General features: G+C 73.0%; 53 protein-coding genes and 1 tRNA gene (1 of these 54 running past the window's edge). 28 read left to right on the top strand and 26 right to left on the bottom strand.

What is annotated here, in order from left to right:
* Window positions 1–786: ComEC/Rec2 family competence protein (locus RBXJA2T_RS17945; RefSeq protein WP_039956889.1), on the bottom strand; the 786-nt coding region annotated here is incomplete at its 3' end.
* A 67-nt stretch (window positions 787–853) separates the two neighbouring features.
* Between RBXJA2T_RS17945 and RBXJA2T_RS17950 the strand changes: the two genes are divergently transcribed.
* On the top strand, window positions 854–1,312 hold the full coding sequence (locus RBXJA2T_RS17950; RefSeq protein WP_009858848.1) for a RidA family protein: 459 nt from the start codon (window positions 854–856) through the stop codon (window positions 1,310–1,312).
* Between the two features lie 31 nt (window positions 1,313–1,343).
* On the top strand, window positions 1,344–1,820 hold the full coding sequence (locus RBXJA2T_RS17955; protein ID WP_009858849.1) for a disulfide bond formation protein B: 477 nt from the start codon (window positions 1,344–1,346) through the stop codon (window positions 1,818–1,820).
* A gap of 30 nt (window positions 1,821–1,850) precedes the next feature.
* Here the strand turns inward: RBXJA2T_RS17955 and RBXJA2T_RS17960 are convergent, their stop codons facing one another.
* The 6 genes from RBXJA2T_RS17960 to RBXJA2T_RS17985 all read right to left on the bottom strand — a co-directional run bounded on the left by RBXJA2T_RS17960 (window position 1,851) and on the right by RBXJA2T_RS17985 (window position 11,086).
* Window positions 1,851–2,600 (bottom strand): PEP-CTERM sorting domain-containing protein, encoded by a 750-nt coding sequence (locus tag RBXJA2T_RS17960; RefSeq protein ID WP_009858850.1) that lies wholly within the window; start codon window positions 2,598–2,600, stop codon window positions 1,851–1,853.
* Window positions 2,601–2,730: 130 nt separating this feature from the next.
* Window positions 2,731–5,046 carry a DNA topoisomerase IV subunit A gene (parC, locus tag RBXJA2T_RS17965; protein ID WP_009858851.1) on the bottom strand — a complete coding sequence of 772 codons (2,316 nt, stop codon included), beginning with the start codon at window positions 5,044–5,046 and terminating at the stop codon, window positions 2,731–2,733.
* Window positions 5,047–5,131: 85 nt separating this feature from the next.
* Window positions 5,132–5,827: a lytic transglycosylase domain-containing protein gene (locus RBXJA2T_RS17970; protein WP_237704902.1), complete on the bottom strand. Its 696-nt coding sequence runs from the start codon at window positions 5,825–5,827 to the stop codon at window positions 5,132–5,134.
* Window positions 5,828–6,013: 186 nt separating this feature from the next.
* Complete coding sequence (locus RBXJA2T_RS17975; RefSeq protein ID WP_009858853.1) at window positions 6,014–7,597, bottom strand: S8 family serine peptidase; 1,584 nt, start codon at window positions 7,595–7,597, stop codon at window positions 6,014–6,016.
* Window positions 7,598–7,713: 116 nt separating this feature from the next.
* Window positions 7,714–9,687 carry a DNA topoisomerase IV subunit B gene (locus RBXJA2T_RS17980; protein WP_009858854.1) on the bottom strand — a complete coding sequence of 658 codons (1,974 nt, stop codon included), beginning with the start codon at window positions 9,685–9,687 and terminating at the stop codon, window positions 7,714–7,716.
* Window positions 9,688–9,832: 145 nt separating this feature from the next.
* On the bottom strand, window positions 9,833–11,086 hold the full coding sequence (locus RBXJA2T_RS17985; protein ID WP_009858855.1) for a D-amino acid dehydrogenase: 1,254 nt from the start codon (window positions 11,084–11,086) through the stop codon (window positions 9,833–9,835).
* Between the two features lie 229 nt (window positions 11,087–11,315).
* Here RBXJA2T_RS17985 and RBXJA2T_RS17990 point away from each other — a divergent pair, with 229 nt between their 5' ends.
* From RBXJA2T_RS17990 to bamC, 5 genes are read left to right on the top strand one after another with little or no spacing between them, the layout of a single operon-like run.
* Complete coding sequence (locus RBXJA2T_RS17990) at window positions 11,316–12,542, top strand: MFS transporter (protein WP_009858856.1); 1,227 nt, start codon at window positions 11,316–11,318, stop codon at window positions 12,540–12,542.
* A complete protein-coding gene (locus RBXJA2T_RS20890) occupies window positions 12,539–12,661 on the top strand; it encodes a hypothetical protein (RefSeq protein ID WP_009858857.1) in 123 nt (40 codons plus the stop codon). Before RBXJA2T_RS17990 ends, RBXJA2T_RS20890 begins: the two co-directional genes overlap by 4 nt.
* Complete coding sequence (locus RBXJA2T_RS17995; protein ID WP_009858858.1) at window positions 12,661–13,209, top strand: class I SAM-dependent methyltransferase; 549 nt, start codon at window positions 12,661–12,663, stop codon at window positions 13,207–13,209. The genes RBXJA2T_RS20890 and RBXJA2T_RS17995 overlap by 1 nt, the downstream gene beginning before the upstream one ends.
* Before the next feature lie 34 nt (window positions 13,210–13,243).
* Window positions 13,244–14,128: a 4-hydroxy-tetrahydrodipicolinate synthase gene (dapA, locus tag RBXJA2T_RS18000; protein ID WP_009858859.1), complete on the top strand. Its 885-nt coding sequence runs from the start codon at window positions 13,244–13,246 to the stop codon at window positions 14,126–14,128.
* 56 nt (window positions 14,129–14,184) lie between these two features.
* Window positions 14,185–15,309, top strand: a complete 1,125-nt coding sequence (bamC, locus tag RBXJA2T_RS18005) for an NlpB/DapX family lipoprotein (RefSeq protein ID WP_138938928.1) — start codon at window positions 14,185–14,187, stop codon at window positions 15,307–15,309.
* Between the two features lie 124 nt (window positions 15,310–15,433).
* Here bamC and RBXJA2T_RS18010 read toward each other — a convergent pair whose 3' ends face one another.
* The 3 genes from RBXJA2T_RS18010 to RBXJA2T_RS18020 form a co-directional block, all read right to left on the bottom strand.
* Entirely contained in the window at window positions 15,434–15,625 is a 192-nt protein-coding gene (locus tag RBXJA2T_RS18010) for a hypothetical protein (protein WP_009858861.1), read from the bottom strand.
* Window positions 15,626–15,783: 158 nt separating this feature from the next.
* Complete coding sequence (locus tag RBXJA2T_RS18015) at window positions 15,784–16,272, bottom strand: hypothetical protein (RefSeq protein ID WP_029718632.1); 489 nt, start codon at window positions 16,270–16,272, stop codon at window positions 15,784–15,786.
* Window positions 16,269–17,399, bottom strand: coding sequence for a cupin domain-containing protein (locus RBXJA2T_RS18020; protein ID WP_009858863.1), 1,131 nt, complete (start codon window positions 17,397–17,399; stop codon window positions 16,269–16,271). Before RBXJA2T_RS18020 ends, RBXJA2T_RS18015 begins: the two co-directional genes overlap by 4 nt.
* Before the next feature lie 38 nt (window positions 17,400–17,437).
* Here RBXJA2T_RS18020 and RBXJA2T_RS18025 point away from each other — a divergent pair, with 38 nt between their 5' ends.
* Window positions 17,438–17,959, top strand: coding sequence for an FKBP-type peptidyl-prolyl cis-trans isomerase (locus tag RBXJA2T_RS18025; RefSeq protein ID WP_009858864.1), 522 nt, complete (start codon window positions 17,438–17,440; stop codon window positions 17,957–17,959).
* A 76-nt stretch (window positions 17,960–18,035) separates the two neighbouring features.
* On the opposite strand, the gene dut is transcribed toward RBXJA2T_RS18025, so the two are convergent.
* The 4 genes from dut to alaS all read right to left on the bottom strand — a co-directional run bounded on the left by dut (window position 18,036) and on the right by alaS (window position 23,232).
* Entirely contained in the window at window positions 18,036–18,485 is a 450-nt protein-coding gene (gene dut, locus RBXJA2T_RS18030) for a dUTP diphosphatase (RefSeq protein WP_009858865.1), read from the bottom strand.
* Complete coding sequence (gene coaBC / locus RBXJA2T_RS18035; RefSeq protein ID WP_009858866.1) at window positions 18,485–19,711, bottom strand: bifunctional phosphopantothenoylcysteine decarboxylase/phosphopantothenate--cysteine ligase CoaBC; 1,227 nt, start codon at window positions 19,709–19,711, stop codon at window positions 18,485–18,487. Before coaBC ends, dut begins: the two co-directional genes overlap by 1 nt.
* A 28-nt stretch (window positions 19,712–19,739) precedes the next feature.
* Window positions 19,740–20,510: a UPF0149 family protein gene (locus tag RBXJA2T_RS18040; RefSeq protein WP_009858867.1), complete on the bottom strand. Its 771-nt coding sequence runs from the start codon at window positions 20,508–20,510 to the stop codon at window positions 19,740–19,742.
* A gap of 88 nt (window positions 20,511–20,598) precedes the next feature.
* Window positions 20,599–23,232 carry an alanine--tRNA ligase gene (alaS, locus tag RBXJA2T_RS18045; protein ID WP_009858868.1) on the bottom strand — a complete coding sequence of 878 codons (2,634 nt, stop codon included), beginning with the start codon at window positions 23,230–23,232 and terminating at the stop codon, window positions 20,599–20,601.
* A 54-nt stretch (window positions 23,233–23,286) separates the two neighbouring features.
* On the opposite strand from alaS, the gene RBXJA2T_RS18050 reads away from it, so the two are divergent.
* Window positions 23,287–24,012, top strand: a complete 726-nt coding sequence (locus tag RBXJA2T_RS18050) for an SIMPL domain-containing protein (protein ID WP_009858869.1) — start codon at window positions 23,287–23,289, stop codon at window positions 24,010–24,012.
* A gap of 35 nt (window positions 24,013–24,047) precedes the next feature.
* On the top strand, window positions 24,048–25,526 hold the full coding sequence (locus RBXJA2T_RS18055; protein WP_009858870.1) for an NAD-dependent succinate-semialdehyde dehydrogenase: 1,479 nt from the start codon (window positions 24,048–24,050) through the stop codon (window positions 25,524–25,526).
* A gap of 4 nt (window positions 25,527–25,530) precedes the next feature.
* Here RBXJA2T_RS18055 and RBXJA2T_RS18060 read toward each other — a convergent pair whose 3' ends face one another.
* Complete coding sequence (locus RBXJA2T_RS18060) at window positions 25,531–26,427, bottom strand: GGDEF domain-containing protein (protein WP_138938929.1); 897 nt, start codon at window positions 26,425–26,427, stop codon at window positions 25,531–25,533.
* A 337-nt stretch (window positions 26,428–26,764) separates the two neighbouring features.
* Between RBXJA2T_RS18060 and RBXJA2T_RS18065 the strand changes: the two genes are divergently transcribed.
* Window positions 26,765–28,120, top strand: coding sequence for a porin (locus RBXJA2T_RS18065; protein WP_009858872.1), 1,356 nt, complete (start codon window positions 26,765–26,767; stop codon window positions 28,118–28,120).
* Window positions 28,121–28,244: 124 nt separating this feature from the next.
* On the opposite strand, the gene RBXJA2T_RS18070 is transcribed toward RBXJA2T_RS18065, so the two are convergent.
* Window positions 28,245–28,318, bottom strand: a tRNA-Gly gene (locus RBXJA2T_RS18070).
* A gap of 88 nt (window positions 28,319–28,406) precedes the next feature.
* Here RBXJA2T_RS18070 and trmB point away from each other — a divergent pair.
* On the top strand, window positions 28,407–29,090 hold the full coding sequence (gene trmB / locus RBXJA2T_RS18075; RefSeq protein ID WP_009858873.1) for a tRNA (guanosine(46)-N7)-methyltransferase TrmB: 684 nt from the start codon (window positions 28,407–28,409) through the stop codon (window positions 29,088–29,090).
* On the opposite strand, the gene RBXJA2T_RS18080 is transcribed toward trmB, so the two are convergent.
* Entirely contained in the window at window positions 29,074–29,931 is an 858-nt protein-coding gene (locus RBXJA2T_RS18080) for an undecaprenyl-diphosphate phosphatase (protein WP_029718633.1), read from the bottom strand. The two genes, trmB and RBXJA2T_RS18080, sit on opposite strands and share 17 nt — an antisense overlap.
* Before the next feature lie 189 nt (window positions 29,932–30,120).
* Between RBXJA2T_RS18080 and RBXJA2T_RS18085 the strand changes: the two genes are divergently transcribed.
* The 3 genes from RBXJA2T_RS18085 to RBXJA2T_RS18095 all read left to right on the top strand — a co-directional run bounded on the left by RBXJA2T_RS18085 (window position 30,121) and on the right by RBXJA2T_RS18095 (window position 33,019).
* Entirely contained in the window at window positions 30,121–30,813 is a 693-nt protein-coding gene (locus tag RBXJA2T_RS18085; protein ID WP_029718634.1) for a TetR/AcrR family transcriptional regulator, read from the top strand.
* A 44-nt stretch (window positions 30,814–30,857) separates the two neighbouring features.
* A complete protein-coding gene (locus RBXJA2T_RS18090) occupies window positions 30,858–31,532 on the top strand; it encodes a protein-L-isoaspartate O-methyltransferase family protein (protein WP_009858876.1) in 675 nt (224 codons plus the stop codon).
* 161 nt (window positions 31,533–31,693) lie between these two features.
* A complete protein-coding gene (locus RBXJA2T_RS18095) occupies window positions 31,694–33,019 on the top strand; it encodes a TolC family outer membrane protein (RefSeq protein ID WP_009858877.1) in 1,326 nt (441 codons plus the stop codon).
* Here the strand turns inward: RBXJA2T_RS18095 and RBXJA2T_RS18100 are convergent.
* The 3 genes from RBXJA2T_RS18100 to RBXJA2T_RS18110 form a co-directional block, all read right to left on the bottom strand.
* The gene (locus RBXJA2T_RS18100) at window positions 32,997–34,298 is read right to left on the bottom strand and encodes a 3-deoxy-D-manno-octulosonic acid transferase (RefSeq protein WP_009858878.1); all 1,302 of its coding nucleotides are present in this window, start codon (window positions 34,296–34,298) and stop codon (window positions 32,997–32,999) included. The two genes, RBXJA2T_RS18095 and RBXJA2T_RS18100, sit on opposite strands and share 23 nt — an antisense overlap.
* A gap of 37 nt (window positions 34,299–34,335) precedes the next feature.
* A complete protein-coding gene (locus RBXJA2T_RS18105) occupies window positions 34,336–35,739 on the bottom strand; it encodes a phosphomannomutase/phosphoglucomutase (RefSeq protein WP_029718635.1) in 1,404 nt (467 codons plus the stop codon).
* 86 nt (window positions 35,740–35,825) lie between these two features.
* The gene (locus tag RBXJA2T_RS18110) at window positions 35,826–37,664 is read right to left on the bottom strand and encodes an SLC13 family permease (protein WP_029718636.1); all 1,839 of its coding nucleotides are present in this window, start codon (window positions 37,662–37,664) and stop codon (window positions 35,826–35,828) included.
* Window positions 37,665–37,825: 161 nt separating this feature from the next.
* Between RBXJA2T_RS18110 and RBXJA2T_RS18115 the strand changes: the two genes are divergently transcribed.
* From RBXJA2T_RS18115 to RBXJA2T_RS18140, 6 genes are all read left to right on the top strand, one after another.
* Window positions 37,826–39,274 carry an AlkA N-terminal domain-containing protein gene (locus tag RBXJA2T_RS18115; protein WP_029718637.1) on the top strand — a complete coding sequence of 483 codons (1,449 nt, stop codon included), beginning with the start codon at window positions 37,826–37,828 and terminating at the stop codon, window positions 39,272–39,274.
* Window positions 39,271–39,768 carry a methylated-DNA--[protein]-cysteine S-methyltransferase gene (locus RBXJA2T_RS18120; protein ID WP_009858882.1) on the top strand — a complete coding sequence of 166 codons (498 nt, stop codon included), beginning with the start codon at window positions 39,271–39,273 and terminating at the stop codon, window positions 39,766–39,768. Before RBXJA2T_RS18115 ends, RBXJA2T_RS18120 begins: the two co-directional genes overlap by 4 nt.
* Entirely contained in the window at window positions 39,765–40,649 is an 885-nt protein-coding gene (locus RBXJA2T_RS18125; protein ID WP_009858883.1) for a DMT family transporter, read from the top strand. Before RBXJA2T_RS18120 ends, RBXJA2T_RS18125 begins: the two co-directional genes overlap by 4 nt.
* Before the next feature lie 30 nt (window positions 40,650–40,679).
* Entirely contained in the window at window positions 40,680–41,000 is a 321-nt protein-coding gene (locus RBXJA2T_RS18130) for a hypothetical protein (protein WP_009858884.1), read from the top strand.
* Window positions 41,001–41,065: 65 nt separating this feature from the next.
* The gene (locus RBXJA2T_RS18135) at window positions 41,066–41,479 is read left to right on the top strand and encodes a DUF3717 domain-containing protein (protein ID WP_009858885.1); all 414 of its coding nucleotides are present in this window, start codon (window positions 41,066–41,068) and stop codon (window positions 41,477–41,479) included.
* A 2-nt stretch (window positions 41,480–41,481) separates the two neighbouring features.
* On the top strand, window positions 41,482–42,912 hold the full coding sequence (locus RBXJA2T_RS18140) for an MATE family efflux transporter (RefSeq protein ID WP_009858886.1): 1,431 nt from the start codon (window positions 41,482–41,484) through the stop codon (window positions 42,910–42,912).
* A gap of 1 nt (window position 42,913) precedes the next feature.
* Here RBXJA2T_RS18140 and RBXJA2T_RS18145 read toward each other — a convergent pair whose 3' ends face one another.
* The 5 genes from RBXJA2T_RS18145 to RBXJA2T_RS18165 all read right to left on the bottom strand — a co-directional run bounded on the left by RBXJA2T_RS18145 (window position 42,914) and on the right by RBXJA2T_RS18165 (window position 47,084).
* Window positions 42,914–44,326: a sensor histidine kinase gene (locus RBXJA2T_RS18145; RefSeq protein ID WP_009858887.1), complete on the bottom strand. Its 1,413-nt coding sequence runs from the start codon at window positions 44,324–44,326 to the stop codon at window positions 42,914–42,916.
* Window positions 44,327–44,353: 27 nt separating this feature from the next.
* A complete protein-coding gene (locus RBXJA2T_RS18150) occupies window positions 44,354–45,058 on the bottom strand; it encodes a response regulator (RefSeq protein ID WP_009858888.1) in 705 nt (234 codons plus the stop codon).
* Between the two features lie 102 nt (window positions 45,059–45,160).
* Window positions 45,161–45,709: a Spy/CpxP family protein refolding chaperone gene (locus RBXJA2T_RS18155; protein ID WP_009858889.1), complete on the bottom strand. Its 549-nt coding sequence runs from the start codon at window positions 45,707–45,709 to the stop codon at window positions 45,161–45,163.
* Between the two features lie 117 nt (window positions 45,710–45,826).
* A complete protein-coding gene (locus tag RBXJA2T_RS18160; protein WP_138938932.1) occupies window positions 45,827–46,738 on the bottom strand; it encodes a Clp protease/crotonase-like domain-containing protein in 912 nt (303 codons plus the stop codon).
* Window positions 46,739–46,811: 73 nt separating this feature from the next.
* Window positions 46,812–47,084, bottom strand: coding sequence for a DUF3106 domain-containing protein (locus RBXJA2T_RS18165; protein WP_009858891.1), 273 nt, complete (start codon window positions 47,082–47,084; stop codon window positions 46,812–46,814).
* A 147-nt stretch (window positions 47,085–47,231) separates the two neighbouring features.
* Between RBXJA2T_RS18165 and RBXJA2T_RS18170 the strand changes: the two genes are divergently transcribed.
* From RBXJA2T_RS18170 to RBXJA2T_RS20985, 5 genes are all read left to right on the top strand, one after another.
* Window positions 47,232–47,765, top strand: a complete 534-nt coding sequence (locus RBXJA2T_RS18170) for a hypothetical protein (RefSeq protein WP_009858892.1) — start codon at window positions 47,232–47,234, stop codon at window positions 47,763–47,765.
* On the top strand, window positions 47,762–49,324 hold the full coding sequence (locus RBXJA2T_RS18175) for a bifunctional aminoglycoside phosphotransferase/ATP-binding protein (protein WP_009858893.1): 1,563 nt from the start codon (window positions 47,762–47,764) through the stop codon (window positions 49,322–49,324). Before RBXJA2T_RS18170 ends, RBXJA2T_RS18175 begins: the two co-directional genes overlap by 4 nt.
* Before the next feature lie 97 nt (window positions 49,325–49,421).
* Window positions 49,422–49,643, top strand: a complete 222-nt coding sequence (locus RBXJA2T_RS18180; protein WP_009858894.1) for a hypothetical protein — start codon at window positions 49,422–49,424, stop codon at window positions 49,641–49,643.
* Window positions 49,644–49,766: 123 nt separating this feature from the next.
* On the top strand, window positions 49,767–50,594 hold the full coding sequence (locus RBXJA2T_RS18185) for a universal stress protein (protein ID WP_009858895.1): 828 nt from the start codon (window positions 49,767–49,769) through the stop codon (window positions 50,592–50,594).
* Between the two features lie 122 nt (window positions 50,595–50,716).
* Entirely contained in the window at window positions 50,717–51,367 is a 651-nt protein-coding gene (locus RBXJA2T_RS20985) for a hypothetical protein (protein ID WP_009858896.1), read from the top strand.
* A 326-nt stretch (window positions 51,368–51,693) separates the two neighbouring features.
* On the opposite strand, the gene RBXJA2T_RS18195 is transcribed toward RBXJA2T_RS20985, so the two are convergent.
* Complete coding sequence (locus RBXJA2T_RS18195) at window positions 51,694–52,863, bottom strand: radical SAM/SPASM domain-containing protein (protein ID WP_009858897.1); 1,170 nt, start codon at window positions 52,861–52,863, stop codon at window positions 51,694–51,696.
* A gap of 137 nt (window positions 52,864–53,000) precedes the next feature.
* Here RBXJA2T_RS18195 and RBXJA2T_RS18200 point away from each other — a divergent pair, with 137 nt between their 5' ends.
* Both RBXJA2T_RS18200 and RBXJA2T_RS18205 read left to right on the top strand, forming a co-directional pair.
* Window positions 53,001–53,411, top strand: a complete 411-nt coding sequence (locus RBXJA2T_RS18200; protein WP_138938930.1) for a hypothetical protein — start codon at window positions 53,001–53,003, stop codon at window positions 53,409–53,411.
* Window positions 53,412–53,455: 44 nt separating this feature from the next.
* Window positions 53,456–54,779, top strand: the 5' portion of a protein-coding gene (locus RBXJA2T_RS18205; protein ID WP_009858899.1) for a bifunctional enoyl-CoA hydratase/phosphate acetyltransferase. Its footprint extends 98 nt past the window's final position; only the first 1,324 of its 1,422 coding nucleotides appear in the window; the start codon lies at window positions 53,456–53,458; its stop codon lies beyond the right edge, outside the window.

The following is a 54,779-nucleotide window of genomic DNA, read 5'->3' on the forward strand; positions in this document are numbered from 1 at the left end:
GCTCATCAGGTGGGCGACGCCGGTGACGCGGAAGAGCTCCCAGTCCTCGCGCTCGATCGCCGCCTGGTCGCCGATCGCCAGCGCCGCCAGCACGCCGGCGGCGGCCGGGTCGGCGACCCGCGCGAAGACCGCGTCGCGCACGCGCTGGCGCCAGCGCTCCAGCGGTGCCGCGGCGTCGACCGCCAGCCGTTGCGGCGCGGGGGCGGCGCGCACGCTGCCGGTGGCGCCGATGCCCTGGATGAACCAGGCCAGCTCGGCGTCGAAGCCGTGCGGATTGAGCCCGCCGTGCGGCGGCTTGAGCCGGACGTGCCAGCGCCAGCGTTCACCGACCGCCGGCCCCGGCGGGCGCGCGTCGCCGTCGGCATACCCGCCGAGCACGACACGCGGCGGCACCGTCACCGGGCGGCCGTCGGCCGTGGCCGCGCCCTCGGTCTCGACGGTGAAACGCACACCGCCGGCATGCACCGCCGGGATGCGCACGACGACGCCGGTGAGCACCAGCTCGGCACCGGCCAGCCCGGGTGCCAGGCGCTCGGCCAGGCGCTGGGTGGCACGCCAGTCGGTGGAGGCGGCGCCGAGCGCGGCGGCGGCCAGTGCCAGCGAGGCCGCACGGCGCGGGCCGCGGCCCCCGGCCAGGGCCAGCAACGTGGCGGCGGACACCAGCAGAAGCAGCTGGATCTGCGCGCCCCAGGGTTCGGGCTGGTGCAGCTGCAGCAGCACACCGGCCAGCCAGCCAGCACCGGCGGCCCACCACCCTCGCGCCGCAGGCTCCGCCGGGCCGGTCATCGGCCCAGTGTAGGATGGCCCGTTCCCCTGAACGGCACCCCCGAAGGCGTGCCCTCCCGAGCCGACCATGAGCATCCAAGACCGCCTGAACCAGCTGGGCATCACGCTGCCCGCCGTCGCCGTGCCCGCCGCCGCCTACGTGCCTTTCGTGCAGACCGGCAAGCTCGTCTTCATCTCCGGCCACATCGCCAAGCGCGACGGCAAGCCCTGGGTCGGCCAGCTCGGCCTGACGATGACCACCGCCGAAGGCCAGGCCGCGGCGCGCGCGATCGCCGTCGACCTGCTGGGCACGCTGGCGGCCGCGGCCGGCGGGCTGGAGAACGTCGCCCGCATCGTCAAGGTGATGAGCCTGGTGAACAGCACGCCGACCTACACCGAGCAGCACCTGGTGACCAACGGCGCCAGCGAGCTCTTCGTCGAGGTCTTCGGCGCCGAGGTCGGCGCCCATGCGCGCAGCGCCTTCGGCGTCGCCCAGATTCCGCTGGGCGCCTGCGTCGAGATCGAACTGATCGCCGAGCTTAAGTGACCCCCCCCGTAGCGCGCGAGCGGAGCCGGCGATGAAGCGCGCCGATCTGGTGCTGGGCGCGATCGCGCTCGGCGGCCCGGCGGCCGTCGCCGCGGCCTACTACACCCAGCACGCCTGGAACATGCCGCCGTGCCCCTGGTGCGTGCTGCAGCGCCTGATCTTCCTGGCGCTGGCGGCGGCAGCGGCGCTGGCGCTGGTCTGGCGCTCGCCGCTGGGGCGGCGTGTCGGCGCGCTGCTGGCGCTGGGCTTTGCCGGCTGCGGCATCGGCGCGGCGCTGTGGCAGCACTTCGTCGCGGCCAGCGAGGCCACGTGCGACCTGTCCTTCGCCGAACGTTTCATCGGCGCGCTCGGCCTGGACGCTCGCTACCCCGACCTGTTCATGGCGATGACCAGCTGCGCCGACGCGGCCACCCGCCTCTTCGGTCTGCCCTACGAGTTCTGGAGCCTGGGCCTGTTCGTGCTGTCGGCGCTCGGGGCCATCATCGTGATGGCGCAGCCGCGGCGCTGAACGCGGCGAACGCCGGCCGCGGCCGGCCTCTCAGGCCTTGCGCCGGCGCAGGCCGGCACCGGCGGCGCCCAGCGCCAGCAGCGCGAGTGCCGCGCTGCCCGGCTCGGGCACGTCGTTGCTGGCCGGCTTGGCCGGCCCCTGGCGCAGCGAGGCCATCAGGAAGTCCTGCGAGCCGTTGCGCTGCAGCACCGAGATGTCGTAGATCGAGCTGACGCCGGCGGCGGCCAGCAGCAGCTCGATGGCGTAGTCGCCCAGCGCCCGCAGCGGCCGGCCCTCGGCGAGGTTGAAGCCGCTGCCCGAACGCACGCTCGTGTCCTTGTCGTAGACGGTGTTCCAGATCGCGAGCTGCAGCGCCGCCGACTCGAAGGCCGTGTCGACCGCCGACGCGTTCTGGCCGACGTAGGTCATCAGGCGGCCCAGCAGGTCGACCTTGGCCTGGCTGCCGAAGTAGTCGAGCCCGCCGACGAGCTGGTAGCCGGTCATCGCCTGCCGGCCGAACGAGAAGGTCTCCTCGAGCTCGACGCAGTAGGTGATGAAGTCGGTGGCGGCGCTCTGGCCGTCGGCCAGCCAGCTGCCCTTGAACGCGCCGGCCTCGACGCTGAAGCTGTGGCGGTAGCTGTTGCCACGTGCCGGCACGTCGGGGCTGACGTAGGCGCCCTCGACCGACACGCCGCTGCCGTAGGCCCAGTCGGTGAGCGTGACGCTGGCGGCCTGGGCCGCACCGGCGGCCGTGAACAGGGCGATCGCGCCGACGGCGGCGCGCAGGAGAACGGGGGTCATCGTCGGGTCCGCATGAGCTTGCAACGGGCCGGACGATAGAAGCCGTTACGGTTTGACACATCCCCGCGCTCCGGGGTGCGGCGCCTGCTGCGGGCGGGCGAGCGTGAGATCGTGCACGCCCGCCGCAGCTTCAGGGGGCCGGCGAGCGCAGCGCGGCGACCTTCTGGAAGCCTTCCAGCTTGCGCCCCTTGCGCGCACGTTTGCCGATGCAGGAGGTGAAGGCGCTGTTGCGGATCTCCTCGTCGCGCGCCTTGCCGCCGCGGCCGCTGCCGACGACCAGCACCGACTGCGCGCAGGCCGCCACCGCGACCAGCGGCGTCGCCGCGTCGACGTCCATCAGCGTCAGGCCGCGGCCGCCGTTGGGCTGGTGCTTCAGCTCGTCGAGCGGGTAGACCAGCAGCCGGCCGTCGGCCGCCAGGCAGGCGGCGTTCGTCTGGCCGGCGGCCACGGCCCAGGGCTCGAGCGGGCGCTCGCCCGCTTCCAGCGTCAGGAAGCTCTTGCCGGCACGCTGGCGGCCGTGCAGGTCGCCGGCCTTGGCCAGCAGGCCGAAGCCGCCGCTGTTGGCCAGCAGCAGCGTCGTGTCGGCGGCGCCGGCCCAGTAGTGGGCGATGGCGGTGCCGGCTTCCAGCTCGATCAGCGTCGTGATCGGCACGCCGTCGCCGCGCCCGCCGGGCAGCGACGAGACGGCGACGCTGTAGACGCGGCCACGGTCGCCGAAGACCAGCAGCGTGTCGACGCTGCGGCAGGCGAAGGTGGCGTAGAGCGCGTCGCCGGCCTTGAAGCCCAGCGTCGAACGTTCGACCTCGTGGCCCTTCAGCGCCCGCACCCAGCCCTTCTGGCTGACGACCACCGTCACCGGCTCGTCGACGACGCGGATCTCGGCGACCGCGCGGCGCTCTTCCTGGATCAGCGTGCGGCGCTCGTCGCCGCAGGCCTTGGCGTCGGCCTCGATCTCGCGGATCAGCGTGCGCTTGAGCACCGCCGGGCTGGCGAGGATCTCTTCCAGCCTGGCCTGCGTTTCGCGCAGCTCCTTCAGCTCCTGCTCGATCTTGATCGCCTCCAGCCGCGCCAGCTGGCGCAGCCGCAGGTCGAGGATGTCGTCGGCCTGGCGCTCGCTCAGATTGAAGCGTGCGATCAGCGCGGCGCGCGGCTCGTCGCTCTCGCGGATGATGCGGATCACCTCGTCGATGTTCAGCAGCACCAGCTGCCGGCCTTCGAGCACGTGGATGCGCTCCAGCACCTTGTCCAGGCGATGGCGCGTGCGCCGCTGCACCGTCTGCTGGCGAAAGCCGATCCACTCCTCCAGCATCTGGCGCAGGCTCTTCTGCGTCGGCCGGCCGTCGGCGCCGACCATCGTCAGGTTGACCGGCGAGTTGCACTCCAGGCTGGTGTTGGCCAGCAGCGTCGTGATCAGATCCTGCTGCGAGACGGTGCGGCTCTTGGGCTCGAAGACCAGGCGCACCGGCGCGTCCTTGCTGGACTCGTCGCGCACCGCGTCCAGCACCGCGAGCACGGTCTGCTTGAGCTGCTGCTGCTCCTGCGTCAGCGCCTTCTTGCCGGGGCGCAGCTTGGGGTTGGTCAGCTCCTCGATCTCCTCGAGCACCCGCTGGGCGCTGGTGCCCGGCGGCAGCTCGTTGACGACGAGCTGCCACTGGCCGCGCGCCAGGTCCTCGATCGTCCAGCGCGCGCGGACCTTCAGGCTGCCGCGGCCGCTGGCGTAGGCGGCGCGGATCTCGGCGGCGCTGCTGATGATCTGGCCGCCGCCGGGGAAGTCGGGGCCGGGCAGCAGGGTGTACAGCGCGTCGTCGGCCAGCGCCGGGTCGCGGATCAGCTCGACCGCGGCGGCCGCGACCTCGCGCAGGTTGTGGCTGGGGATCTCGGTGGCCAGGCCGACGGCGATGCCCGAGGCGCCGTTCAGCAGCACGAAAGGCAGGCGCGCCGGCAGCTGGCGCGGCTCCTGGGTCGAGCCGTCGTAGTTGGGCTGGAAGTCGACCGTGCCTTCGTCGATCTCGTCGAGCAGCAGGCGCGCGATCGGCGCCAGGCGGGCCTCGGTGTAGCGCATCGCCGCCGCGCCGTCGCCGTCGCGGCTGCCGAAGTTGCCCTGGCCGTCGACCAGCGGGTAGCGCTGGCTGAAGTCCTGGGCCATGCGCACCATCGCGTCGTAGGCCGCGGTGTCGCCGTGCGGGTGGTAGCGGCCGAGCACGTCGCCGACGACACGTGCGCTCTTCACCGGCTTGGCGCCGACGTTGCCGTTGTAGCCCAGCCCCATGCGGTGCATCGCGTACAGGATGCGGCGCTGCACCGGCTTCTGGCCGTCGCAGACGTCGGGCAGCGCGCGACCCTTGACGACCGACAGCGCGTACTCGAGATAGGCGCGTTCGGCGTAGTCGGCCAGCGTCAGGGCGTCGGCGGGTTCGGCCGCCGCGAAATCGAAGAGGTCTCGCATGCAGGGCGGGCGGCCGCGGGGCCGCTCGGCTTGGAAAGGCGGCGATTCTCGCAAACGCCGCCGGGCGGCGCCGGAGCGCGCCGGTTCAGCCCAGCGCCAGCCGCGTCGCGCGCGCCGCCTGGCTGCGCTGCAGCAGCGCCCAGTACAGCTCCAGCACCAGGTGCACGTGGGCGCGGGTCTCGGCCAGGCGCGGCAGGCCGCCGTGGCGGCGCACCGTGCCTTCGCCGGCGTTCCAGGCCGCCAGCGCGAGCTCGATGCGGCCGTAGCGGCGCGTCAGGTCGGCGAGCATGCGCGCGCCGGTGTGGATGTTGGTGCGCGCGTCGAGCAGGCGCTCGGCCGCAGGCTGGCGGCGCTCGGCCGCGGTCGCGTAGCGGTCGCCGGTGACGGCGGTGATCTGCATCAGCCCGATCGCGCCGCGCGGCGACACCGCGTCGCGCCGGAAGCCCGACTCGACGGCGATGACGGCGGTCAGCAGTTCGGCGTCGACGCCGTGCAGGCGGGCGGCCTCGCGCACCCAGGGCACCAGCACCTTGGCCTCCGGCGCGATTTCCATCCAGGTCAGCAGCGCGTCGGCGCCGTCGCGTTTGCCGGGCACGCGCGGGCCGGTGGCGGCGGTGTCGGCATGCACCAGGCGGTAGCGGGAGTCGACCGCGCGCGAGGCGAAGTGCGCCACGCCCTGGGCGTCGACATAACCCCAGAGTTCGGCATGGGCCGGGCCACCGGCGGCCAGCAGCAGCGCCAGCAGGACGGGACGGAGGAAGCTCGGGCGGACGCGGGACACGATCGCCGCATCGTAGGCGGCGCACCGCCGCCGCGATCCGGCGAACACCGCCGTCGCGGTGGTGCAGTTCGGCGCCGCGCAAATGAAAACCGCCGGGCACGGCCGGCGGTTCTCGGATGGCGGGCCAGGCCTTGCGGCGAGGGCCGAGCCTGGCGCGAGAGGCCTGGCGGCCTCTCGCGTCGCGGCTCAGTTCGCGCAGCCCAGCGTGTTGATGCGGTCGATCGCGGCCTTGGCCTGCACCAGGCCGGCGCCGGTCTTGTCGTCGCGGCCGGGGTCGCCGATGTCCAGCGCGCTCTTGACCAGCGTGCTGCGGATCTGCTGCGCGCTGCAGCTCGGGAAGTAGCTCCACACCAGCGCCGCGACACCGGAGGCATGCGGCGTGGCCATCGAGGTGCCGTTGAACGCGGCGTACTTGGCCGGATCGGGTTCGATCGCGACGTAGGTCGACTGGCCGAGCTGGCCCATCAGCGCCGCGCCGTCGGCCTGCGTGATGCCGACCGACGGGATCGTCGTGACGACGTCACCCATCGTGCCGGCGAGCTCGCCCGCGGTGTTGTTGTAGATGACCGCACCGACACCGCCGCTGGTCTGGCAGTTCACGACCTTGTCGGCGAACGAGATGTTGCCGCGCGAGATCAGGCAGACCTTGCCGGTCATCGAGCCGGCGGCCGGGGTGTCGCCAAAGCCGAAGTCGGCGAGCGCACCGGTGGCGCCGGTGACCGGCGAGCCTTCCATCGACAGCGAGGGCACGGCGACGCCGCCGACCTTCAGCACGCTCATCGTCAGCACGTTGGGCGGCACCGTCGAGACGACGGCGACGCCCGGCGCGGCGATCTCCACCGTCGCGTTGTATTGCGAGAACGAAGCCCAGGCCTTGTTCTCGTCGACGGCGGCGACCGACATCACGTTGTCGAAGCCGGCCGGGTACGACACCGCCGTCGTGCCGGCATTGCCCGCCGCGGCGATGAACAGGATGCCCTTCTGCGTCAGGCGGTCGATGGCGCGCTTCTCGGTGCGGCTGGGGCTGGCGCTGCCCAGCGACATCGAGACGATGTTCGCCTTGGCGCGGCCGCAGGCGTTGATGGCCTTGGTGATCGTCGAGGCGCTGGCGCTGCCGGAGGCGTCGAACACCTTGGCGATGTACAGCGAGACCTGCTTGCGGCCGTTGACGCCGACGACGCCGACATCGTTGTCCAGCGCCGCGACGGTGCCGGCCACGTGCGTGCCGTGCGCGTTCTCGTCGGTGTTCCAGCTGCCCGAGCCGGAGAAGTTCTGGCCCGCCAGCTTGTTGCCGGCGAGGTCCTCGTGCGTGCCGTCGATGCCCGAGTCGACGATGCAGACCTTGGGTGTCCAGGCCGGCGTGCCGGCCACCTGATCGGCCTGCACGGCGGTGATGCCGTAGGGCAGCGTCTGCGTCGACGCGGCCGCCAGCGCCGCCTTGCGGCTCTTGATCGAGGTGCTGCGCTGGCCCTGGAGGGTGTGGATCACGTCCTCTTCGACGTAGTCGACGCCGGCCAGCGCCCGCAGCTTGGCGAGCTTGGCGCGCGGCACGGTGACCGCGATCGCGTTGTCGTCGGCGAGGTCGGCGCGGAGCTTGCCGCCAAGACCGGCGAGCCCGCTGCGCAGCTTGGCGGCGGCGCCGGCCTTGTACGCGACGATGACGTTCACGCTGCCCGCGTCGGCGGCGACGGCCGCCATCGACGCGCTGCAGACAACCGCCGACACGGCCAGCAAGACGGCCGTGCGCAACGGCTTGAGAACCTGGGTCATGGGACGAACTCCGGCAAAGAAAAGCCACATGCGGCAGAAGCATTTGACTTTTCCGACGCCGGAGCAGAGCGTCAACCCCCGATCCCGGCGTCAGGAGAACACCGAGCGCAGCCCCGTCAGACGTCGATCTCGACCGCGTCGGCGCGCAGTTCCATCAGATCGCGCCGCGCCTGCGCCTCGCCCTTGCCCATCAGCCGCGTGAACAGCTCGACGGTGTTGTCCAAGCCCGGTGCGCCGAAGGCCACCGGCAGCAGGCGGCGCGTCTCGGGGTTCAGCGTCGTGTCCCAGAGCTGCTCGGCGTTCATCTCGCCGAGGCCCTTGAAGCGGCTGATGGTCCACGAGCCTTCACGCGCGCCTTCCTTGCGCAGCTTGTCCAGCGCCGCCTCGAGCTCGCCGTCGTCCAGCGCATAGAGCTTGGCCGCCGGGCGCTTGCCGCGCGCCGGCGCGTCGATGCGGTACAGCGGCGGGCGCGCGACGTAGACGTGACCGCGTTCGATCAGCTTCGGGAAGTGGCGGAAGAACAGCGTCAGCAGCAGCACCTGGATGTGCGAGCCGTCGACGTCGGCGTCCGACAGGATGCAGACCTTGCCGTAGCGCAGCCCCGACAGGTCGGGCTCGTCGGCCGGGCCGTGCGGGTCGACGCCCAGCGCCACCGAGATGTCGTGGATCTCGTTGTTCTTGAACAGCAGGTCGCGTTCGACCTCCCAGGAGTTCAGCACCTTGCCGCGCAGCGGCAGGATGGCCTGGGTCTCCTTGTCGCGGCCCATCTTGGCGCTGCCGCCGGCGGAGTCGCCTTCGACGAGGAAGACCTCGTTGAGGCTCAGGTCGCGGCTCTCGCAGTCGGTCAGCTTGCCGGGCAGCACGGCGACACCCGAGCCCTTCTTCTTCTCGACCTTCTGGCCGGCACGCTGGCGCGTCTGCGCCTGGCGGATCACGAGCTCGGCCAGCTTCTTGCCGAACTCGACGTGCTGGTTCAGCCAGATCTCCAGCGCCGGGCGCACGAAGCTGGCGACGAGCTTCAGCGCGTCGCGGCTGTTCAGCCGCTCCTTGATCTGGCCCTGGAACTGCGGGTCCAGCACCTTGGCCGACAGCACGAAGCTGGCGCGCGAGAACACGTCCTCGGGCATCAGCTTGACACCCTTGGGCAGCAGCGCGTGCAGCTCGATGAAGCCCTTGACCGCCTGGAACAGGCCATCCTTCAGGCCGGACTCGTGCGTGCCCCCGGCCACCGTCGGGATCAGGTTGACGTAGCTCTCGCGCAGCGTCGTGCCTTCGTCGGTGAAGGCCACGCACCAGGCCGCGCCCTCGCCTTCGGCGAAGCTCTCGGTCTCGTTGGCGGCGGCGTACTGGGCACCCTCGAACAGCGGGATCAGCGGCTCGGCGGCCAGGCTCTGCAGCAGGTAGTCGCGCAGGCCGGATTCGTAGCGCCAGGTCTGGGTCTCGCCGGTCTTCTCGGTGGCCAGCGTGACGGTGACGCCGGGCATCAGCACGGCCTTGCTGCGCAGCAGGTGCAGCAGCTCGCCGCGCGGCAGCTCGGGGCTCTCGAAATACTTCGGGTCGGGCCAGACGCGCACGCGTGTGCCGTGGCGGCGTTCACTGGACGTCGCCTTGCGCACCGCCAGCGGCTCGATGACCTCGCCACCGTTGCCGAAGGCCAGCGTCGCGCACTGGCCTTCGCGCCAGACCGTCACTTCCAGCCGCGTCGCCAGCGCGTTCGTCACGCTGACGCCGACGCCGTGCAGGCCGCCGGAGAAGCTGTAGGCACCGCCCGAGCCCTTGTCGAACTTGCCGCCGGCGTGCAGCCGCGTGTAGACGATCTCCAGCACCGGCACCTGCTCCTCGGGGTGCAGGCCGAAGGGGATGCCGCGGCCGTCGTCCTCGACGGCGACCGAGCCGTCGGCGTGCAGCGTCACCGCGATGCGTTTGCCGAAGCCCGCCAGCGCCTCGTCGGCGGCGTTGTCGATCACTTCCTGGACCACGTGCAGCGGGTTGTCCGTGCGCGTGTACATGCCCGGCCGCTGCTTGACGGGCTCCAGGCCCTTCAAGACGCGGATCGAGGCTTCGGCATAACTGCCCTGCTTGATTGCCATAGGGGGCGGATTCTAGGAACCCCGGGGATGGGGTCAGGCGGATGGGGTCAGGTCCCGAGGGCGGATGGGGTCAGGTCCCTCGGGACCTGACCCCAGTCTTCCTCAGTCTTCCCCAGTCTTCCTTGCGCGGCCAGCCCGGCGCGCCTCAACCGTAGCGAGCGATGTTCAGCGGCGCGACGTCGATCTCGGGCTGGCGGCCCGAGACGATGTCGGCGATGACACGCCCGGTGCCGGCGGCCATCGTCCAGCCCAGCGTGCCGTGGCCGGTGGCCAGCAGCAGGTCGCGCACCGGCGTCTCGCCGACGATCGGCGTGCCGTCGGGCGTCATCGGGCGCAGGCCGCACCAGAACTCGGCGCGCGAGACGTCGCCGCCACGCGGGAACAGGTCGGTGACGACGTGCTCCAGCGTCTGGCGGCGGCCGCCACGCAGCGTCAGGTCGAAGCCGCCGAGCTCGGCCGTGCCGCCGACGCGGATGCGGTCGCCCAGCCGCGTGACGGCCACCTTGTGCGTCTCGTCCATGATTGTCGACTCGGGCGCGAAGGCGGCGTCGGTGATCGGCACCGTGATCGAGTAGCCCTTGACCGGGTAGATCGGCAGGCTGAGGCCCAGCGGCTTCATCCACTGCGGCGAGAAGCTGCCGAGCGCGACGACGACGCGGTCGGCGCTCAGCGTGCCGGCCGTCGTGCGCACGCCCGAGACGCGGCCGCCCGAGACCTCGACGCCCTGCACCGTCGTGTCGAAGCGGAAGCGTACGCCCAGCGCACGCGCCATCTCGGCCAGGCGGTTGGTGAACTTGAAGCAGTCGCCGGTCTCGTCGTTGGGCAGGCGCAGCGCACCGACGAACTTTTCCTGGGTGAGCGCGAGCGCCGGCTCGACCTTGACGAAACCCTCGCGGTCCAGCACCTCGAAGGGCACGCCGTACTGGCGCAGCACCTCGACGTCGCCGACTATGCCGTCGAGCTGCTTCTGGGTGCGAAACAGCTGCAAGGTGCCCTGGGCGCGGTCGTCGTACTCGATGCCGGTCTCGGCACGCAGCGCCTTCAGGCAGTCGCGGCTGTACTCGGCGATCGGCACCATGCGGCTCTTGTTCAGCGCATAGGCGCGGGCGTTGCAGTTGGCCAGCATCGCCAGGCCCCAGCGCCACATCTTCGGGTCGAGCAGCGCGCTGACGACCAGCGGCGAATGCTGCATCAGCATCCACTTGATGGCCTTCAGCGGCACGCCCGGGCCGGCCCAGGGCGACGAGTAGCCCGGCGAGATCTCGCCGGCGTTGCCGAAGCTCGTTTCCAGCGCCGGGCCGCTCTGGCGCTCGACGACCTCGACCTCGTGCCCCGACTTCGCGAGGTAGTAAGCCACCGAGGTGCCGATGACACCGCTGCCCAGGACCAGGACCTTCATGCGCCGCTGCCGTTGCCGTTGAAGAGGCGCACTCTACCGACCGGTCCGCAGACGCTTTCACCATAGTTTCCCGAACATCTCCTCACGATTCACCATTCAAAAGCGCATGCACCGAATCGCCTGCAACTGAACCGCGAAAGTGCACGAAGGAACCACGGTGGAGCACAGCCATTGCCGCGCCGACCGCGCCGCCGACGCGCCCTCGCCGCATTGGATACATTGCGCCCCCATGATCCCCGCCACGACCGCACCGCGCCTGTCGATGACGCAGGTGCTGCTCTGCGGCGCCGCGATCGTCACCCTCAGCATGGGCATCCGCCACGGCTTCGGCCTGTGGCTGCAGCCGATCACGATGGACCGCGGCTGGACACGCGAGACCTTCGCCTTCGCGCTGGCGGTGCAGAACCTGGCCTGGGGCCTGGCCGGGCCGGTGGCCGGCATGCTGGCCGACCGCTGGGGCGCCTTCCGCGTGCTGATCGTCGGCTCGGTGCTGTACGCGCTGGGCCTGGTGTCGATGGCGCTCGCCACCTCAGGGCTGGCCTTCACCGGCGGCGCCGGGCTGCTGATCGGCATCGCCCAGTCGGGCACGACCTACGCGGTGATCTACGGCGTCATCGCGCGCAACGTCGCGCCCGAGAAACGCTCCTGGGCGATGGGCGTGGCCGCCGCAGCGGGTTCGTTCGGCCAGTTCCTGATGGTGCCGGTGGAGAACTGGCTGATCGGCGGGCTGGGCTGGCAGAACGCGCTGTTCCTGCTCGGCTGCGCGGCGCTGGCCATCGTGCCGCTGGCCTTCGGCCTGAAGGAGCCGGCCGGCGCCGGCGTGCACACCGGCCCGGCACAGAGCGTGGGCGCGGCGCTGCGCGAGGCGCTGGGCTACCGCAGCTTCCTGCTGCTGACCGCCGGCTACTTCGTCTGCGGCTTCCAGGTCGTGTTCATCGGCGTGCACATGCCGGCCTACCTGAAGGACCAGGGCCTGGGCCCCGAGGTCGCGACCACCGCGCTGGCGCTGATCGGCCTGTTCAACGTCTTCGGCACCTATGCCGCCGGCGTGCTGGGGCAGAAGCTCGCCAAGCGCCACATCCTGGCCGCGATCTACCTGCTGCGCGCCATCGTCATCACGATCTTCGTGCTGTCGCCGATCACGACCTGGGGCGTCTATCTCTTCGCCGCGACGATGGGCGTGCTGTGGCTGTCGACGGTGCCGCCGACCAACGCCATCGTCGCCCAGATCTTCGGCGTGCGTTACATGTCGATGCTGGGCGGCATCGTCTTCCTCAGCCACCAGGTCGGCTCCTTCCTCGGCGTCTGGCTCGGCGGCCGGCTCTACGACACGACCGGCAGCTACCAGGTCGTCTGGTGGATCGCGGTGGCGCTGGGCGTGTTCGCGGCTCTCGTCAACCTGCCGGTGCGCGAGACGGCGATCCCGCGCGCCGAGGCGCGCCCGGTGGCTGCATGAAGACCGGCCGCGTGCTGGCCTGGATCGTGGCGGTCGCCGTGCTCGGCGCGGTCTTCGCCGCCTACCGCGACCCGCACACCGTCGTCGACCTGGCGACGCGTGTCTGGTCCTGCTTCTGATGCCGGGCCTCGCCCCGCCGTCGGACTGGCTGCAGCGCTGGGCCCACCTGCTGCCCGCCGGCGGCCGCGTGCTCGATGTGGCCTGCGGCCACGGCCGGCACGTGCGCTGGCTGGCCGAACGCGGCTGGCAGGTCACTGCCGTCGACCGCGACGTGCAGGCGCTGGCGCCGCTGTCGGCCATCGCCGAGACCGTCGTCGCCGACCTCGAGGCCGGCCCCTGGCCCCTGCCCGGCCGCCGCTTCGACGCGGTGCTGGTGACGAACTACCTCTGGCGGCCGCTGTTCCCGGCGCTGCGCGCGGCGCTGGCCGACGGCGGCGTGCTGATCTACGAGACCTTCGCGCGCGGCCAGGAGAGCTACGGCCGGCCGTCGCGGCCGGAGTTCCTGCTGGCACCGGGCGAACTGCTGGCCGCGGCCTCGGGCCTGCACGTGCTGGCCTATGAAGACGGGCTGCTCGACGGGCCGACGCGGCGCGTGCAGCGCATCGTCGCCATCGCGCCGCCCAGCGGCGCGCTCGCCCTCGCCGGAGCGCGGCACTCTGGCAGCTAAAATCGGCGATTTACCGCGGCTACGGCTTAAGCGCATGAAGGCAATTGTTGGCAGCATCGTCGCGCTCGTCACGCCGATGCACCCGGACGGCAGCGTCGACTACGAGGCACTCGGCCGGCTCATCGACTGGCACATCGCCGAAGGCACCGACTGCATCGGCGTCGTCGGCACCACCGGCGAATCGGCGACGCTCACGGTGCCCGAGCACTGCGAGGTGATCCGCTTCTCGGTCGAACGCGCCCAGGGCCGCGTGCCGATCATGGCCGGCGCCGGCGGCAACTCGACCGCCGAGGCGATCGAGCTGACGCGCTTCGCCAAGGAAGTCGGCGCCGACTGCACGCTGCAGGTCGTGCCCTACTACAACAAGCCGTCGCAGGAAGGCATGTACCGCCACTTCCGCGCGATCGCCGAAGCGGTCGACCTGCCGCTGATGCTCTACAACGTGCCCGGCCGCACGGTCGCGGACATGCTGCCGGAAACCGCGCTGCGCGTCGCCCAGGTGCCGGGTGTCTTCGGCATCAAGGAAGCCACCGGCAACATCGAACGCGCCGCCTGGCTGATCAAGCACGCGCCCGAAGGCTTCTCGGTCTATTCCGGCGACGACGGCACCGCCGTCGCGCTGATGCTGCTGGGCGGCAAGGGCAACGTCAGCGTCACCGCCAACGTCGCGCCGCGGCTGATGCACGAGATGTGCGTCGCGGCGATCGAAGGCGACGCGCGCCGCGCGACGGCCATCCACTTCCAGCTGCTGGCGCTGCACCGCGCGCTGTTCTGCGAGTCCAACCCGGCGCCCGCGAAGTGGGCGCTGCACCGGATGGGCCGCTGCGCCAACGTGCTGCGCCTGCCGCTGCTGCCCGTCACCGAGGCCGGCCAGGCCGCGGTCGACGCCGCGCTCGCCGACAGCGGCGTGTGCATCTGAAGAAGCCCCTCACCCGCCACCCGCGGCCGCCACAGGCCGCGCCGGAGACCGTCACCGTGAATCGTATTCCCGTCGTTCCCGCAGCCCGGACCACCGCGCTCGCCGTTGCCGTCGCGCTGGCCGGCTGCTCCTCGATCGGCGACATGCTGTCGGGCGACAAGGTGGACTACCGCAGCACCAAGGTGCGCGAGCAGCCGCTGGACGTGCCGCCGGACCTGAGCCAGCTCGCACGCGACAGCCGCTACCAGGCCCAGGGCGGTGTCGTCAGCGCCGCCAACTCCGGCCTGGCGACGTCGGCCAACGGCGCCGCCATGGCCGGCGCCGTGGCCCCGGCGGCACGCGGCGAGACCCGCGTCGAGCGCCTGGGCAACGAGCGCTGGCTCGTCGTGCCGATGTCGCCCGACCAGCTCTGGCCGCAGCTGAAGACCTTCTGGCAGGAGCGCGGCTTCGTCATCGAGAGCGAGGACGCGCAGACCGGCATCCTCGAGACCGACTGGGCCGAGAACCGCGCCAAGCTGCCGCACGACTTCATCCGCACGACGATCGGCCGCGTGTTCGGCAACCTCTACGACACCGGCGAGCGCGACCGCTTCCGCATGCGCGTCGAACGCACCGCCACCGGCAGCGAGGTCTACATCGCCCACCGCGGCCTGGAGGAGGTCTACGTCGGCGACCGCAAGGACGCCACCGAGTGGCGCCCGCGCGCCAGCGACCCGCAGCTCGAGGCCGAGATGCTGACGCGGCTGATGGTCAAGCTCGGCACGCCCGAGACGCAGGCCCGTGAGGCCGTGGCCGCCCCGGCCGTGGCGCAGTCGCGTGCACGCCTGGTGCAAGGCACGCCGGCGACGGTGGAGGTCGACGAGAGCTTCGACCGCGCCTGGCGACGTGTCGGCCTGGTGCTCGACCGCACCGGCTTCTCGGTCGAGGACCGCGACCGCGCCGCCGGCCTGTACTTCGTGCGCTACATCGACCCGAAGGAGATCGGCAAGGAGGAGCCCGGCTTCTTCTCGAAGCTCTTCGGCGGCGCCAAGGACGGCCCGGCGGGCCCGCAGCGCTACCGCGTGCTGGTCAAGGCCGCGGGCGACAAGACGACGGTGACGGTGCAGCCGGCCAGCGGCAGCGGCTCGGCCGGCGAGTCGGGTGATCGCATCGCCGGCATCCTGGCCAACGAACTGCGCTGAGCTCGTCCACGTGAAAGAAGGCCGCCTGCGGGCGGCCTTTTTCTTGTCCCTGCGGGTTTGTCGCAGGCATGAAAAAAGCCGCCCGAAGGCGGCTTTTGAGCGTTCGGATCGCTCGGTCTCGCGATTATTGGGAGGCGGCTTCCGAGGCCGGGGCGGCGACTTCCGACGCGGCTTCCACCGGCGCCGAAGCAGCTTCCGAAGCGGCCGGAGCCGGTTCAGCGGCCGGCGGCGGCGGCGGGGGGGTTTCTTCCTTCTTGCCGCAGGCGGCCAGCGCCATCGCGGCGACCAGCGAAGCCAGAACGATCGACTTGTTCATGCGTGTGTCCTCAGGGAATTGTGGGTCGACGGAACCTCAAGGGATGGTGGGTCGACCCGACCCGGATCTCGCAACCCTCCACCCCCGAAAGACAAGGACGGGCTTTGCGCCTCTCCCATGCCTAGCCTAAAAGTATAGCGCCGAATAGGTGCATTCCCCTACAGGCCTAAAGGACGGAGGAAAAACGAGGGTTGCGCGCGCTCGATGCGGCCGTCCAGCACGTCGCGCCAGCGCTGCGCGTCGCCCGCGTCGCGGCCGGCACGGCCGCGCCAGTGCTCGGCGTCGCGCAGGTGCACGAAGACGTCGCCGTCGTCGACCAGCACCCGCGGCAGCTCGGCCTCGTCGCCCTCTTCCGGCGCCCAGCCTTCGACGGCGTGAGCCCAGGGCGTGCGCCAGGCGACGAAACGCGGATGACGGCGCGGCAGCACGCTCCAGTCGGCGGCCAGCAGCACGAGGCGGCGCTGCGGCCGCTTCAGCCAGGGCACGAGGCGCTCGTGCAGCGCGGCGTCATCCAGCGGCCAGTCGGCGAAGTCGGGGTCGCAGCAGACGATGCGGCGCGCACCACGCGCGATCGCGGCCTCGAAGGCCTGGTGCACGGCGTCGTGGAAGGCGCCGCGCGAGTCGAACAGCACCGAGCCCGCGCTCATCGCCCACCCCGGCGCACCCAGCCGGTCTCGATCCAGCCGGCCACCGTCTCGCGTGCGCCGTCGCTGAGGCCGGCACAGTCGCGTGCCGACAGGACACGGTCGTCGGCCAGGCGGCGCATCAGGCGCGCATCGCGGCCGCCGGCGACGAAGGACTCGCCGTTGAGGAAGACGTGGCGCTCGTCGTAGAGCATGCGGCTCTTCGGGTCGAGCGCGACACCGGCGCCGAAGGCCTCGTCGCCGTCGACCGCCTCGCCGTCGAACCAGACCCGCGGCTTGGGCTCGCTGAGGATCTCGCCGAGCGCGCGGTCGAGCGCACCGCGGCGCGTGAGCAGGCGCTCGACAGCGCGGCCGGCGAACTCCCGCAGTCCCGCCGGGATCTCGCCCGGCGTCGCGGTGGCCGGCTGGCGCGGGTCGCGGTAGAGCGCGCCGTCGCCGAGTTCGTCGTCTTCGGCCAGGCGCTGCAGCAGCTCGCGCGCCAGCCCGGTCTGCAGCGGCACGCGGAAACCCGCCGAGGCCGTCATGCACTCGCCTTCGGCGATGCCGTCGTGGCCCCAGCGCGGCGGCAGGTAGAGCATGTCGCCGGGCTCGAGCACCCACTCCTCGGCGGGCTCGAAGTTCTGCAGCAGCCGCACCGGCATGTCGGGCAGCAGCGTCTCGTCGGCCACCGGGCCGATGCGCCAGCGGCGGCGGCCGTGCACCTGGATCAGGAACACGTCGTAGGAATCGAGGTGCGGGCCGACGCCGCCGCCGTCGCTGGCCCAGGACAGCATCAGGTCGTCCAGCCGCGCCTCGGGGATGAACGAGAAGCGGCGCAGCAGCTCGTGCGCCGCCGGCACGTGCAGGTCCAGGCCCTGCACCAGCAGCGTCCAGCCCGGGCGCGAAGCCGGCGGCAGCGCGCGGCGTGCGAACGGGCCCTGGCGCAGCGACCAGCGGCCGCCGTCGCGCTGCACCAGGCGCGACTCGACGTCTTCGCTGCCGGCCAGGTCGAACAGCGCGGCGCGCGCCAGCGGCGGCGTGACGCCCGGCAGCGCCTGGCGCACGAGCAGCGGCTTCTTCTGCCAGTGGCGCCGCATGAAGGCCTGCGGCGAGAGCCCGCCCAGCAGGGCGATCGGTGCGTTGAGATCCATGCCCCATTGTCCCGCGGACGCTGTGCGATCATCGCCCGATGAACATCGCAGCTCCCTGCGTCGTCAGTCTCACCTGGCTGCTGACCGACGCCCAGAACAACACCATCGACGAACTGAAGGAACCGGTCGAGTTCTTCTACGGCGGCGACGACCTGCTCGCCCCGGTCGAGGAAGCGCTCGCCGGCCACGTCGAAGGCGACGAGGTGCGCGTGCAGCTCGAACCCGAGCAGGCCTTCGGCGACTACAAGAGCGAACTCGTCTGCTTCGAGGACCGCAAGCTCTTCCCCGAGAACCTGGAGACCGGCATGGCCTTCGAGGGCCTGCCGCCGGGCGCGGCGACGCCGGACATGCCGGCCGACACGATCTACGTCGTCACCGAGGTCTACCCGTCGCACGTCGTGCTCGACGGCAACCACCCGCTGGCCGGCATGGCACTGCGGCTGACGATCCGCGTGCGCGCGGTGCGCGAGGCCGACGAGGACGAGATCGAGGCGCGCAGCGTCGGCAACAACGCCTTCACGGTGCTGGACGCGGCCGCGCCGGAGCAGCCGCTGCACTGAAGCCGGCGGCCCGGCGCTGGAAAGCTGGGGTCAGGTCTCTCAAGACCTGACCCCGCCGATTTGACCCCGCCGATCCTCAGCGCGCCCCGGTGGAGCCGAACCCGCCCTCGCCGCGCTCCGACGCGTCGAAGTCCTCGACGATGCGGAAGGTGGCCTGCACCACCGGCACGACGACGAGCTGCGCGATGCGCTCGAAGGGCTGCAGCGTGTACGCGGCGCTGCCGCGGTTCCAGACGCTGACCATCAGCGGGCCCTGGTAGTCGCTGTCGATCAGGCCGACGAGGTTGCCGAGCACGATGCCGTGTTTGTGGCCCAGGCCCGAGCGCGGCAGGATCACCGCCGCCAGCGACGGGTCGGCGACGTGGATCGCGATGCCGGTGGACACCAGCGCGCTGGCGCCGGGCGCCAGTTCCAGCGGCGCGTCCAGGCAGGCGCGCAGGTCCAGGCCGGCGCTGCCGGGCGTCGCGTAGCGGGGCAGCTGGTCCGCCATGCGCGGGTCCAGCACCTTGAGGTCGATCGTCGTCATCAGGTCGGGAATCGGGTGATGCGGCCGGCGATCTCGCGCACGAGTTCGCGGGCCAGGCTCAGCTTGTCGCCGTGGGGCAGCTCGCGTTCGCCGGCGGCGTCGACGAGCAGCAGCGTGTTGTCGTCGCGGCCGAAGGTCGCGGGCCCCAGGTTGCCGACGATCAGCGGCACGCCCTTGCGCTCGAGCTTCTCGCGTGCGTGGCGCACGAGGTCGTGGCTCTCGGCGGCGAAGCCGACGCACCACGGCCGCGTCTGCACGGGCAGGCGCGCGACGGCGGCCAGGATGTCGGGGTTCTCGGCCAGCTCGAAGGTCGGCGCGATCTTCTTGCCGTCCTTCTTGATCTTGTGGTCGTTGAACTGCGAGGGCCGCCAGTCGGCGACCGCCGCGGTGGCGACGAAGACGTCGTGCGTGGGCGCCAGCGGCAGCACCGCGTCGTGCATCTGCTGCGCGCTGCAGACGTCGATGCGGCGCACGCCGGCCGGCGTCGGCAGGTGCACCGGGCCGGCGACCAGCGTCACGTCGGCACCGGCTTCGGCCGCCGCGCGCGCGACGGCGAAGCCCATCTTGCCGCTCGAATGGTTGGTGATGCCGCGCACCGGGTCGATGGCCTCGAAGGTCGGCCCGGCGGTGATCAGCACGCGCCGGCCGGCCAGCACCTTGGGCTGGAAATGCGCGACGAGCGCGTCGCGCAGCTCGACGGCCTCGAGCATGCGGCCGTCGCCGGTCTCGCCGCAGGCCTGGGAGCCGCTGGCGGGCCCGAGCACGACGGCGCCGTCGGCGGCCACCTGGGCGACGTTGCGCTGCGTCGCCGGATGGGCCCACATCTCGCGGTTCATCGCCGGGGCGACGAACAGCGGCACACGGTCGGCCGGCCGCGCCAGGCAGGCCAGCGCCAGCAGCTCGCCGGCGCGGCCCTGGGCGAGCTGGGCGATGAAGTCGGCACTCGCCGGCGCGACGACGATCGCGTCGGCCTCGCGCGACAGCTCGATGTGGGCCATCGAGTTCGCCGGGCGTGCGTCCCACTGGCTGGTGAACACCGGGCGACCCGACAGCGCCTGCATCGTCACCGGGGTGATGAACTGCAGCGCGGCGTCGGTCATCACGACCTGCACGGTGGCGCCGGCGCGGACGAGCTCGCGCGTCAGCTCGGCGGCCTTGTAGCAGGCGACGCCGCCGGTCAGCCCGAGCAGGACGTGGCGGCCGAGAAGGTCTTGGCGATCGGACATGGGGCGGGACTGTAAGCGCGGGCCGGCTTCAGGCCGCCGCTCCATGGCATTTCTTGTACTTGAGGCCGCTGCCACAGGGGCAAGGATCGTTGCGACCGGGTGTCTTCTCGACACGCCGGGTCTCGGGCTTGGGCGCGTGGTCGACCCACCACATCCGCAGGTCCTGCACGGCGTAGCAGGCCTCGTCGATCAGGCGGTCGCGGTCGGCGCCTTCGTCGCCGTAGACGGCCTTCACGTGCTCGGCCAGTTCCTCGCTGCCTTCGGCCAGGCGCAGCGCGTGCACCTGGGCCAGCAGCTCCTCGAACGCGGCCATCGAGTCCTCGCCGGCGTCGGCGCGCCAGTCGGCGCTGAAGGCCTGCAGCGCGGCGAAGAAGCCATCGGCCCATTCGGCGCCGGTGACGAGGCCCGCGGCCTCCTCGGGCTTCAGGCCGTCGACCTCGATCGCCTCCTGGCGGCCGGCGTCGTCCCAGACGTACATCAGCGGCGCCAGGCGCAGCGCGTCGGGGTCCTCGTCGATCGACTCGGCGTCGAGCTGCACCGCCAGCGCCGCGGCGCGTGTGGCCAGCGCCTGCTCGGCGGCGGCCTGGTCCTCGGGGTCGGCGAAGGCACGTTCGTAGGCCTCGCCGGCCATCGCCGGCAGCCACTGCGCGATCGGCAGCGGCTTCGGGCCGGCGGCGAGCGCGGCGAGGAAGCCGTCGCACCATTCGGCCGACAGACGGCCGTCGAAGCCGCCGAGGCGCTGGCAGACGGTGCTGAAGGCCTCGATCTCGGCCTCGGTGTTCTGGCGTGCGGGTTTCATCGTGTGCGGCCGGCGGCAGCCGGCAGGTTCAGCCGGCGGCCGGCGGCAGCCGCGGCGGGTGAGAAGCAGGCCGGCGCCGCCCGGCGCCTCAGGCGCGCTCGCCGACCCAGCCGGCCACCGAGGCCAGCGCCTGCGGCAGCGCGGCGGCGTCGGTGCCGCCGGCCATCGCCAGATCCGGCTTGCCGCCGCCCTTGCCGCCGACCTGGCCGGCGACGAAGTTGACCAGCTCGCCGGCCTTGAGCTTGCCGCCGGCGACCAGATCGCCGGTGACGCCGGCGGCGAGCTGCACCTTGGCGCCATCGACGGCGGCCAGCACGATGGCCGCGCTCTTGAGCTTGTCCTTGAGCTTGTCCATCGTCTCGCGCAGCGCCTTGGCGTCGGCACCGGCCAGCGTCGCCGCCAGCACCTTGATGCCCTTGACGTCGACGGCCGAGGCCAGCAGCTCGTCGCCCTGGGCCGAGGCCAGCCGGCCCTTCAGCGCGGTGATCTCCTTGTCCAGCGCACGCAGCTGCTCGAGCACCGCGTCGACACGCGCCGGCACCTCGGCCGGCGTCACCTTCAGCGTCGCGGCGACACCGCCGAGCGCGCCTTCGAGCTGCTGCAGGTAGGCCAGCGCGTTGTCGCCGGTGACGGCCTCGACGCGGCGGATGCCGGCGGCGACGCCGCCTTCGGCGGCGATCTTGAACAGGCCGATGTCGCCGGTGCGCTGCACGTGCGTGCCGCCGCAGAGCTCGCGGCTGCCGCCGATGTCGAGAACGCGCACGGTCTCGCCGTACTTCTCGCCGAACAGCATCATCGCGCCGAGCTTCTGCGCCTCGTCGATGGCCATCGTGCGCGCCTGCGTGGCGGCGTTGGCCAGGATCTCGGCGTTGACCAGCGCCTCGACCTGGGCGATCTGGGCCGCGGTCACCGGCGCGTTGTGGGCAAAGTCGAAACGCGTGCGCTCCGGCGTCACCAGCGAGCCCTTCTGCTGCACGTGGCCGCCCAGCACCTCGCGCAGCGCCTTGTGCATCAGGTGCGTGGCGCTGTGGTTGCGGATGGTCTTGGCGCGCAGCTCGGCGTCGACGCGCGCGACCAGCGTGTCGCCGATCTCGATCTCGCCTTCGACGATGCGCGCCTGGTGGCCGTGCACCTGGGCCTGGATCTTCACCGTGTCCTCGACGACGAGGCGGGCGCGGCCGTTGCGCAGCTCGCCGCGGTCGCCGACCTGGCCGCCGCTCTCGGCGTAGAACGGCGTGTGGTCGAGCACGACGACGACGTCGTCGCCGGCCTGGGCCTTCGTCACCGGCGTGCCGTCGACGTAGATCGCGCTCACCTTGGCGTGTTCGCAGACCAGGTGCTCGTAGCCGTGGAAGGTGGTCGCCTCGCCGTCGTAGGCCAGGCCCTGGGCCATCTTGAACTTGGCTTTGCTGCGCGCCTGCTCGCGCTGGCGCTGCATCGCGGCGTCGAAGCCGGCGCCGTCGACGGTGACGCCGCGCTCGCGGCAGACGTCGGCCGTCAGGTCGAGCGGGAAGCCGAAGGTGTCGTGCAGCTTGAAGGCGGTCTCGCCGTCGATGACGGTGGCGCCACTGGCCAGCGCGCCTTCGAGGATCTCCATGCCGTGGGCGATGGTCTGGAAGAAACGCTCTTCTTCCGCCTTCAGCACCTCGGTGATGCGCAGCTTGTCGCGGCGCAGCTCGGGATAGGCCTCGCCCATCTCGACGGCCAGGGCCTCGACCAGCGTGTGGAAGAAGGGCTTGCGCGCGCCGAGCTTGTAGCCGTGGCGGATGGCGCGGCGGGCGATGCGGCGCAGCACGTAGCCGCGGCCTTCGTTGCCGGGGATGATGCCGTCGGCCACCGTGAAGGCGCAGGCGCGGATGTGGTCGGCGATGACCTTCAGGCTCGGGCTCTCGGCGTCGACGTCCTGGCCGCCGGCAGCCTCGACGGCCGACCGGGCCGCGGCCAGCAGGTTCACGAACAGGTCGATCTCGTAGTTGCTGTGCACGTGCTGCAACACCGCGGCCAGGCGCTCCAGGCCCATGCCGGTGTCGACGCTGGGCTTGGGCAGCCGGTGCATCGTGCCGTCTTCGGTGCGGTTGAACTGCATGAAGACGTTGTTCCAGATCTCGATGTAGCGGTCGCCGTCCTGCTCGGGGCTGCCCGGAGGGCCGCCGGCGACGTCCGGGCCGTGGTCGTAGAAGATCTCCGAGCACGGGCCGCAGGGGCCGGTGTCGCCCATCATCCAGAAGTTGTCGCTGGCGTAGCGCGCGCCCTTGTTGTCGCCGATGCGCACGATGCGCTCGGCGGGCAGGCCGATGACCTTCAGCCAGATGTCGTAGGCCTCGTCGTCCTCGGCGTAGACCGTCGCCCAGAGCTTGTCCTTGGGCAGCTTGAAGTGCTCGGTCAGCAGCTCCCAGGCGAAGCTGATCGCGTCCTTCTTGAAGTAGTCGCCGAAGCTGAAGTTGCCCAGCATCTCGAAGAAGGTGTGATGCCGCGCGGTGTAGCCGACGTTCTCCAGGTCGTTGTGCTTGCCGCCGGCGCGGATGCACTTCTGGCTGGTCGTCGCGCGCGTGTACGGCCGCTTGTCGAAGCCGAGGAACACGTCCTTGAACTGGTTCATCCCGGCGTTGGTGAACAGCAGCGTCGGGTCGTCGCCCGGCACCACCGGCGAACTCGGAACGATGGTGTGTCCCTTCGATTCGAAGAACTTCAGGAACGTGGAGCGGATCTCGGAGGCTTTCATGCCGCGGATTCTAAGGTTGGGCCATCGTCCAGAATGGGGGTCAGGAGGTCCGTGATGGCAGACAACACGCGTTCCGTGGGGCTGGTGGCGGCGCTGGTCCTGGCGGCGGGGCTGGCCGCCGGCGGTTACGGCGTCGGCAAGGGGCTGGAGCGTTTCCGCGCCGCCGACCGTTCGGTGACCGTCAAGGGGTTGGCCGAGAAGGATGTCGACAGCGACTACGCCGTCTGGCCGCTCGCGTTCCGGCGCGGCGGTGCCGACTTCGGCGCCGTGCAGCGCCAGCTCGCCGAGGACCGCGACCGCGTCGTCGCCTTCCTGAAGGCCCAGGGTTTCACCGAGGCCGAGATCGAGATCCGGCCGCTGCAGGTGCAGGACCTGTGGGCGCGCGAGTACGGCGGCAACAACCAGCCGCTGCGTTTCCAGGGCACGGCCCAGGTGCTGGTGAAGTCGGCACGGCCCCAGGCCGTCGAAGCCGCGGCGCTGGCCGTGGACCCGCTGATCCAGGCCGGCGTGCAGCTCGGCGGCGACGGCCCGGCCGGGCCGCGTTACCAGCTGCGCGCCTTCAACGAGGCCAAGGCGCCGCTGCTGGCCGAGGCCACGCGCAACGCGCGCGAGCAGGCCGAGAAGTTCGCCGCCGAGGCCGGCGCCACGCTGGGCGGGCTGCGCAACGCCAACCAGGGCGTGATCCAGATCGGCGCGGCGGGCGGTGAGGGCTTCGACGACGGCAGCGCACGCGTCAAGCGGCTGCGCGTCGTCAGCACCTTCGAGTACACGCTGGACTGACCCGGTCCGAGACCCCCAGAACCCGAGGACGAACGATGGACGACACCGCTTCCCCGCTGGCCACGCTGGCCGATCCGTCGCTGCTGAAGACCGCCGGCCTGATCGACGGCGAGTGGATCGAGGCCGGCAGCCGCTTCGCCGTGCACGACCCGGCCACCGGCCGCGAACTGGCCCAGGTGGCCAACCTGGGCGCCGTCGACTGCGCCGCGGCCATCGCCGCTGCCGAGCGGGCCTGGGCGCCGTGGCGCGCCAAGACCGCCAAGGAACGCGGCGCGGTGCTGATGCGCTGGTTCGCGCTGCTGCACCAGCACGCCGACGACCTGGCGCGGCTGATGACCGCCGAACAAGGCAAGCCGCTGGCCGAGGCGCGTGGCGAAGTGACCTACGGCGCCAGCTTCATCGAGTGGTTCGCCGAGGAGGCGCGCCGCGTCTACGGCGAGACCATCCCGACCACCGACGGCAACAAGCGCTACCTGGTGATCCGCCAGCCGGTCGGCGTCTGCGCGGCGATCACGCCGTGGAACTTCCCGATCGCGATGATCACGCGCAAGGTCGCGCCGGCGCTGGCCGCCGGCTGCCCGGTGATCGTCAAGCCAGCCGAGCAGACGCCGCTGTCGGCGCTGGCGGTGGCCGAGCTGGCGCAACGCGCCGGCATGCCGGCCGGCGTCTTCAACGTGCTGCCGGCCGATGCCGAGAACTCCATCGAGATCGGCAAGGTGCTGTGCACCAGCGACGTCGTGCGCCACCTGTCCTTCACCGGCAGCACCGAGGTCGGCCGCATCCTGATGAAGCAGTGCGCGTCGACGGTCAAGAAGCTGTCGCTGGAGCTCGGCGGCAACGCGCCGTTCATCGTCTTCGACGACGCCGACCTCGACAGCGCCGTCGAGGGCGCGCTGGTCAGCAAGTACCGCAACGCCGGCCAGACCTGCGTCTGCGCCAACCGCCTGTACGCCCAGGCCGGCATCCACGACGCCTTCGTCGAGAAGCTGGCGGCACGGGCACGCCAGATCGCCGTCGGCAACGGCTTCGAGCCCGGCGTGCAGCTCGGCCCGCTGATCGACGAGCCGGCGATGGCCAAGGTCGAGGCCCACGTCGCCGACGCGCTGGCGCAGGGCGCGCGCCTGGTGACCGGCGGCGAGCGTGTCGGCGAACGTTTCTTCGCGCCGACGGTGTTGGCCGGCGTGACGCCGGAGATGCGCTGCTCGAAGGAAGAGACCTTCGGCCCGATCGCCCCGGTGATCAAGTTCGAGACCGAGGCCGAGGCGATCGAACTCGCCAACGCCACCGAGTTCGGCCTGGCGAGCTATTTCTACAGCCGCGACATCGGCCGCATCTGGCGTGTCTCGGAGGCGCTGGAGTACGGCATGGTCGGCGTCAACACCGGGCTGATCTCGACCGCCGAGGTGCCGTTCGGCGGCGTCAAGCAGTCGGGCCTGGGCCGCGAAGGCGCGCGCCAGGGCATCGACGACTACCTCGAGACCAAGTACGTCTGCCTCGGCGACATCCTGAAGTAAGGCTTCAGGCTTCCTCGTCGTTGGCCGCCGCGGCCGGGCCGCGGTCGGCCGGCTGCGCGGCGTCGCGGCCGACCGGCGTGAACTGCAGCGCCGCCCCCAGCGCCCGGCGCAGCAGCGGCTCGGCGCTCTTGCCGTGCTCCGGGTACGAAGCCAGCCCGGCGTGCGGCAGCAGGCGCTGCGCGCGCCCGGCGACGCTGAAGGGCTGCGACAGGATCGCCGCCAGCTTGTCCATCACACGCTCGCCGTCGGCCGGCGAGTCGATCCAGGCCAGCAGCACGGCGAACGCGTCGTGGCCGATCGAGGCGACGACGTCGCTGGCACGCAGCGCCGCGCGCAGCCGCACCGCGGCCTTGCGCCGCAGCACGTCGGCCGACTCCTGGCCCAGCGTCTCGGCGACCGCGGCCAGGCCGTCGACGCGCAGCACGATCAGCGCCATCGGCGCCGGCTCGCGCTCGCGCAGCGCCAGCAGATGCGTCATGTGTTCCAGCAGCTGGGCGTGGTTGGGCAGCCCGGTCGGCAGGTCGGTCGAATAGCCCTTGCGCGCCGCGAGACCCAGGCGCCGGCGCTCGATCGCCAGGCGCAGCGCCCGCGGCACGTCGGTGGCGTCGGCCAGCACGTCCTGGACACCGAACTGCAGCAGCTCGACCGCCGCACGCGGCGCCGGTGCGTGCAGCACGACGACGACCGCGGTGTCCAGCACGGCCTGCGCCAGCGCCGGCCAGTCCGGCAGTGCTCCGGGCTCGGCGGTGGCCAGCAGCAGCGCGTCCGGCGGCTGCTCGCGCAGGCGTGCCGCCACCTGCTCGGGCGAATCGCAGTGCTCGACGACGAAGGGACCGTAGGGCGACCCGGCGATCTCCGGGGCCCCGTCGCCCAGGCTGAGAACTCGAAACACTGCATCCATCGCGGCTCCCGCAGCGAGACGGCCTTGTCGCGCAGGCGACGCGGGCGGAGGGGATCCCCAGTTCACGGGGCCACAACGGGCCGACAGCGGCCCGCGGTCACTGTAACCGCGTGCTGCGACGGTCCCGACATCAGCGCCAAGGCCGCCCACCGGGCCGTCGCGGCTGTTGCGGGCGCGCGACGTTGGTAGTTTTGTGGATGCCGCTAGCGTCACCCCCTTGTCTAACGTCGGGCTGCTGTCGGATTCCCGCGCCGCCGGCAGGCCATCGGCCTGCGTCGCCTGCCTCGGGTCCCGACCGGTTCCTCGTCACACCCGAAGTACAACCAGGAGACTGAACTTGATTTCCAAACCCAGAAGCCTGACCGCCCTCGCGCTGGCTGCCGCGGCCCTGTTCGCCGGTGCCGCGCAGGCTCAGGACGGCAGCGTGCAGATCTACGGCACGCTGGACCTGAGCGTCGACCGCATCAACAAGTCCGAAGGCAACGTCACCGGCACCGTCCAGGGGCTGGCCGGCGCCAACTCGGTCGTCTCGCCCGAGCAGAAGCAGACCCGCCTGGCGCCGAGCATGACGCGCCAGTCGCACCTCGGCGTGCGTGGCACCGAGCCGCTGGGCGGCGGCTGGGAGGCCAAGTTCACGCTCGAAGGCTCGGTCATCGCCGACAACGGCACGATGGGCAACGACGGCCGCATGTGGGGCCGCCAGGCCTGGGTGGCGCTGACGACGCCGGTCGGCGAAGTGCGGCTGGGCCGCCAGGTCTCGCCGATGCTGGCCGCCTACTTCCTGGGCACGCTCGACGGCATCGGCGGCACCGACCTGTTCGCCACCGGCGTCGCGCTGAACAACCTGCAGACCTACCAGGACAACGTCATCAGCTACGGCGTGCGCCAGGGTGCGTGGGCCGGCCGCGTGTCGTACTCGCCGAACGCCGGCGCCGCCGCGCGCATCAGCCCGGTGCGCTCGACGGCGACCAACACCCCGACCGGCACGATCCCGCCGTCGGGCTCGGCGCCGCAGCTGGGCCAGATCCTCGGCGGCCTGACCGCCGGTGCCGAGAGCGACGACGGCCGCGGCAAGACCTGGGGCGCGATGATCGCCTACCTGGGCGACGACCTGAAGGCCGTGGCCGCGTACAACCGCAACGACCTGTCCAACGTGCAGCTCGGCCTGCCGTTCCGCGTCACGCCGCTGTCGCCGGACGGCTTCCTGCCGCTGTTCGCCACCGAGAAGTTCACGAGCTACATGCTCGCCGCGAAGTACAAGTTCGCCTTCGGCACCGAGCTCGGCGGCAGCTACTACCAGGGCCAGCTCGACGAGACCGGCGACACCGACCCGAAGATGCGCGTGCTGGCGATCGCGGCCAAGCACACGATCGGCTCGCTGGACCTCATCGGCCAGGTGATGCAGGCGAAGTTCACCAACTTCACCAAGGGCAAGGACACCGGCTTCATGCTCGGCGCCGACTACAACCTGTCCAAGCGCACCGCGATCTTCGCGCGCGCCGGCCAGGTCAAGGACGACCGCGGCGACATCTCCAACGGCAACCCCTTGCTCGGCGGCGCCGGCCTGGCCGGCGGCCCGGTGGCGCTGCTCGTCCCGCTGGGTTCGACCGAGGTGCCGCTGTTCTCGGGCGCCGGCATGAACATCGACGCCAAGACCAAGATGTTCGGCGTCGGCATCCGCCACTCGTTCTGATCCACGTCGCCCGGGGCCGCGAGGCCCCGGCCCACCCTGACGCCCCGGCCCGCCGGGGCGTTTTTCATGGTGCGGCGGGCAAAGAAAAAGCGCCTGTCCGGGGGACAGGCGCTTCATCGTGTTCTGGAGCGGGTGAAGGGAATCGAACCCTCGTATGAAGCTTGGGAAGCTGCCGTTCTACCATTGAACTACACCCGCGCTGGGCCGGCATTCTAGCGCCGCCGCGGCGCTGTCGCGAGATGTCCCCGGCCCGGCGCGGCCAGCGCTCGCTACACTGCGCGCCCTCATGGACGACACACCTTCTCCGCAACGGCCGATCCGCAGCTACGTGCTGCGCGCCGGCCGCATGGGCACCGGACAGCAGCGAGCGCTGGCCGAACTCGGGCCCCGCTACGTGCTGCCCTACGCGGCGCAGCCCCTGGACTTCGCCGCCGTCTTCGGCCGCACGGCACCGGTGGTGCTGGAGATCGGCTTCGGCATGGGCGACGCGACGGCCCAGGTGGCGGCCGCCTCGCCCGAGCGCGACCTGCTCGGCGTCGAGGTGCACGAGCCCGGCGTCGGCGCGCTGCTGCGCCACATCGGCGAACGCGGCCTGGAGAACGTGCGCATCCTTCGCCACGACGCCGTCGAGGTGCTGCGCGAGATGATCCCGCCGGCCTCGCTGGCCGGCGTGCACGTCTGGTTCCCCGACCCCTGGCACAAGAAACGGCACCACAAGCGCCGCCTGATCCAGCCGGCCTTCGTCGAACTGCTCGCCAGCCGGCTGGCGCCCGGCGGCTACCTGCACTGCGCCACCGACTGGCAGCCCTACGCCGAGCAGATGCTGGAGGTGCTGTCGGCCAGCTCGCTGGCCAACACCGCCGCCGGCTACGCCGAACGCCCGGCCTGGCGGCCGCTGACCAAGTTCGAGGCCCGCGGCCTGCGCCTGGGCCACGGCGTCTGGGACCTGGTGTTCACTCGGACCAGCTGACGACGCCGCTCCACGCCGTCAGCAGCACGACGCAGCCGAAGACGATGCGATACCACGCGAAGACCGTGAAGTCGTGCGTGGAGATGTAGCGGATCAGCCAGCGGATGCACAGCAGCGCACTGACGAACGCGAAGGCCGAGCCGACGAGGAACATCGGCGCGTCGCCCCAGTGCAGCGCGTCGCGCTGGCGGAACACCGAGTAGGCGCCGGCGCCCATCAGCGTCGGGATGCCGAGGTAGAAGCTGAACTCGGCGGCGCAGCGGCGCGAGAAGCCGAAGAGCATCGCGCCGATGATCGTCGAGCCCGAACGGCTGGTGCCCGGGACCAGCGCCAGGCACTGCACCAGGCCGACCTTCAGCGCGTCCAGCGGCGTCATGTCGTCGACGCTCTCGACACGCGCCCGGCGCGCGCCCTCCAGGTCGCGTTCGCCGAAGGCCCGCCGGTGGCGGCGTTCGACGAGCAGGATGACGATGCCGCCGACGATGAAGGCCGTGGCCACCGGCACCGGGTGGAACAGGTGCTCCTTGACGACCTTGCCCAGCGCCAGGCCGAACACCACCGCCGGCACGAAGGCGATCAGCACGTTGAGCGCGAAGCGCCGCGCCAGCGGGTCGTGGCCGATGCCGGTGACGGTGCGGCCCAGGCGCTGGCGGTACTCCCAGATCACCGCCAGCATGGCGCCGGTCTGGATCGCGATCTCGAAGACCTTGGCGGTCTCGCCGGTGAAGTCGAGCAGGGAGCCGGCGAGGATCAGATGCCCGGTGGAGGAGATGGGGAGGAACTCGGTGAGGCCCTCGACGATGCCCATGACCGCGGCCTTGGCCAGCAGCAGCAAATCCAAAATGCTCGTCCCTTGGAAGCGGCAAAGCGGCCGATCATAGAGGCCGCCGGCGACACGGCCGCCGATGTCACCGCGGCGCGTGCGTGAAGCGCAGGACGAGCGCGCCGGGTCGCCTGCCCGGGCCGCGTCACGCGGCGACGCCGGAAAGCCGCCTTGCGGCCCGGCCGCCGGACTGGGTACAGTCCACTAATGACCTCGAAGTCATTAGATACCCCTCCCCGGCCGCCGCGGCAGCGCCGCAAGCACGCACGGCCGCAGGAGCTGCTGGACGCGGCGCTCGAGCTGTTCGTGCAGAACGGCTACGCGGCCACCCACTCCGACGAGGTGGCCCGCCGGGCCGGTGTCTCCAAGGGCACGCTCTACCTCTACTTCCCGAGCAAGGAAGAGCTGTTCAAGGCCGTCGTGCGCGCGACCCTGTCCAACCTGATCGCCGAGGGCGCCGAGCTCGCCGAGCACCACCAGGGCTCGACGCGCGAGCTGCTGCTGGCCCTCGGCCGCATCTGGTGGGAGCGCATCGGCAGCCGGCCGGCCGCCGGCCTGCACCGCGTGCTGCTGGCCGAGCTGCAGCACTTCCCCGAGCTGCAGCGCTTCTACGCCGACGAGGTCGTGGCGCCGGCCGACCAGCTCTTCGCCCGTGCGCTGCAGCGCGGCATCGAACGCGGCGAGTTCCGCGCCCTGCCGGTCGAGGAGGCCTGCTACGCGCTGATCGCGCCGCTGCTGATGCGCGCGCTCGACGGCGGCACGCTGTGGGCGCCGCCCGTGCGGCCCACCGAGGAACTGCTGGCGCTGCAGATCGACATCCTGCTGCGCGGCATCGAGCGCCGCGACGGGCCGGCCGCGGCGCCAAACCCCGGATCGGCGCACGCCGCCAGCGGCGCCTAGAATCCGGACAGCCCGGACTCTGATACCCTGCACGGTATATTGCGATGAACACCGAACTCGCCCGCTTCAACATGATCGAGCAGCAGATCCGCCCCTGGGAGGTGCTGGACGACGGCGTGCTGCAACTGCTGGCGACGGTGCGGCGCGAGGACTTCGTGCCGCCGGCGCTGAAGGCCCTGGCCTTCGCCGACCTGCAGGTGCCGCTGATCGCCGACGAGCCGCACGGCCCGGTGATGCTGGAGCCCAAGATCCAGGCCCGGCTGCTGCAGGAGCTGCAGGTGCAGCGCCACGAGAAGGTGCTGGAGATCGGCACCGGCTCGGGCTTCATGGCCGCGCTGCTGGCGCACCGCGCGCAGCAGGTCTGGACGCTGGAATGCCGCTCGGCGCTGGTCGCCCAGGCGCGCGAGAACCTGCGCCGCGCCGGCGTGACGACGGTCCGGGTCGTCGAGGTGACGGCCGAGGACGGCGCCCGCGGCCTGCCCGCCGAGGCGCCGTTCGACGCCATCGTGCTGTCGGGCTCGGTCGCCGCGGTGCCGCGTGCGCTGCTCGAGCAGCTGAAGGTCGGCGGCCGGCTGGCGGCGATCGTCGGCGAGCTGCCGATCATGTGCGCCCGGCTCTACACCCGCGTCGGCCCCGAGGCCTGGTCCGAGGTCGACCTGTTCGACACCGTCGCGCCGCGTCTGCAGGGCTTCGCCGAGCCGACGCGCTTCGCCTTCTGAGCCCGGCATGCCCGCGCGCCGGCCTGCCGTCCATCGCCTGCGGCGGCACGTCGGCCCCTTCCGGGGCGCCGCCCGTCGCATGACGGCGGCGGCGCCGGCCCGTCGGCGCTAGAACCGCGGCTCGTCCCGCCGAAACACGAAGAACCGAGGGAACCCGTTTCATGCGTCCGCTCCTCACCCGTCTCGCCCTGGCCAGCGCCGTCGCGTTCGCGCTGCCGGCGGCCGTCCACGCCCAGAGCCTGTCCGAGCTGTACCAGGCCGCCCGCGCCTACGACGCGTCCTACCTGGCCGCACGCGCACAGGCCGACTCGGCCGAGTACCAAGTCGCCCAGACGCGTGCGCTCAACCGCCCGGCTGCGGCGCTGAACGCCAGCGCCACCGGCAGCGACTCCCGCCCCGACGGCGTCGAGCGCGGCACCTACAACACCGCCCGCGCGTCGATCGACGCCAGCCTGCCGCTGTTCAACCGCGCCAACTCGGTCGCGATCGAGCAGGCCGAGCGCTCGCTGGCGGCCACCCAGGCGGCGCTGGAAGCGGCCGAGCAGGACCTCGTCGTGCGCGTCGCCCAGGCCTATTTCGACGTGCTCGCGGCGCAGGACGCGCTGGCGACCACGCGCGCGAGCAAGACCGCGATCACCGAGCAGCTGGCCTCGGCCAAGCGCAACTTCGAGGTCGGCACCGCGACGATCACCGACACCCGCGAAGCCCAGGCCCGCTACGACCTCGTGCTCGCCGAGGAGATCGCCGCCGAGAACCTGCTGCTGACGCGGCGCACCGCGCTGGACACCCTGGTCGGCCGCCTCGGCACCGACCCGAAGCCGCTGGCCACGCCGGTCGTGCTGCCCGAGCCCAGCCCGGCCGACCCCGAGCAGTGGGTGCGCAGCGCGCAGGGCGACCACCCGGCGATCCGCCGCGCCCAGGTGGCCTACGACATCGCCCGCCTCGAGACCGAACGCGCCCGCGCCGGCCACCTGCCGACGCTGGACCTGGTGGCCTCGGCCGAGCGCCAGCGTGTCGGCGGCAGTTCGGTGGCGCTGAACAACGCCGGCGGCGCCACCAACACCTACAGCATGGGCCTGCAGTTCAAGCTGCCGCTGTACGCCGGCAACGCGACGCAGAACCGCGTGCGCGAGACGCTGCTGCTGGAGGAGAGCTCGCGCAACGAGCTGGAATCGGCGCGCCGCAACGTCGCGCTGAACGCGCGCACCGCCTTGTTCGCGGTGCAGTCGGGCATCGCCCAGGTCCGCGCCTACGAGGCCGCCGAGGCCTCGAGCAAGCTGTCGCTGGAAGCCACGCAGCTCGGCTACCGCGTCGGCGTGCGCGTCAACCTCGACGTGCTCGACGCCCAGACCCAGCTCTACGCCACCCAGCGCGACCTGGCGCGCGCACGCTACGACGTCATCGTCAACACGCTGCGGCTGCGCCAGGCGGCCGGCCGGCTGGGCCTGACCGACGTCGAGTCGGTCAACGCGCTGCTGGCGCGCTGACGCCCGGCAGCAGCTCGACGATCGCGCGCGCCATGCGTTCGGCGGCGCCACGGTGCTGGGCCGAGAAGGCCAGCGCAGCGGCCACACGCTCGGCGCGCGCCGGGTCGAGCGCCAGCGCCACCGCCTGCGCGACGCCGTCGGCCATGTCGGCCGCACGCAGCGCGGCGCCGGCGGCCAGCGACATCTCGGCGGCCTGCGCGAAGTTGAAGGTGTGCGGCCCCATCACCAGCGGGCAGCCGCAGGCCGCGGCCTCGATCAGGTTCTGCCCGCCCAGCGGCGCGAAGCTGCCGCCCAGCAGCGCCGCGTCGGCGGCGGCGTAATACAGCGGCATCTCGCCGATCGAGTCGCCGAGCCAGACGTCGGCACCCGCCGCGTCGGCCGGCGGGGCCTCGCCCCAGCCGCTGCGGCGCCGCACCGACAGCCCGGCGGCGGCGGCCATCTGCGCCACGGCGTCGAAACGCTGCGGATGGCGCGGCACCAGCAGCAGCAGCGGCCGCGGCGCGTCCAGGCGCTTCCAGGCGGCCAGCAGCAGCTCCTCCTCGCCTTCGCGTGTCGACGCCGCCAGCACCACCGGCCGGCCCGCCGCGACACGCCAGGCGCGGCCGCGCTCGACCAGCGCCGGGTTCGGCGAGACGTCGAACTTCAGGTTGCCCATGACCTGCGGCGACGGCGCGCCGCTGGCCTCGAGCCGGCGCGCGTCGTCGGCGGTCTGCGCCAGCACGCGCGAGAAGCTCGCCGCCGCCGGACGCAGCAGCGCCTGCAGGCGCTGGCCCTTGGCGAAGCTGCGTTCGGACAGGCGCGCGTTGGCCAGCACCATCGGCACGCCGGCTTCGAGCGCGGCGTCGAGCAGGTTGGGCCAGATCTCGGTTTCCATCAGCACACCGACCGCCGGCCGGTGGCGGCGCAGGAAACGCCGCACCGCGCCCGGCGTGTCGTAGGGCAGCCAGACCTGGGCGTCGCCGGGTTGCAGCAGCGCCGCGCCGGCTTCGCGGCCGGTGGCGGTGCCGTGCGTCAGCAGCAGGCCGCGCTCCGGCGCGAGCCGGCGCAGCGCGTTCAGCAGCGGCTCGCTGGCACGCGTCTCGCCCAGCGACACGGCGTGCACCCAGATGCGGCCGCTGCGGCCGTCGCCGACGCCGCCGGTGGCGAAACGTTCGTTCCAGGCGCTGCGGTACGGCGGCTCGTGGCGCCCGCGCCACCACAGCTTGCCGACGTACAGCGGCGCGGCCAGGCGCAGGCCGGTCGAGTAGACCCAGCGGGCGAAAGCGCCGTCAGCAGCCATGTCGGGTTCCGCGGCGGGAAGAAGGCCCGCCTCGCGCTCAGTGCGCGGCGGCCTCCACGCGGGCGTCGGCCTTCACGGCGCGCAGCGCGGCCATGAAGTCGCCCTGGATGCGCTCCAGCGCCTCGGGCGTGTGGCCCTCGAAACGCAGCACCAGCACCGGCGTCGTGTTCGACGCGCGGATCAGGCCGAAGCCGTCGGCGAAGTCGATGCGCAGGCCGTCGACGGTGCCGACGTCGCCGCCGGCCAGCGCCAGCCGGCCGTCGGCGGCACGCGCCAGCAGCTCGGCGACGACGCGGTGGTTCTCGCCCTCGGCGCAGGGCACGTTGAGCTCGGGCGTGCTGAAGCTCGTCGGCAGCGCGTCGAGGAATGCGCTGGGGTCGGCCTCGCGCGACAGGATCTCCAGCAGCCGCGCCGCGGTGTACATCGCGTCGTCGAAGCCGTACCAGCGCTCGCCGAAGAACAGGTGGCCGCTCATCTCGCCGGCGAACGGCGCGCCGGTCTCCTTGAGCTTGGCCTTGATCAGCGAGTGCCCGGTCTTCCACAGCAGCGGCACGCCGCCGGCGGCGCGGATCGCCTCGGGCAGGCGCTGCGAGCACTTGACGTCGAAGATGATCTCGGCGCCCGGGTGGCGCGACAGGATGTCGCGCGCGAACAGCATCACCTGGCGGTCGGGGTAGATGACGTTGCCGCCGGCGGTGACCACGCCCAGGCGGTCGCCGTCGCCGTCGAAGGCCAGGCCGAGCTCGGCGCCGGTGGCGTGCACGACCTTGATCAGGTCGGCGAGGTTCTCGGGCTTGGACGGGTCCGGGTGGTGGTTCGGGAAGTCGCCGTCGACCTTGGAGTACAGGTCGATGACCTCGCAGCCCAGGGCCTTCAGGATGCCGGGCGCGCTGGCGCCGGGGATGCCGTTGCCCGAGTCGACGACGATCTTCATCGGCCGCGCGAGCTGGCAGTCGGAGACGATGCGCTGGGTGTACTCGGCCAGGATGTCCATCGCCGCGCTGCGGCCGGGCGCCTGCACGTAGTCCTCGGCCTCGATGCGGCGCTTCAGGCGCTGGATGTCCTCGCCGTAGATCGCGCGGCCGCCGAGCACCATCTTGAAGCCGTTGTAGTCCTTCGGGTTGTGGCTGCCGGTGACCTGGATGCCGGAGCGGCAGCCGTGTTCGCCACGTGTCGCGGCGACGTAGTAGAGCATCGGCGTCGTCACCGCGCCGAGGTCGACGACGTCCAGGCCGGTCGACACCAGGCCGCGCACCAGCGCCGCCGCCAGACCCGGGCCCGAGAGCCGGCCGTCGCGGCCGACGGCCACGGCGCGCTCGCCGGCGGCCAGCGCCTCGGTGCCGAAAGCCCTTCCGAGATGCTCCGCGAACGTTTCGTCGATCGTCTGGCCGACGATGCCGCGGATGTCATAGGCCTTGAACACCGAGGAATGGACTTGCATGGAAGGCGGGCCGGGGGCCGGGTGGAAGTCGCGGGCGATTGTAGGCAGCGGCCGGGCGGGCCGGCTTGCGCCCCGGCGCGGCCGTCTCAGAACGGGAACAGCAGCGGCAGCAGCGCCACGCAGACGATGCCGACGACCACCGTGAACGGCACGCCGATCTTCACGAAGTCGGCGAAGCGGTAGCGCCCCGGGCCCAGCACCAGCGTGTTCACCGGCGAGGACACCGGCGTCATGAAGGCCGCCGACGCCGCCAGCGCGACCATCATCGCGAACGGCTCGGGCGCGCAGCCCAGGCGCTCGGCCATGCCCAGCCCGATCGGCGCCATCAGCACCGCGGTCGCGGTGTTCGAGACGAAGAGCCCCACCGCCGCCGTCAGCACGAACAGCCCGGCCAGCGCCGCGCGTGGCGAGGCCTCGCCGGTGGCCGCGAGCATCGCGCCCACCAGCCAGTCGATGCCGCCGGTCTTCTGCAGCGCGACGGCGAACGGCAGCATGCCGACGATCAGCATCAGGCTCTGCCAGTGGATCGCGCGGTAGGCCGACTCGGCGTCGATGCAGCGCACCGCGCCCATCGCCAGGCAGCCCAGCAGCGCCGCGACGACGTTGGGCACCAGCCCCGAGACCATCAGCGCGACGGTGGCCGCCAGCACCGCCAGCGCCAGCGGCGCGCGCGACGCGGCCGGCGCGACGTCGTCGACCTCGGCCGGCAGCGTCAGCACGACGAAGTCGCGCGCCGCGCCGGCCAGGCCGCGGATGTCCTTCCAGGCGCCGGCCACCAGCAGCGTGTCGCCCATCCTCAGCTTGGCGTGCAGCGGATCCTCGTCGACGAGGTGGCCGCCGCGGCGCAGGCCGATGACGTTGATGCCGCGCTGCGAGCGCATGCGCAGCTCGAGGATCGACTGGCCGATCACCGCCGCACCCGGCGGCACCAGCAGCTCGGCCAGGCCGATCTCGCGCGACAGGCGCGAGAAGTAGTCGCGCCGGAACGGCAGCTCGGTGAAGCCCATCGCCTCGACGACACGCTGCGCCTGGGCCGCCCCGTCGGGCGCGGCGAAGTCGGCCAGCAGCACGTCGCCGGGCAGGATCTGCTGGTGCGCCGAGGTGTCGACCACCGTCGGCCCGAGCCCGCGCTCGCGTTCGATGGCGATGACGTTGGCGCCGTGGCGTGCGCGCAGCTCCAGCTCGCCCAGCGTGCAGCCGACGGCCGGCGACGCGGCCGGGACACGCAGGCGCCGCGTGCGGTCGAGCAGGCCGTAGTCGGCGGCCAGCTCGCGCAAGCGCCGGCGCCGGCCCTCGCCGTCGCGGCGCGGCGCCTCGCGTTCGGCCAGCCAGCGCCGCGCCACCAGCATGTAGCCGATGCCCAGCACCAGCAGCACCGCGCCCATCGGCGTGAAGTCGAAGAAGCCGAAACCCTCGTGGCCGCGGCGGTGCAGCTCGGCCTGCACGACGAGGTTGGGCGGCGTGCCGACCAGCGTCAGCATGCCGCTGAGCAGCCCGGCGAAGGCCAGCGGCATCATCAGCCGCCCCGGCGCGCTGCCCACGCGCGCGGCCACGCGCAGCGCCACCGGCACGAAGATCGCCACCACCGCCGTCGAGCTCATCACCGAGCCCAGCGCCGCGGTCGCGGCCATCAGCAGCGCCAGCAGCCGGGCCTCGCGGCCGCCGGCACGCGCCACCAGCCAGTCGCCGACGCGGTGCGCGATGCCGGCCCGCGCCAGCGCCTCGCCGATGACGAAGAACAGCGCGATCAGGATCACGCCCGGCTCGCTGAAGCCGGCCAGCGCCTCGGGCAGCGTCAGCGTGCCGCCCAGCACCAGCAGCGTCAGCGCCGCCATCGCCACCACGTCCATGCGCGGGCGATTGAGCACGAAGCAGACGACGCAGCCGGCCAGCAGCGCCAGCACCCAGACGGTTTCGGGAGTCATCGACGGCGCACCCGGGCGGCGGGTGCGGGGGCGGATTGCAAAGGGCGCGATCTTCGCCCGGCCATCGCCCGCGCCGCGCGTGTCCCCTGCCCGCCCTAGGACATCGCTGCAGCGGTGGACATGTCCGGAAACGGCGAGTCCGCGTCAGCCCGCCCCCTATCATGGGCCGCATGTTCCCCGACCCCGACGCCGCCTACCTCGCGCTCGCCGCCCGCGACGCGCGTTTCGACGGCCGCGTGTTCGTCGGGGTCACCAGCACCGGCATCTACTGCCGCCCGGTGTGCCGCGTGCGCACGCCGCGGCGCGAGAACTGCCGCTTCTTCGCCAGCCCGGCGCAGGCCGAGGCCGCGGCCTTCCGCCCCTGCCTGAAGTGCCGCCCGGAGATCGCGCCCGGGCTGTCGGCGATGGACTCCTCCGACGCGCTGGCCGGCTGCGCCGCGCGCGCGATCGAGGCCGCGGTGCAGGCCGGCGAGCCGGTCGTGCTGCCGGCGCTGGCCGCACGCCTGGGTGTCGGCGAGCGCCATCTGCGCCGCATCTTCGCCGCCGCGCACGGCGTCGCGCCGCGGGAGTACCTCGCCACCCAGCGCCTGCTGCTGGCCAAGCAGCTCTTGACCGACACGACGATGCCGGTGGCCCAGGTCGCGCTGGCCAGCGGCTTCGAGAGCCTGCGGCGTTTCAACGCCGCCTTCCTGGAACGCTACCGCCTGGCGCCGACGGCGCTGCGCCGCGCGCGCGGCGAGACCCCGGCCGAGCCGGTGCTGCGCCTGGCCTGGCGGCCGCCCTACGACGTCGAGGCGATGCTCGGTTTTGCCGCGCGCCGCGCGCTGGCCGGGGTCGAGCAGGTCGAGGGCCTGGCCTGGCGGCGCACGCTGGCCTGGCCGCAGCGCGGCTCGGTGCTCGACGGCTGGATCGAGGCGCGTTTCGTGCCCGAGCGCCACGAGGTCCATCTGCGCGCCGCGCCGGCCTTGGCCCCGGTGCTGGGCGCCGTGCTGCGCCGCGTGCGCGAGGCGCTGGACCTGGACGCCGACCCGGCGCCGATCGCCGCGGCACTGGCCGCCGCCGGCCTGGCGGCCGAGGGCCAGCGCCTGCCCGGCGCCTTCGACGGCTTCGAGACCGCGGTGCGCATCGTGCTCGGCCAGCAGGTCACGGTGGCCGCCGCCGGCACGCTGGCGGCACGCCTAGTGCGGCGCTACGGCCGCCCGGTGCCGACGCCGTTCACCGCGCTGACGCACGCCTTCCCCGACGCCGCGACGCTGGCCGCCGCCGACCCCGACGAACTCGGCCGCCTGGGCCTCGTGCGCCAGCGTGTGCGGGCGCTGCAGGCGCTGGCCGCGGCGGTGGCCGACGGTTCGCTGAAGCTCGAACGCGGCGCGCCGCTGGCGCCGACGCTGGCCACGCTGGCCGCCCTGCCCGGCTTCGGCCCCTGGACCGTGCAGCTCGTCGCGCTGCGTGTGCTCGGCTGGCCCGATGCCTGGCCCGCCGGCGACGCCGGCCTCGCCGCCGCGCTGGGCAGCCGCGACGCGCGTGAACACGAACGCGCGGCCGAGGCCTGGCGGCCCTGGCGCGCCTATGCCGCGATGGCGCTCTGGCGCCCTGGAGACACCCGATGAGACACCCCCGACTCCAGGCGCAGTCGCGCCTGGACACGCCGCTGGGCCCGGTGACGCTGGCCGCCAGCGCCAGCGGCCTGGCCGGCCTCTGGTTCGACGCCCAGCGCCACCACCCCGGCGCGCTGGACCTGCCCGTCGACCCGGCGCATCCGCTGATCGCCCGGGCGGCGGCCGAGCTGGCGGCCTACTTCCGTGGCGACGGCGCCGGCTTCACGGTGCCGCTGGACGCCGAAGGCACGCCGTTCCAGCACGCCGTCTGGGACCAGCTGCGCGCCATCGCCGCCGGCACGACGACGAGCTACGGCGAGATCGCGCGCCGCATCGGCCGGCCCAGCGCGGTGCGCGCCGTCGGCGCGGCGGTCGGCCGCAACCCGCTGTCGATCGTCGTGCCCTGCCACCGCGTCGTCGGCGGCAGCGGTGCCCTGACCGGCTACGCCGGCGGGCTGGAGCGCAAGCAGGCCCTGCTGGCGCTGGAGCGCGGGGCCGCACGGTGACGCGGCGCGACCTCGCCGAGCTCTTCGTGCTCGCGTCGCTGTGGGGCGGCTCGTTTCTCTTCATGCGCCTGGGCGCGGCCGACTTCGGCCCGGCGGCGCTGGTCTTCGTGCGTGTCGCCGGCGCGGCGCTGATGCTGCTGCCGCTGGTGCTGCTGCGCGGAGAAGGTGCGGCGCTGGCCCGCCACTGGCGGCCGATCGCCGTCGTCGGGCTGCTGAACTCGGCGCTGCCCTTCGCCTGCTACATGGTCGCGGCGCTGGTGCTCAGCGCCGGGCTGTCGTCGATCTTCAACGCCACGACGCCACTCTGGGCGGCGCTGATCGCCTGGGCCTGGCTCGGCGACCGGCCGACCCGGCCGCGCCTGCTGGGGCTGGCGATCGGTTTTGCCGGCGTGCTGGCCGTCGGCCTGCACAACGCGAGTTTCAAACCCGGCGAACACGGCGTCAGCGCGGCCGCCGGCATCGTGCTGTGCCTGGTGGCGACACTGTGTTACGGCATCGCCGCCAGCTACACCAAGAAGCGCCTGGGCGGCGTGCCGCCGATGGCGGTGGCCGGCGGCAGCCAGCTCGCCGCGGCGGTGTTCACGCTGGGCCCGGCGCTGTGGTGGTGGCCGGCGCAGATGCCGGGCGCCGCGGCCTGGGGCGGCGCCGCGGTGCTGGCCTTCGCCTGCACCGGCTTCGCCTACTGGCTGTTCTTCCGCCTCGTCGCGCATGCCGGGCCGGCGAACGCGGTGTCGGTGACCTTCCTGGTGCCGGCGTTCGCGGTGCTGTGGGGCTGGCTGCTGCTCGGCGAGCGCCTGTCGGGGGCGACGGTGGCCGGTTGCGCCGTCGTGCTGCTGGGCACGGCGCTGGCCACCGGGGTGCTGCCACGGCGGCGGGCTTGAATTCGGCGGCGCACGCCCCAGCTTCGGAACATGCCCACCGAAACCGTCCGTCTCCCCGCCCGGCTGCACACGCTGGCCGCGATGGCCGCGCTGCTCGAACGCCTGGAACGCCAGCCGCGTTCGGCCAGCGCCGGGCAGTACCGCGGCGTCGTGCAGCAGGTCCGCGAGCTGCTCGCCGAAGCCGAAGGCGACGAGGCCCTGCCGGCGCTGCTGGCCATCGCCCCGGCGACCGCCGAGCTGTACGAGAACCTGCATTACGAGCACGCGGGGCTGTGCCGCTCGCCGCTGGAAGACGCGCTGAACGCCGAACTGGCGGCTTCGGCGGCGATCACCGCAGCCCGCGGCCGCTGAGCGCCCCCGGCCACCCAAGGCCGGGGCCGGCATCGGACAATGGCGGGTTGCCCGAACCCGCCCGCATGGCCGACCTGCATCTCGACGACCTCGAAGCCGCCATCAACTGGTGGCGCGAGCGTTCCCCCTCGCCCGACGGCGTGACCGCCTGCGCCGAGGTGCGGGCGCTGGCCGAGGTCTACGCGCCGCTGGTGCGCGAACGCCGCAGCACGGTCGACGAAGATGCGCTGCCGCTGGCGGCGCGCGCCGCCTGGCTGGCCTGGTACGCCAGCACGCCCGATGCGCCGTGCATCGCGATCTGCTCGACGACGCAGGGCGACGCGGTCTGCAAAGGCTGCGGCCGGACCTTCGACGAGGTCCAGCACTGGACCGTGATGACCCCGGCCGAGAAACGCGCCGTCTGGCGCCGCATCACCGCCGACGGCACGGCCTGGCGCTTCAACCGTTATGCCGAGCGCGCCGCGCGGGGGACGACTTGAGCGTGGCCGGGCGCGACGAGGCGCTGCCGGAGCCCTTCCCCGCGCCGCCGCCGGGCCGCGCCGCGCGCCTGGCCGACAGCGCCCGGCGCATCGCCCCGCTGGCCTGGCCGGTGTTCGTCGGCCAGCTCTCGGTGCTGGCCTTCAGCACCGTCGACACCGTGCTCGTCGCGCGCCACTCGGCCGCCGACCTGGCGGCGCTGGCCGTCGGCAGCGCCGCCTACGTCACGACCTTCGTCGGCTTCATGGGCGTGGTGATGGCGCTGGCGCCGATCGTCGGCCAGCTCTTCGGTGCCGGCCGCCCGGCCGACGCCGGGCGCCAGCTGCACCAGGCGGTGTGGATCGCGCTCGCCTTCTCGGCCGTCGGCTGCGCGCTGCTGCTGTTCCCGACGCCGTTCCTGGCGCTGGCCCAGGCGACACCCGAGCAGGCCGACAAGGTGCGCGGCTACCTCGCGGCGCTGGCGGTGGCGCTGCCGGCCTCGCTGCTGTTCACCGCCTACCGCGCGTTCAACGTCGCGGTGTCGCGGCCCAAGGCGGTGATGGCGCTGCAGCTCGGCGCGCTGGCCTTCAAGGTCCCGCTGTCGACGGCGCTGGTGTTCGGCGTGCCGGCGCTCGGCCTGCCGTCGATGGGGGTGTTGGGCTGCGGCATCGCCACCGCGGTGGCGATGTGGCTGCAGACCGTCGCCGCCTTCGTGCTGCTGCGCCGCGACCCGTTCTACGCCGCGTTCCGCCTGCGCGGGCGCGGGCTGGACACGCCCGACCGGCCGGCGATCGGCGCCCAGCTGCGCCTGGGCCTGCCGTCGGGCGCGGCGGTGCTGGTCGAGGTCTCGGGCTTCACCTTCATGGCGATCTTCATCGCCCGCCTGGGCGAGACGCCGGTGGCCGGGCACCAGATCGCGGCCAACCTGGTGTCGCTGCTGTTCATGCTGCCGCTGGCCATCGCCAACGGCGCCTCGACGCTGGTCGCGCAGCGCATCGGCGCGCGCGACCTGCCGGCGGCGCGCCGGCTGGGCTGGCACGGCGTGATCATCGGCGCCGGGCTGGCGGTGTTCAACGGCGGCGCGCTGTACCTGCTGCGCGAGCCGGTCATCGGCCTGTACACGCGCGACCTCGCGGTGGTGGCCGCGGCGCTGCCGCTGCTGGCCTTCGTCGCGCTGTTCCACATCGCCGACGCGACGCAGACCGTGGCCGCCTTCGTGCTGCGCGCCTGGCGCATCGCCACCGTGCCGCTGGTCATCAACGCCACGGCGCTGTGGGGCGTCGGGCTGGGTGGCGGCTACCTGCTGGCCTTCGACCCGCTGGGCGTGGTGCCGCCGGCGCTGCACGGCGCGCCCGGCTTCTGGGTCGCGTCGACGGCGGGGCTGGTGCTCACCGCCGCGGCGCTGTCGGCCTTCCTCGCCCGGACGCTGCACCGGCAGCGCCGCGCGGCGGCCTGAGTCAGGCCGACAGCGGCAGCGACAGCGTGAAGCAGCTGCCGCCGCCGTCGCGCGGCGTGCAGCGCACGCTGCCGCCGTGGCGCTCGGCGATCTGCCGCACCAGCGCCAGCCCGAGGCCGACGCCGCCCTCGCGTTCGGCATGGCCGGGCAGGCGGAAGAAGGGCTCGAAGATGCGCTCGCGGTAGGCCTCGGGCACGCCGGGGCCGCGGTCGGCGACGCGCAGCTCGGCCTGCGTGCCGACCGACACGACCTGGGCCTCGACCTCGTCGCCGCCGTAGCGGCGGGCGTTCTCCAACAGGTTGCGCACGGCGCGGCGGATCAGGCGCTCGTCGCCGGCCACGCGCAGGTCCTCGCCATGCGCCGCGGCCTGCACGCGTGCGGCCTCCTCGGCGGCGACCGCCAGCAGGTCCACCGGGTCGCGGCGGTCGACGGTCATCGCGGCGTCCAGGCGGCTGGCCAGCAGCACCTCCTCGACCAGCGCGTCGAGCTCGGCGATGTTGGTGTCGATCTCGCGGCGCAGCGCCTCGCGCTGCTCGGGCGTGGCCTCGTCGGCCATCGACACCGCCATCTTCAGCCGCGCCAGCGGCGAGCGCAGCTCGTGGCTGGCGTTGGCCAGCAGGCTCTGGTGCGAACGCAGCAGCGCCTCGATGCGCGACGCGGCGCGGTTGAAGCTGGCCCCCAGCGCCGCGACCTCGTCACGCCCGTCCTCGGCGACACGCTGCTGCAGGTGGCCGGCACCGAAGGCCTCGACACCACGCTTGAGCGCCTCCAGCCGCCGCGTCAGCCGGCGCACCACCGGGTAGGCGCCGGCGGCCACCGCGGCGAACAGCACGACCAGCAGCGCCGCCAGCCCCAGGCCGTCGAAAGCCGGCCCCGGCGGCAGCCAGGGGCTGCGCGGCTGCAGGCCGCCGAAACGCGGGCCCTCGCGCCCCGGGCCGGCATCGCCGGGGCCTCCGGGACCGCCGGGCTCGCCCGGATCGCCGGCCGCGCCGGGGTCGCCGTCGGGCCGCGGCAGCGCGCCACGCATCAGCTGCGGGCGCAGCACCCACAGCGTGCGGCCGTCGTCCAGACGGATCGGGTAGGCGCGCCCGGCACCGGGGCCGCCGCCCTGGCGGCGCACGAAGGAGTCGGAGGCACCGAGGCGCCGGCCGCGCGCGTCGTCCAGCGCCATCGGCAGGCGCAGGCGCTCGGACCACTCGCGCAGCGCCTCGGCCTGCACCTCGGCCGGCGCGTCGGCACGCGGCAGCGAGCGCTGCAGCAGCTCGCCCCACGCGGCCACACGCTCCTGCAGCGTGCTCTGGGCCCGCGCACGCTCCTGCTCGAGATGGCTCTGCAGCAGCCAGACCGACACCAGCGCGAACAGCGCCAGCGCCGCCACCACCGTCAGGTAGATGCGGATGTAGAGCGAGCGCATGTCAGCGCCGCCCGCCCGTCGCGGCGCTCATTCGGCGTCCTGCTTCTTGGCGAAGACGTAGCCCGCGCCGCGCACCGTCAGCACGCGTTTCGGGTTCTTCGGGTCGTCCTCGATGACCGCACGGATGCGCGAGATGTGCACGTCGATGCTGCGGTCGAAGGCCTCCAGCGGATGGCCCTTCAGCGCGTCCATGATCTGGTCGCGCGACAGCACGCGCCCCGGGCTCTGCGCCAGCACGACGAGCAGGTCGAACTGGTGGCTGGTCAGGTCGCAGGGCTGGCCGTCCAGGCGGGCCTGGCGCGCGCCGAGGTCGACCTCCAGGCGGCCGAAGCGCAGCACCTCGTCGCCGGCGGGCTCGGGCGCGGCGCGGCGCAGCAGCGCCTTCACGCGCGCCAGCAGCTCGCGCGGCTCGAAGGGCTTGGGCAGGTAGTCGTCGGCGCCGAGCTCCAGGCCGACGATGCGGTCCATCGGCTCGCCGCGCGCGGTCAGCATCAGCAGCGGCAGGCGGCGCGTGCGCGCGTCCGAACGCAGCTCGCGCGTGAGATCCAGGCCGTCGCCGTCGGGCAGCATCAGGTCCAGCAGCAGCGCGTCGTAGGCGCGATGGCGCAGCTGTTCGCGCCCGGCGGCCAGCGAGCCGGCGGTGTCGACCTCGAAACCGTTGCGGCGCAGGTAGTCGCCGACCATCGTGGTCAGGCGGGAGTCGTCGTCGATCAGCAGCAGTCGGCTCGTCACGGGGCGTTCTCGAACGAAAAGAGCCCCGGGGCCGAGGCCGCGGGGCGAAGGCTTCATGTCAAAGCCACAGGAGGAAAAGGATAACGATGGCAGGAAGGGCTGTCAGCGCCGCGGCGGATCGCTGCGGCCGCGGCGGTTGTCCATCGCCTCGCGGCGTTCCTTCATCGTGTCGGCGATCTGCTGGCGCTGCTCGACGCTCAGCACGCGGCTGACCTCGAGCATGGCCTGCGTCGAACGCTGGCTGGACTGGTCATGCAGGGCCAGCATCTTCTGGCGCAGCGCCTCGACGGCTTTCGGATCGACCGTCGGCTGGACGAAAAGTTCCGCGAACTGCTCGCCCAGGCGGCGGGCGTCGGCGCGCTGGCGCGACAGGTCGTCCTGCGCCGAGCCGACGATCTCGCGGATCTGGCGGCGCTGCGCGGTGGTCGCGTCGACCTCGTCGAGCAGGCGCTGCAGCATCGCCGGGTGGCCGAGCCAGGGCAGGCCGCCGGCGCGGTCCATGCCGGGCCCGCCCATCGGGCCGCCGGCCATCGACACCGGATGGGCACCGCCGGGCGGCGCGGCGACGGCGGCGATGCCGGCGCCGAGCAGCGCGGCGCAGGCCAGGGTTCGCAGGGCGCTCGGGAGCGGGAAACGGGAGGTGGGCTTCATCGCGGCAGCTTTCGGCAGAGTGGATGACGGCATGGGATCCACTGTGCCGGGGCCCCGTGTCGGCGCGGTGCCGGGCGGGTAAAGAAGCTTGTCGCCGCCTCCGGCGGCGCCGGCCGCTCAGGGCGTGGCCGGCTGCACGCGCACGAGGCGGCGTTCGAGGCGGAAGCCCGGCGTCGCGCTGCGCAGGTCCAGGCGCACCAGCAGGCCGCTGCTGCGGTCGACGACGATGGCGCCTTCCAGGCGCGAGCTGAACTCGCCGTTCTGCGCGTCGCCGAAGAGCTCGACGACGGCGACGTCGAAAGCGCGGCCGGCGATGGTCTGCCGTCCGGTGGCCACGACCTGACCGCGCACCAGCGCGCGGGCATACGGGTCGCCGGAGATGCGCAGCTCGCCGGCGAGCACGTCGCCGAGCGCGATGTCGCGGCGGAACAGGCGCTGCCACGCGAGCTCGCCGGCCGGCGCGGCGACGACGTTGCCCAGCGGGTCCTGGCGCCAGGGCCGCGACGGGCCGGTCTGGCTGACGCGGAACTCGAAGACGTCGCGGCGCAGCGACATCACCTGCAGCGCCCACTCGCCGGAAGCCCCGCGGGCGCTGGTGCGCTCCTCGTAGACGAGGCGGTCGCCGGAAGCGATCGGCAGCGCCGCCAGGCGCTCGGGCGGCAGCTCGTCGGTGTGCGCGCAGCCCTGGCGATGCGCCGCGGTCTTCATCGCCTCGTAGCGCCCCTGGAGCTGCGCCAGCTCGCCGGCCTCGTGGCCATTGGGGCGCAGCGCGAACAGCGCCGGCCAGAAGATGCTGACGCCGACGCCCAGCGCGACGATGTTGCGCCCGGCGATGTCGTCGACGGCATAGGCGACATCGGCGGCACGCTGCTGCACGGCGTCGCTCTCGTCGGCCAGGCGCACGCAGTCCCAGGCGGCGAAGTCGGCCGGGTCCACCGGCTGCGGCCGCACGTCGACGGAACGCGTGGCGCACCCGGCGACGGCAAGGCCGACGAGGCAGGTGGCAAGGCGTGTCGGCAGGCGCGTCATGAAGCGGGGCATTTTGCCTGCGCTCGAAGACGCCGCAAGCCCGCGGCCCGCGGCGCCCGGGCCGCGGGCGGGGTCAGGAGCCGGCGGGCGCCGAGGCGGGCGGCGCCGCACGCGCGCCGCCACGGCGCTCGGCCAGGCGCTTCTTCGCCGCGGCACGTTCCTCGGGGCTCATCTGCTGCCAGCGATCACGCAGCTTCTCGCGGGCCCGCGCCTGCTGCTCGGGCGACATCGACTCCCAGCGCTCCTTCATCGCCTCGCGGCGCTCGCCGCCGGCCGGCTGGGCCAACGCCGGGACCGACAGCGACGCGGCGGCAGCCAGCGCGAGCACGGACACGAACCTGTTCATCGGGGCACTCCTCGGGTGGCACGGCGGCGGATGCCGCCTGCGTTTCAATGCGGCGCCCACCGGCGCCGTTGACCGCGGCGCCGCACGGGCACGCAAAGAAACGTGTCTGCGGCGCTAGCATGACCGCATCCGCCCGCCTTCGCCGCCGTGCCGCACCCGCACCGTCCGCTGCTGCCCCTGCTCGTCCTGGCCTGCACCGCCGCCCTGCCCCGGCCCGCGGCGGCCGACTGCACGCTGGTCTTCGGCCAGGGCCGCCACGTCGACGCCGCCGACACCGAGGCCGCGCGCCAGTGGGACGGCATCAACCTGGCGTTCAACCAGCGTGTCGCGCAGGTGCTGGGCGAGCGCGGCGAGACGGCGCTGCCGCTGGTCGCGCGTGTGGCCGCCGACGACCCGGCCACCACCGTGCGCGCGGTGATCGCCCGGGCCGAGGACGCCGGCTGCGTGCGCATCGTCGAGACCACGGTCTTCGCCGACACCGAGGCCGGCGCGCTGGTCGCCCGGCTGCGCGAGTACCCGCTGCTGCAGGCCGCCGACGGCCGGCCGCGCATCGGGGCGCCGCGCCACACCGTCGAGCGCCAGTTCGATCTCAGCGGCGCGACGCTGGAGCGCGTGCGTCCGGCGGCGCTGGGCGCGCAGATGGCCGCCGAACTCGTCGAGCAGCGCGCCGCGCGTCGATGATGGCGGCTGCCGAACTCGACGATCCGGCCCAGGCGCGCCTCGTCGCGCGGCTGGCCCAGGCGCTGGCGGCGCAGGGCCCGGTGCAGGCCTTCGAGACCCATGTCTCGCGCGTGCTCGTCAGCGCCGAGCACGCCTGGAAGTTCAAGAAGCCGATCGCGCCGGGATTCCTCGACTACACGACACGCGAGCGCCGCCGCCGCTTCTGCGACGCCGAGCTGGCGCTGAACCGGCGCCTGGCGCCCGAGCTGTACCTGGACGTCGTCGCCGTGACCGGCACGCCCGAGGCGCCGCGCCTGGGCGGCGACGGCGAGGCGCTGGACTGGGCGCTGCGCATGCGTGCCTTCGCCCAGGACGGGCTCTGGGACCGCCTGGCCGCACGCGGCGCGCTGGGCGCGGCGCAGGTGGACGCGCTGGTGGCGGTGCTGGCGCGGTTCCACGCCGGCGCCGCCGTCGCGCCCGCCGACGGCGAGTTCGGCCACCCCGAGCGCGTGCGCGCGCCGCTGGTGGACAGCCTGGACGTGCTCGACACGCTGGCGGCCGCGGCGCCGGCCACTGCCGCGCTGGGCGAGCTGCGCGCCTGGCAGACGCGGCAGTTCGCGCGGCTGCAGCCGGTGTTCGCTGCGCGCCTGGCCGCCGGCCGCGTGCGCGAGTGCCACGGCGACCTGCACCTGGGCAACGTCGTCGAGATCGACGGCCGCACGACGGTCTTCGACTGCATCGAGTTCAACGAGGACTTCCGCTGGATCGACGTGGCCAGCGAGGTGGCCTTCATGGCGATGGACCTGCACGCGCACGGCCTGCCGGCGCTGGCCCACCGCTTCGTCGACGGCTGGATGGCCGCCTGCGGCGACTACGACGCGGCGCGCGTGCTGCGCTACTACCTCGTGCACCGCGCGCTGGTGCGCGCCAAGGTCGCCGCGCTGCGCGCCGCGCAGCCGGGTGCACCGGCCGACGCCGCGGCCGAGGCCCGGCGCTACATCGCGCTGGCGCTGCAGGCCACGCGTGCGCCGGCGCCGGTGCTGCTCGTCACGCACGGCGTGTCGGGCAGCGGCAAGACCACGCTGACCCAGCCGCTGGTCGAGGGCGAAGGCGCGCTGCGCGTGCGCGCCGACGTCGAGCGCAAGCGGCTGTTCGGCCTGCAGCCGCTGGAGCGGCCCGACGCCGCGCTGAAGACGCGGCTGTACGGCGCCGAGGCCGGCAGCGCCACCTACGCCCGGCTGCTCGACGCCGCCGGGGCGGTGCTCGACGGCGGCTTCGTCGTGGTGCTCGACGCGACCTTCCTGCACCGTGCGGCCCGCGACGCGGCACGCCGCTTCGCCGCCGCACGCGGCGCGCGCTTCGTGCTGCTGGACTTCGCCGCCGACGACGCGACGCTGCGCGCCCGCGTCGCCGCCCGCGGGCAGCGCGGCGACGACGCCTCGGACGCCGACCTGGCGGTGCTCGCCGCGCAGCAGCGATCCGGCGACCCGCTGGACGCCGCCGAAGCCGCCGCGGCGCTGCGCGTGACGCCGGACCAGGCGCCGGACTGGCCCGCGCTGCTGGCCGCGCCCGTGACATAGCCGACACGGACGGCGGCCACGAGACGCCTGCGACGCCGTCGCTTGCCGCCGGTCAACCCGGCCGGACGACCGGCTCGCGAGGATCGCGCCCGGCACCGTGGCCCGTCGCCACGCCGCCGCCGAGCAGCCGATGTGCGCCCTCCGAGTCACCGACCCGTTCGACCCCGAACCCGCCGCGCCGCCGGTGCCGCAGCTGGCCTGGCCGCGGCGCCACGCCGGCCCGCCCGCCGCCGAGCACGGTGACGCCGACGCCGGCATGCGCCCCGCCGCCGAGCGCTCCTGGCGCCGCCACGCCCACCCGGGCGTCCCGCGCGGCTGAGGACGTTCGCCCGCGGGTTGAGCGGGCGCCTTGACACCCGCCGCCACGCGGCGGAGCATGGCCGCGACACCCCCACCCGCTGCCCGGGCGGGCGGCAGGCGCCACCCGGGCCAGGAGCGCACCATGAAGAGCATCCTCGTCCACCTCGACGCCTCGCCGCGCTCGGCGACCCGCCTCGCGCTGGCCCACCGCCTCGCACGCCAGCACGGCGCCCAGCTGACCGCGGTCTTCGCGGTGCTGCCGGCCATCGTCGCCGTGCCCTTCGCCGCGGCCGAAGGCGCCTATGCCGCCGCCTCGCTGCTCGAGGAGACCGACCGCCAGCTGCGCGCCCGTGCGCGCGAGATGTTCGAGCGTGAAGCGGTTTCCGGCGTGCCGATGCAGTGGTTCGAGATCCGCCACGACACGCTGGAGGTCGCGGTCGTCGAGCACGCGCTGTTCGCCGACCTGCTGGTGCTCGGCCAGCACGACCCCGACGACCGCGAGGCCGGCCCGGTGCCGCGCGGCCTGGTCGCGACGCTGGTGCACGACAGCGGCAAGCCGGCGCTGGTGCTGCCGGCGCAGGGCGAGTTCGGCGCGCCGGTGCGCCGCGTGCTGATCGCCTGGAAACCCACGCCCGAGGCCGCGCGTGCGGTGGCCGCCGCCCGGCCCTGGCTGCTGGCGGCCGAGGAGGTGCACGTCGCCTGCACGCTGGCGCGGCGCGACGACGAGCGCACCGGCGTCGCGGCGCTCGAGCGCTGGCTGCGCGCCAGCGGCGTCACCGCGCCGATCCGCAGCCACGGCCTGGCCGGCACCGGCATCGGCGAGGCACTGCTGTCGGTGGCCGCCGACACCGACGCCGACCTGCTGGTGATGGGCTGCTACGGCCACAGCCGGGCGCGCGAGCTGGTGCTGGGCGGCGTCACGCGCACGGTGCTGCGCTCGATGACGCTGCCGGTGCTGATGGCGCACTGACGCGCCCCCGCTCTGGAGAGCGCTCTCTAGGAAAGACCGCCGTCCTGGGGAGCGCTCTCTAGGCGCAAGGCCGAGACTGGGTGGTGTCGGCAAAGCCCATTCACCATCCACGGAGGCAGCACATGTCCACTCAAGACCTCGCCAGCGTCACGCTGAAGACGATCGAGAACTACCGCGCCGCGGCCGAGAAGACGGTCGCGGCCTACCGCTTCGGCGGCCACCGCCTCGTCGGCCTGGTCGATGGCGTGATCGAGAAGGGCGTCTACACCCGCACCGCCCGCATCGCGCCGCGCACCACCGACAAGATGAACGCGTTGCGCGGCACCGTCGCCGGCACGGTCGACAAGGGCATCGACGAGGTCGCCGACCGCGCCGTCAAGCTCGTTGACCTCGGTGGCGACACCGCCGCCGCGCAGGTCGCGAAGATGGCCGATCTGGCCGCCGGCGTCGACAACACGGTGCTGGCCAACGGCCTGCACACCGCGGCCAAGATGACGCTGCCCGGCGCGAAGATCGCGCTGAAGCTGTCGACGACCGTGGTGCGCGGCGCCGAGCGCCTGGCCGACGCGGCCGGAACGCCCAAGGCGCGCAAGGCGACGCGTGCGGCGGTCGGCAAGAAGCGCACGAAGGCCGTCGCCGAGGCGGTGAAGCCGGCGGCACGCCGGGTGCGCAAGGCGGTCGCCGAAGTGGCGGCGGTGGTCGAGGCGGCGCCGGCGAAGAAGCCGCGCCGCGCACGCCCGGCGAAGGCCGCCGAGGCGGCGCCCGCCGCCTGAGCACGCGCCCGCCGCGGCCGCGGCATCACCAGGGGCCCTTCGGGGCCCTTTTTCGTTGCCGCCGCACGGAACCAGGCTTCGCCCGGTGCGCCAGCGTGAAAACAGCACTTTTCACGCAGCACAAATATCATTAATATCACTGCATCGAGGTTGCCGCTGTCGGCACCTCGACACCGGCCCAGCACCGCACGCGCCCCGGCGCCTGCGCCCTGCCGTCGTCCGGGACGGGTTCTGACGGCGCCGCGCACCCGCGCGGCGGACTTCGCCGGTCGAGGTGCCTCCGATGCCTCGACCGGCTTTCTTTTTCTGCAGCGCGGGCCGGCCCGTCAGGGCATGACTTCGACGTACTGGTAGACCTCGCAGTCCAGCAGCACGCGGCGCTGCGGCAGCGGCAGCTGCTCGAACCAGCCCGTGACGTCGTGGCGGTCGATCTCGCGGCCGAGGTGGCGCACCAGCTCGCAGATCGGGTCGGTGACCTTGCTGCGCCAGTCGCCGTCCTCGCGCACGTAGCCGAGGTACAGGTTCTTCATGCAGTTGCCGCGGCACCAGCTCTGCGCCTCGCAGCTCGTGCAGGGCATCTTCGGGTCGGGCTGCAGCGGGCTGCGGCGCAGCCAGTTGCCGACGACGTCGCCGGTCTGCATCTCCGGCAGGTGCATCAGGTCCGGGCAGGCGAAGATGCGGCCGTCGGGCATCACGTTGAGGATGTGCGTCGACACGCGGCAGGCCGTGCCGCCGCCGCACTGCTCGACGGCGCGCGACGGGAACAGCTTGTTGCGCACCGCGCCCATCAGCGGGATGAAGGGGTAGACGCGGTCGCTGTCGGCGAAGAAACGCTCGACGAGCTGCGTCAGCACCGCCTTGCGGCGCTCGACCGACTGGCCGGCATAGGCGTCGCCGGCGACGAACTGGAAGTAGACGTAGTCGAAGGCCTTCGTCAGTTGGTCCAGCTCGTCGAAGCTGATGGTCTCGTCGGACCAGGTCACGCGGGCCGTCAGCGTGCCGCCCAGGCTGTCGCGCACGACGCCGACGTTGCGCAGGATCTGCTTGTAGATGCCCTTGCCGCGGTAGCCGTCGGTCACCTCCTGGCCGCCGTCGATCGACACGAGCACGTTCGACAGGCGCTGCAGCACGTGGTGGCTGAGGTCGTCGAGCAGCGTGCCGTTGGTCTGCAGCTGGAAGCGGAACAGCGGGTGGCGCTGCATCACGGCCTCGATGAACGGCCGGTTCAGCGTCGGCTCGCCGCCGTAGAACGTGACGTAGACCTCCTTGCCGGCGAGCTGCTGGGCGATGAACGCGTCGAGCTGGTCCATCGTGTAGGCCACGTGGCCCTGCGACTCGCGCACGTCGCCTTCGGCGATCGAGCAGTAGCTGCACTTCAGGTTGCAGCGCAGCGTGGTCAGCAGCTGCAGCTCGACACGCTGGCCGACGATGGCCGGCTGGGAGTCGGTGGCGGCGGTGCCGGCTCGCGGATGGAGGACGATGGCTTGTTCGGACATGATCGGGTCGGTCGACTCCTCGGGAAATCGATGCGGTTGGGAGCGCGTGGAGCGCGAGGGTGAAGCCGGGGCCTGGCCGCACGGCGGGGGCGCAGTGTCCCTGCCCCCGGTTCGGGCGTCCCGCCACCAGATCAAGGTTGCGGCAGATCAAGCGCCAGCCCGGCGTGCAATTGCACGACGCCCCCCGGCGGGTATCCGGCACGGCAGCGCGCCCCGCGCTACGCTCGGTCATCGGCGTGCACTGGACGCACGCCAGGTTTGCCATGAATGCCTTTTTCGTGCCCGCCGAATGGCGCATCGTCGTCTTCGGCCTGCGCACCCAATGCACCATCGATGAACTTCACGCCCTGCTGGGACGCTGGGCCGACACGGAGGTCGAGATCGAGATCGTCATCGTGTCCGAGGCCGCCGACGACGCGATGGCGATCCTGCGCCTGCGCGCGGCCCTGCCCTACACGACCTGGCGCCTGGCGCAGCGGCTGGACCGACGGGTGCACGACGGCCGCCGGTTGCGATCCTGGATCCCCGTGATGGCCTGGCAGCGTTAGTCTTCGCTCCCGGCGGCCCCGTCACGGCCGCGGTCGGACGGCAGATGGACATCGACCTGCGCGACGAGTGGCTGGAGAACAGCACCTTCGACGAACTCGCCGTCGGCCGCAGCGCGACGATGCGCCGCGCCCTGACCGACGCCGACATCGCCGGCTTCGCCGCGATCTCCGGCGACCTGAACCCCACCCACCTGGACGACCGCTTCGCGCGCGAGGAAGGCCTGGCCGGCCGCACCGCGCACGGCATGTGGAGCGGCGCGCTGGTGTCGACCGTGCTCGGCACCGTCTTCCCCGGCCCGGGCACACGCTACGTCTCGCAGCGCATGGACTTCCACGCCACGGCGCGCGCCGGCGACGTGCTGGAGGTGCGGGTCGCCGTGTGCGCCAAGGACGCCGCCAGCGGCCGCGTGACGCTGGACTGCAGCGTGCGCCGCCAGGACGGCACGCTGCTGATGGACGGGCAGGCCGTCGTCGAGGCGCCGCGCCACAAGGAGCGGGTGCGCAAGGCCACCGGGCTGCGCTGGCACGTCTTCGACGCCGCCGCCGGCGTGCGCGCGCTGATCGAGCAGGCCGCGCGCCACGCCGGGCTGCGCTGCGCCGTCGTGCACCCCTGCGACGCCGAGTCGCTGCGCGGCGCGCTCGATGCCGCCCGCCACGGCCTGTTCACGCCGGTGCTGGTGGCGCCGCGCGACCGCCTGATCGCCACCGCCGACGCCGCCGGGCTGGACCTGGCCGGCGTCGAGATCGAGGACGTGCGCCACAGCCACGCCGCCGCCGAACGCGCCGCCGCGATGGCCGCCGACGGCGCGGTGCAGGCGCTGATGAAGGGCAGCCTGCACACCGACGAGGTGATGAAGGCCGTGCTGTCGCGCCCCGAGCTGCGCACCGGGCGCCGCATCTCGCACGTCTTCCGCTTCGACGCGCCGGCGTACCACAAGCCGCTGCTCGTCACCGACGCGGCGATGAACATCACGCCGACGCTCGACGACAAGGCGCACATCGTGCAGAACGCGATCGACCTGGCGCTGGTGCTCGGCGTCGACCTGCCCAAGGTGGCGGTGCTGGCGGCCGTCGAAGGCGTCAACCCGAAGATGGCCTGCACGCTGGACGCCGCGGCGCTGTGCAAGATGGCCGACCGCGGCCAGATCCGCGGCGCCATCGTCGACGGCCCGCTGGCCTTCGACAACGCGATCTCGGCCGAGGCCGCGCGCACCAAGGGCATCGTCTCGCCGGTGGCCGGCAACCCCGACATCCTCGTGGTGCCCGACCTCGTGTCGGGCAACATCCTCGCGAAGCAGCTGGAATACCTGGGCGGCGCGGTGGGCAGCGGCATCGTGCTCGGCGCGCGGGTGCCGATCGCGCTGACCA

This window comes from Rubrivivax benzoatilyticus JA2 = ATCC BAA-35 (assembly GCF_000190375.1).
GTDB lineage: Bacteria > Pseudomonadota > Gammaproteobacteria > Burkholderiales > Burkholderiaceae_C > Rubrivivax > Rubrivivax benzoatilyticus.

Coding starts and splice junctions, on each gene's coding strand:
- RBXJA2T_RS18105 (WP_029718635.1), bottom strand. CDS start 35,739: ATGCAAGTCCATTCCTCGGTGTTCAAGGCCTATGACATCCGCGGCATC.
- RBXJA2T_RS18155 (WP_009858889.1), bottom strand. CDS start 45,709: ATGAAGCCCACCTCCCGTTTCCCGCTCCCGAGCGCCCTGCGAACCCTG.
- dapA (WP_009858859.1), top strand. CDS start 13,244: ATGAAGGCAATTGTTGGCAGCATCGTCGCGCTCGTCACGCCGATGCAC.
- RBXJA2T_RS18040 (WP_009858867.1), bottom strand. CDS start 20,510: ATGAAACCCGCACGCCAGAACACCGAGGCCGAGATCGAGGCCTTCAGC.
- RBXJA2T_RS17995 (WP_009858858.1), top strand. CDS start 12,661: ATGCCGGGCCTCGCCCCGCCGTCGGACTGGCTGCAGCGCTGGGCCCAC.
- RBXJA2T_RS20985 (WP_009858896.1), top strand. CDS start 50,717: ATGTCCACTCAAGACCTCGCCAGCGTCACGCTGAAGACGATCGAGAAC.
- RBXJA2T_RS17990 (WP_009858856.1), top strand. CDS start 11,316: ATGATCCCCGCCACGACCGCACCGCGCCTGTCGATGACGCAGGTGCTG.
- alaS (WP_009858868.1), bottom strand. CDS start 23,232: ATGAAAGCCTCCGAGATCCGCTCCACGTTCCTGAAGTTCTTCGAATCG.
- RBXJA2T_RS18120 (WP_009858882.1), top strand. CDS start 39,271: ATGAGACACCCCCGACTCCAGGCGCAGTCGCGCCTGGACACGCCGCTG.
- RBXJA2T_RS17960 (WP_009858850.1), bottom strand. CDS start 2,600: ATGACCCCCGTTCTCCTGCGCGCCGCCGTCGGCGCGATCGCCCTGTTC.
- RBXJA2T_RS18085 (WP_029718634.1), top strand. CDS start 30,121: ATGACCTCGAAGTCATTAGATACCCCTCCCCGGCCGCCGCGGCAGCGC.
- RBXJA2T_RS18130 (WP_009858884.1), top strand. CDS start 40,680: ATGCCCACCGAAACCGTCCGTCTCCCCGCCCGGCTGCACACGCTGGCC.
- RBXJA2T_RS18100 (WP_009858878.1), bottom strand. CDS start 34,298: ATGGCTGCTGACGGCGCTTTCGCCCGCTGGGTCTACTCGACCGGCCTG.
- RBXJA2T_RS18015 (WP_029718632.1), bottom strand. CDS start 16,272: ATGAGCGCGGGCTCGGTGCTGTTCGACTCGCGCGGCGCCTTCCACGAC.
- RBXJA2T_RS18060 (WP_138938929.1), bottom strand. CDS start 26,427: ATGGATGCAGTGTTTCGAGTTCTCAGCCTGGGCGACGGGGCCCCGGAG.
- RBXJA2T_RS18110 (WP_029718636.1), bottom strand. CDS start 37,664: ATGACTCCCGAAACCGTCTGGGTGCTGGCGCTGCTGGCCGGCTGCGTC.
- RBXJA2T_RS18020 (WP_009858863.1), bottom strand. CDS start 17,399: ATGGATCTCAACGCACCGATCGCCCTGCTGGGCGGGCTCTCGCCGCAG.
- RBXJA2T_RS18165 (WP_009858891.1), bottom strand. CDS start 47,084: ATGAACAGGTTCGTGTCCGTGCTCGCGCTGGCTGCCGCCGCGTCGCTG.
- RBXJA2T_RS18050 (WP_009858869.1), top strand. CDS start 23,287: ATGGCAGACAACACGCGTTCCGTGGGGCTGGTGGCGGCGCTGGTCCTG.
- dut (WP_009858865.1), bottom strand. CDS start 18,485: ATGACGACGATCGACCTCAAGGTGCTGGACCCGCGCATGGCGGACCAG.
- RBXJA2T_RS18090 (WP_009858876.1), top strand. CDS start 30,858: ATGAACACCGAACTCGCCCGCTTCAACATGATCGAGCAGCAGATCCGC.
- RBXJA2T_RS18145 (WP_009858887.1), bottom strand. CDS start 44,326: ATGCGCTCGCTCTACATCCGCATCTACCTGACGGTGGTGGCGGCGCTG.
- RBXJA2T_RS17980 (WP_009858854.1), bottom strand. CDS start 9,687: ATGGCAATCAAGCAGGGCAGTTATGCCGAAGCCTCGATCCGCGTCTTG.
- coaBC (WP_009858866.1), bottom strand. CDS start 19,711: ATGTCCGATCGCCAAGACCTTCTCGGCCGCCACGTCCTGCTCGGGCTG.
- RBXJA2T_RS18025 (WP_009858864.1), top strand. CDS start 17,438: ATGAACATCGCAGCTCCCTGCGTCGTCAGTCTCACCTGGCTGCTGACC.
- parC (WP_009858851.1), bottom strand. CDS start 5,046: ATGCGAGACCTCTTCGATTTCGCGGCGGCCGAACCCGCCGACGCCCTG.
- trmB (WP_009858873.1), top strand. CDS start 28,407: ATGGACGACACACCTTCTCCGCAACGGCCGATCCGCAGCTACGTGCTG.
- RBXJA2T_RS18010 (WP_009858861.1), bottom strand. CDS start 15,625: ATGAACAAGTCGATCGTTCTGGCTTCGCTGGTCGCCGCGATGGCGCTG.
- RBXJA2T_RS18185 (WP_009858895.1), top strand. CDS start 49,767: ATGAAGAGCATCCTCGTCCACCTCGACGCCTCGCCGCGCTCGGCGACC.
- RBXJA2T_RS18160 (WP_138938932.1), bottom strand. CDS start 46,738: ATGACGCGCCTGCCGACACGCCTTGCCACCTGCCTCGTCGGCCTTGCC.
- RBXJA2T_RS18115 (WP_029718637.1), top strand. CDS start 37,826: ATGGGCCGCATGTTCCCCGACCCCGACGCCGCCTACCTCGCGCTCGCC.
- RBXJA2T_RS18195 (WP_009858897.1), bottom strand. CDS start 52,863: ATGTCCGAACAAGCCATCGTCCTCCATCCGCGAGCCGGCACCGCCGCC.
- RBXJA2T_RS18135 (WP_009858885.1), top strand. CDS start 41,066: ATGGCCGACCTGCATCTCGACGACCTCGAAGCCGCCATCAACTGGTGG.
- RBXJA2T_RS17975 (WP_009858853.1), bottom strand. CDS start 7,597: ATGACCCAGGTTCTCAAGCCGTTGCGCACGGCCGTCTTGCTGGCCGTG.
- RBXJA2T_RS20890 (WP_009858857.1), top strand. CDS start 12,539: ATGAAGACCGGCCGCGTGCTGGCCTGGATCGTGGCGGTCGCCGTGCTC.
- RBXJA2T_RS17955 (WP_009858849.1), top strand. CDS start 1,344: ATGAAGCGCGCCGATCTGGTGCTGGGCGCGATCGCGCTCGGCGGCCCG.
- RBXJA2T_RS18175 (WP_009858893.1), top strand. CDS start 47,762: ATGATGGCGGCTGCCGAACTCGACGATCCGGCCCAGGCGCGCCTCGTC.
- RBXJA2T_RS18055 (WP_009858870.1), top strand. CDS start 24,048: ATGGACGACACCGCTTCCCCGCTGGCCACGCTGGCCGATCCGTCGCTG.
- RBXJA2T_RS17950 (WP_009858848.1), top strand. CDS start 854: ATGAGCATCCAAGACCGCCTGAACCAGCTGGGCATCACGCTGCCCGCC.
- RBXJA2T_RS17985 (WP_009858855.1), bottom strand. CDS start 11,086: ATGAAGGTCCTGGTCCTGGGCAGCGGTGTCATCGGCACCTCGGTGGCT.
- RBXJA2T_RS18095 (WP_009858877.1), top strand. CDS start 31,694: ATGCGTCCGCTCCTCACCCGTCTCGCCCTGGCCAGCGCCGTCGCGTTC.